At 67.6% G+C, this 57,671-nt stretch carries 45 protein-coding genes (2 of these 45 only partly in view); 10 read left to right on the top strand and 35 right to left on the bottom strand.

All coding sequences use genetic code 11. The annotated features are described in order from the left end of the window. From trpA to ACTZWT_RS17365, 3 genes are all read left to right on the top strand, one after another. Positions 1 to 333: the 3' end of a tryptophan synthase subunit alpha gene (trpA, locus tag ACTZWT_RS17375; protein WP_444770920.1), read on the top strand. It extends 504 nt beyond the left edge of the window; the window shows 333 of its 837 coding nt (coding positions 505-837); its start codon lies off the left edge, out of view; it ends in the stop codon at positions 331 to 333. Between the two features lie 108 nt (positions 334 to 441). Then, positions 442 to 1,413, top strand: a complete 972-nt coding sequence (gene accD, locus ACTZWT_RS17370; RefSeq protein ID WP_444770919.1) for an acetyl-CoA carboxylase, carboxyltransferase subunit beta — start codon at positions 442 to 444, stop codon at positions 1,411 to 1,413. Continuing rightward, positions 1,410 to 2,759, top strand: coding sequence for a bifunctional folylpolyglutamate synthase/dihydrofolate synthase (locus ACTZWT_RS17365; protein WP_444770918.1), 1,350 nt, complete (start codon positions 1,410 to 1,412; stop codon positions 2,757 to 2,759). Before accD ends, ACTZWT_RS17365 begins: the two co-directional genes overlap by 4 nt. Positions 2,760 to 2,969: 210 nt before the next feature. On the opposite strand, the gene ACTZWT_RS17360 is transcribed toward ACTZWT_RS17365, so the two are convergent. The 12 genes from ACTZWT_RS17360 to ubiE form a co-directional block, all read right to left on the bottom strand. Next, a complete protein-coding gene (locus tag ACTZWT_RS17360) occupies positions 2,970 to 4,034 on the bottom strand; it encodes an ATP-dependent DNA ligase (protein WP_444770917.1) in 1,065 nt (354 codons plus the stop codon). 184 nt (positions 4,035 to 4,218) lie between these two features. Beyond that, positions 4,219 to 4,539, bottom strand: a complete 321-nt coding sequence (gene trxA / locus ACTZWT_RS17355) for a thioredoxin (protein WP_444770916.1) — start codon at positions 4,537 to 4,539, stop codon at positions 4,219 to 4,221. Positions 4,540 to 4,632: 93 nt separating this feature from the next. Continuing rightward, a complete protein-coding gene (gene addA, locus ACTZWT_RS17350) occupies positions 4,633 to 8,118 on the bottom strand; it encodes a double-strand break repair helicase AddA (protein ID WP_444770915.1) in 3,486 nt (1,161 codons plus the stop codon). Beyond that, the gene (gene addB / locus ACTZWT_RS17345) at positions 8,115 to 11,264 is read right to left on the bottom strand and encodes a double-strand break repair protein AddB (protein WP_444770914.1); all 3,150 of its coding nucleotides are present in this window, start codon (positions 11,262 to 11,264) and stop codon (positions 8,115 to 8,117) included. The genes addA and addB overlap by 4 nt, the downstream gene beginning before the upstream one ends. Positions 11,265 to 11,337: 73 nt before the next feature. Next, positions 11,338 to 12,060, bottom strand: coding sequence for a nucleotidyltransferase family protein (locus ACTZWT_RS17340; RefSeq protein ID WP_444770913.1), 723 nt, complete (start codon positions 12,058 to 12,060; stop codon positions 11,338 to 11,340). Positions 12,061 to 12,237: 177 nt separating this feature from the next. Beyond that, entirely contained in the window at positions 12,238 to 12,552 is a 315-nt protein-coding gene (locus ACTZWT_RS17335) for a PilZ domain-containing protein (RefSeq protein ID WP_444770912.1), read from the bottom strand. Between the two features lie 113 nt (positions 12,553 to 12,665). After that, positions 12,666 to 14,183, bottom strand: coding sequence for a tRNA (adenosine(37)-N6)-threonylcarbamoyltransferase complex ATPase subunit type 1 TsaE (gene tsaE / locus ACTZWT_RS17330; protein WP_444770911.1), 1,518 nt, complete (start codon positions 14,181 to 14,183; stop codon positions 12,666 to 12,668). Next, positions 14,180 to 16,693: a PAS-domain containing protein gene (locus tag ACTZWT_RS17325; protein WP_444770910.1), complete on the bottom strand. Its 2,514-nt coding sequence runs from the start codon at positions 16,691 to 16,693 to the stop codon at positions 14,180 to 14,182. Before ACTZWT_RS17325 ends, tsaE begins: the two co-directional genes overlap by 4 nt. 180 nt (positions 16,694 to 16,873) lie before the next feature. Next, on the bottom strand, positions 16,874 to 17,332 hold the full coding sequence (gene dut, locus ACTZWT_RS17320) for a dUTP diphosphatase (RefSeq protein WP_444770909.1): 459 nt from the start codon (positions 17,330 to 17,332) through the stop codon (positions 16,874 to 16,876). Beyond that, a complete protein-coding gene (gene coaBC, locus ACTZWT_RS17315) occupies positions 17,329 to 18,786 on the bottom strand; it encodes a bifunctional phosphopantothenoylcysteine decarboxylase/phosphopantothenate--cysteine ligase CoaBC (protein ID WP_444770908.1) in 1,458 nt (485 codons plus the stop codon). Before coaBC ends, dut begins: the two co-directional genes overlap by 4 nt. Before the next feature lie 101 nt (positions 18,787 to 18,887). Next, positions 18,888 to 20,462, bottom strand: a complete 1,575-nt coding sequence (gene ubiB, locus ACTZWT_RS17310) for a 2-polyprenylphenol 6-hydroxylase (RefSeq protein ID WP_444770907.1) — start codon at positions 20,460 to 20,462, stop codon at positions 18,888 to 18,890. Then, positions 20,459 to 21,220, bottom strand: coding sequence for a bifunctional demethylmenaquinone methyltransferase/2-methoxy-6-polyprenyl-1,4-benzoquinol methylase UbiE (gene ubiE / locus ACTZWT_RS17305; RefSeq protein ID WP_444770906.1), 762 nt, complete (start codon positions 21,218 to 21,220; stop codon positions 20,459 to 20,461). The genes ubiB and ubiE overlap by 4 nt, the downstream gene beginning before the upstream one ends. Positions 21,221 to 21,556: 336 nt before the next feature. Between ubiE and mutM the strand changes: the two genes are divergently transcribed. Then, the gene (gene mutM, locus ACTZWT_RS17300; RefSeq protein WP_444770905.1) at positions 21,557 to 22,438 is read left to right on the top strand and encodes a bifunctional DNA-formamidopyrimidine glycosylase/DNA-(apurinic or apyrimidinic site) lyase; all 882 of its coding nucleotides are present in this window, start codon (positions 21,557 to 21,559) and stop codon (positions 22,436 to 22,438) included. Positions 22,439 to 22,662: 224 nt separating this feature from the next. On the opposite strand, the gene ACTZWT_RS17295 is transcribed toward mutM, so the two are convergent. Beyond that, a complete protein-coding gene (locus ACTZWT_RS17295) occupies positions 22,663 to 24,045 on the bottom strand; it encodes a peptidoglycan-binding protein (RefSeq protein ID WP_444770904.1) in 1,383 nt (460 codons plus the stop codon). Between the two features lie 320 nt (positions 24,046 to 24,365). Here ACTZWT_RS17295 and ACTZWT_RS17290 point away from each other — a divergent pair, with 320 nt between their 5' ends. Continuing rightward, positions 24,366 to 25,166: a HesA/MoeB/ThiF family protein gene (locus ACTZWT_RS17290; protein ID WP_444770903.1), complete on the top strand. Its 801-nt coding sequence runs from the start codon at positions 24,366 to 24,368 to the stop codon at positions 25,164 to 25,166. 200 nt (positions 25,167 to 25,366) lie between these two features. Here the strand turns inward: ACTZWT_RS17290 and ACTZWT_RS17285 are convergent, their stop codons facing one another. Beyond that, positions 25,367 to 26,368: a 2-hydroxyacid dehydrogenase gene (locus ACTZWT_RS17285; RefSeq protein ID WP_444770902.1), complete on the bottom strand. Its 1,002-nt coding sequence runs from the start codon at positions 26,366 to 26,368 to the stop codon at positions 25,367 to 25,369. 329 nt (positions 26,369 to 26,697) lie between these two features. On the opposite strand from ACTZWT_RS17285, the gene ACTZWT_RS17280 reads away from it, so the two are divergent. Next, complete coding sequence (locus ACTZWT_RS17280) at positions 26,698 to 27,177, top strand: SH3 domain-containing protein (protein WP_444770973.1); 480 nt, start codon at positions 26,698 to 26,700, stop codon at positions 27,175 to 27,177. 296 nt (positions 27,178 to 27,473) lie between these two features. Here ACTZWT_RS17280 and irrA read toward each other — a convergent pair whose 3' ends face one another. Then, entirely contained in the window at positions 27,474 to 27,920 is a 447-nt protein-coding gene (gene irrA / locus ACTZWT_RS17275; protein WP_444770901.1) for an iron response transcriptional regulator IrrA, read from the bottom strand. A 301-nt stretch (positions 27,921 to 28,221) separates the two neighbouring features. On the opposite strand from irrA, the gene fabA reads away from it, so the two are divergent. From fabA to fabI, 3 genes are all read left to right on the top strand, one after another. Beyond that, positions 28,222 to 28,752, top strand: a complete 531-nt coding sequence (gene fabA, locus ACTZWT_RS17270; protein WP_444770900.1) for a 3-hydroxyacyl-[acyl-carrier-protein] dehydratase FabA — start codon at positions 28,222 to 28,224, stop codon at positions 28,750 to 28,752. 74 nt (positions 28,753 to 28,826) lie between these two features. After that, on the top strand, positions 28,827 to 30,053 hold the full coding sequence (fabB, locus tag ACTZWT_RS17265) for a beta-ketoacyl-ACP synthase I (RefSeq protein WP_444770899.1): 1,227 nt from the start codon (positions 28,827 to 28,829) through the stop codon (positions 30,051 to 30,053). Positions 30,054 to 30,249: 196 nt separating this feature from the next. Beyond that, entirely contained in the window at positions 30,250 to 31,095 is an 846-nt protein-coding gene (gene fabI / locus ACTZWT_RS17260) for an enoyl-ACP reductase FabI (protein ID WP_444770898.1), read from the top strand. Positions 31,096 to 31,328: 233 nt separating this feature from the next. On the opposite strand, the gene katG is transcribed toward fabI, so the two are convergent. Beyond that, positions 31,329 to 33,524: a catalase/peroxidase HPI gene (gene katG, locus ACTZWT_RS17255; RefSeq protein WP_444770897.1), complete on the bottom strand. Its 2,196-nt coding sequence runs from the start codon at positions 33,522 to 33,524 to the stop codon at positions 31,329 to 31,331. 248 nt (positions 33,525 to 33,772) lie between these two features. Between katG and ACTZWT_RS17250 the strand changes: the two genes are divergently transcribed. Beyond that, a complete protein-coding gene (locus tag ACTZWT_RS17250; RefSeq protein ID WP_444770896.1) occupies positions 33,773 to 34,714 on the top strand; it encodes a LysR substrate-binding domain-containing protein in 942 nt (313 codons plus the stop codon). A 31-nt stretch (positions 34,715 to 34,745) separates the two neighbouring features. Here ACTZWT_RS17250 and ACTZWT_RS17245 read toward each other — a convergent pair whose 3' ends face one another. The 19 genes from ACTZWT_RS17245 to ACTZWT_RS17155 form a co-directional block, all read right to left on the bottom strand. Further along, a complete protein-coding gene (locus ACTZWT_RS17245; RefSeq protein WP_444770895.1) occupies positions 34,746 to 36,434 on the bottom strand; it encodes a methyl-accepting chemotaxis protein in 1,689 nt (562 codons plus the stop codon). 330 nt (positions 36,435 to 36,764) lie between these two features. Further along, a complete protein-coding gene (locus ACTZWT_RS17240; RefSeq protein WP_444770894.1) occupies positions 36,765 to 37,499 on the bottom strand; it encodes a superoxide dismutase in 735 nt (244 codons plus the stop codon). A 194-nt stretch (positions 37,500 to 37,693) separates the two neighbouring features. Beyond that, the gene (locus ACTZWT_RS17235; protein ID WP_444770893.1) at positions 37,694 to 38,713 is read right to left on the bottom strand and encodes a lipid A deacylase LpxR family protein; all 1,020 of its coding nucleotides are present in this window, start codon (positions 38,711 to 38,713) and stop codon (positions 37,694 to 37,696) included. A gap of 284 nt (positions 38,714 to 38,997) precedes the next feature. Beyond that, positions 38,998 to 41,154: a polyribonucleotide nucleotidyltransferase gene (pnp, locus tag ACTZWT_RS17230; protein ID WP_444770892.1), complete on the bottom strand. Its 2,157-nt coding sequence runs from the start codon at positions 41,152 to 41,154 to the stop codon at positions 38,998 to 39,000. 345 nt (positions 41,155 to 41,499) lie between these two features. Then, positions 41,500 to 41,769, bottom strand: a complete 270-nt coding sequence (gene rpsO / locus ACTZWT_RS17225) for a 30S ribosomal protein S15 (protein ID WP_322514780.1) — start codon at positions 41,767 to 41,769, stop codon at positions 41,500 to 41,502. Between the two features lie 2 nt (positions 41,770 to 41,771). Then, positions 41,772 to 42,884: a tRNA pseudouridine(55) synthase TruB gene (truB, locus tag ACTZWT_RS17220; RefSeq protein WP_444770891.1), complete on the bottom strand. Its 1,113-nt coding sequence runs from the start codon at positions 42,882 to 42,884 to the stop codon at positions 41,772 to 41,774. After that, entirely contained in the window at positions 42,884 to 43,294 is a 411-nt protein-coding gene (gene rbfA, locus ACTZWT_RS17215) for a 30S ribosome-binding factor RbfA (RefSeq protein WP_444770890.1), read from the bottom strand. The genes truB and rbfA overlap by 1 nt, the downstream gene beginning before the upstream one ends. A gap of 146 nt (positions 43,295 to 43,440) precedes the next feature. Next, complete coding sequence (gene infB / locus ACTZWT_RS17210; protein ID WP_444770889.1) at positions 43,441 to 46,089, bottom strand: translation initiation factor IF-2; 2,649 nt, start codon at positions 46,087 to 46,089, stop codon at positions 43,441 to 43,443. Then, complete coding sequence (locus tag ACTZWT_RS17205; RefSeq protein ID WP_444770888.1) at positions 46,082 to 46,906, bottom strand: RNA-binding protein; 825 nt, start codon at positions 46,904 to 46,906, stop codon at positions 46,082 to 46,084. Before ACTZWT_RS17205 ends, infB begins: the two co-directional genes overlap by 8 nt. Positions 46,907 to 46,966: 60 nt before the next feature. Beyond that, a complete protein-coding gene (nusA, locus tag ACTZWT_RS17200; protein ID WP_444770887.1) occupies positions 46,967 to 48,589 on the bottom strand; it encodes a transcription termination factor NusA in 1,623 nt (540 codons plus the stop codon). Between the two features lie 2 nt (positions 48,590 to 48,591). Further along, on the bottom strand, positions 48,592 to 49,371 hold the full coding sequence (gene rimP, locus ACTZWT_RS17195) for a ribosome maturation factor RimP (RefSeq protein ID WP_444770886.1): 780 nt from the start codon (positions 49,369 to 49,371) through the stop codon (positions 48,592 to 48,594). A 527-nt stretch (positions 49,372 to 49,898) separates the two neighbouring features. Continuing rightward, a complete protein-coding gene (locus ACTZWT_RS17190) occupies positions 49,899 to 50,597 on the bottom strand; it encodes a tRNA (guanine(46)-N(7))-methyltransferase TrmB (RefSeq protein WP_444770885.1) in 699 nt (232 codons plus the stop codon). A 193-nt stretch (positions 50,598 to 50,790) separates the two neighbouring features. After that, the gene (locus ACTZWT_RS17185; RefSeq protein WP_444770884.1) at positions 50,791 to 51,210 is read right to left on the bottom strand and encodes a helix-turn-helix domain-containing protein; all 420 of its coding nucleotides are present in this window, start codon (positions 51,208 to 51,210) and stop codon (positions 50,791 to 50,793) included. Between the two features lie 196 nt (positions 51,211 to 51,406). Further along, positions 51,407 to 53,017, bottom strand: coding sequence for an apolipoprotein N-acyltransferase (gene lnt / locus ACTZWT_RS17180; RefSeq protein ID WP_444770883.1), 1,611 nt, complete (start codon positions 53,015 to 53,017; stop codon positions 51,407 to 51,409). 11 nt (positions 53,018 to 53,028) lie between these two features. Continuing rightward, positions 53,029 to 54,159, bottom strand: a complete 1,131-nt coding sequence (locus ACTZWT_RS17175) for a hemolysin family protein (protein WP_444770882.1) — start codon at positions 54,157 to 54,159, stop codon at positions 53,029 to 53,031. 1 nt (position 54,160) lies between these two features. Next, on the bottom strand, positions 54,161 to 54,679 hold the full coding sequence (gene ybeY / locus ACTZWT_RS17170) for an rRNA maturation RNase YbeY (RefSeq protein ID WP_444770881.1): 519 nt from the start codon (positions 54,677 to 54,679) through the stop codon (positions 54,161 to 54,163). Positions 54,680 to 54,747: 68 nt separating this feature from the next. Continuing rightward, complete coding sequence (locus ACTZWT_RS17165; protein ID WP_444770880.1) at positions 54,748 to 55,815, bottom strand: PhoH family protein; 1,068 nt, start codon at positions 55,813 to 55,815, stop codon at positions 54,748 to 54,750. 5 nt (positions 55,816 to 55,820) lie between these two features. Beyond that, on the bottom strand, positions 55,821 to 57,245 hold the full coding sequence (miaB, locus tag ACTZWT_RS17160) for a tRNA (N6-isopentenyl adenosine(37)-C2)-methylthiotransferase MiaB (RefSeq protein WP_444770879.1): 1,425 nt from the start codon (positions 57,243 to 57,245) through the stop codon (positions 55,821 to 55,823). 96 nt (positions 57,246 to 57,341) lie between these two features. After that, positions 57,342 to 57,671: the 3' portion of an HAD family hydrolase gene (locus tag ACTZWT_RS17155; RefSeq protein WP_444770878.1), read on the bottom strand. The gene runs 324 nt beyond the window's last position; 330 of the gene's 654 nt are visible here — the last part of the coding sequence; its start codon lies off the right edge, out of view — the gene reads right to left on this strand; it ends in the stop codon at positions 57,342 to 57,344.

Below are 57,671 nucleotides of genomic sequence, written 5' to 3'. Positions count from 1 at the left end.
GCCAACACCTCGGGCTTCGTCTATTACGTCTCGATCACCGGCATCACCGGATCGGCCTCGGCGGATACGGCCGCGGTCGGCGACGCGGTGGCCCGGATCAAGCGCCACACCGACCTGCCGGTCTGCGTCGGCTTCGGCATCCGCACCCCCGAGGGGGCGCGCGCGATCGCCGCACAGGCCGACGGCGCGGTGGTCGGATCGGCGCTGATCGACGCGCTGCAGAACAGCCTCGACGCCGACAACCGCGCCACCAAGGCGACCGTCGGGGCGGTGGCGGACCTGGTCGCGGCGCTTGCGGCCGGCGTGCGCGGCGCCAAACAGGCTGCGGAATAGGCAGTCATCAATTCGGGCCATGGTCTGGACGGAGCCGTTGTCCGCCGCCATATCCCGACAGTGCAATGAACCTGGCGACGCCCTTCCGGGGGCGACGCGGAGACCATCATGAACTGGCTGACCAACGTCGTCCGTCCGAAGATCCGCAACATCCTGCGGCGCGAAACGCCGGAGAATCTCTGGATCAAATGTCCGGATACCGGGCAACTGGTGTTCTACAAGGACGTCGAGCAGAACCAGTTCGTGATCCCCGGCTCGAACTATCACATGCGCATGGGCGCGATGGCGCGGCTGCGGTCGGTGTTCGACAACGAGACCTGGTACGACGTCGCGCTGCCGGAAGTGACCGCCGACCCGCTGAAATTCCGCGACGAGCGCAAATATGTCGACCGCATCAAGGACGCCCGCGCCAAGACCGGCGCCCATGACGCGGTGAAGGTCGGCTTCGGCAAGCTCGAAGGCCTCGGCGTCGTCGCCGCGGTGCAGGATTTCGACTTCATGGGCGGCTCGCTCGGCATGGCGGCCGGCGAGGCGATCATCCGCGGGCTCGAGCTCGCGGTCGAGAAGCACGCGCCCTTCATCATGTTCGCAGCCTCCGGCGGCGCCCGGATGCAGGAAGGCATCCTGTCGCTGATGCAGATGCCGCGCACCACCGTCGCGGTGCAGATGCTGCGCGAGGCCGGGCTGCCCTATATCGTGGTGCTGACCAACCCGACCACCGGCGGCGTCACCGCCTCCTACGCGATGCTGGGCGACATCCAGCTCGCCGAGCCCGGCGCGCTGATCGGCTTCGCCGGCGCCCGCGTGATCGAACAGACCATCCGTGAAAAGCTGCCGGACGGCTTCCAGCGCGCCGAATATCTGCGCGACCACGGCATGGTCGACATGGTGGTGCACCGCCACGAGCTGCGCCCGACGCTAGCGCGGCTGTGCCGGATCCTGACCAAGACGCCGCTGCCCGCGGCCGAAGAACTGGCCGCGGTCGAGGACGCGGCCCAGGATATCGAAGCCGCGGTCGCAACCGAGATCGTGGCGACGCCATCCGAGCCGGCGCCGCCGCCGGCCGCGCCGCAGGCGTGAGCGCAGCGACCTCCGCCCCGAACCCGCCTGCGACGGTCGGCGAACTCCGCGCGCGCCTCGCGCAGCTGCATCCCGCGCGGATCGACCTGACGCTCGACCGGATCGAGCGGCTGCTGGCGGTGCTGGATCACCCCGAACGCAAGCTGCCGCCGGTGATCCATATCGCCGGCACCAACGGCAAAGGCTCCACCCTCGCCTTCCTCCGCGCCATTCTCGAAGCTTCGGGGCTGAGCGTGCACGCCTACACCTCGCCGCATCTGGTGCGCGTCAACGAGACCATCAGGCTCGGACGGCCGGGTGGCGGCGTGCTGGTGAGTGACGAGGAACTGGCCGAGGCGCTGGCGCATTGCGAGCGCATCAACGCCGGCGCGCCGATCACGCTGTTCGAGATCGAGACCGCAGCGGCGTTGTATCTGTTCGCGCGGCATCCCGCCGACGTGGTGCTGCTCGAAGTCGGGCTCGGCGGAAGGCTCGACGCCACCAATGTGATCGACGATCCGCTCGCCTGCGTGCTGACGCCGATCGGCATCGACCACACCGAATTTCTCGGGCCGACGCTGGCCGCTATCGCCGCCGAGAAGGCCGGCATCCTCCGACGCGGCGCGCCGGTGATCGTCGCCGAGCAAGCCGACGACGCGATGGACGTGATCGAACACGAAGCCAGGCGGCTGCGCGCGCCGCTGCACGCGCGCGGCCAGCAATGGCACGTCGAACTCGAGCACGGCCGGCTCGCGTATCAGGACGACCGCGGCCTGATGGATCTCACCGCGCCAAAACTGTTCGGCCGGCATCAGATCGACAATGCCGGGCTGGCGATCGCGACGCTGCGGGCGCAGCAGCGCTTCGCCATCGATCAGGACGCGTATCAGGCCGGACTGCTCGCGGCGGAGTGGCCGGCGCGGATGCAGCGGCTGACGACGGGGAAACTACTCGACGACGCGCCGCAGGGCTGCGAGCTGTGGCTCGACGGCGGCCACAATGAAGACGGCGGCCGTGTCGCGGCGGCGGCGCTCGGCGATCTCGAGGAGCGGGTGTCGCGACCGCTGGTGATCATTGCCGGCATGATGGCCAACAAGAATGCCGGCGCGTTCCTCACCAATTTCACCGGACTGACGCGCCACGTCGTCGCGGTTCCGATCCCCGACCGCGACGGCGCGATGTCGCCCGAAGCGCTCGCCGATTCCGGCCGCGCGCTCGGCCTTCGGGTCGAACTCGCCGACGGCGTCGAAGCCGCGTTGCGGCGGATCGCCGGCCTTGCCTACGAGCTGCCGCCGCGTATCCTGATCACCGGATCATTGTATCTCGCCGGCCATGTGCTGAGTATCAACGGCACGCCGCCGAATTAGTGGCACTTGCTCGGTCGTCATCCTGAGGAGCCCAGCGAGGTCGGGCTCGGCGCAGTGGATTGCTTCGCTCGCAATGACGAGGATAGGATCTTGATTTTGCGGCCTGCGTTTTCGGTCGGGCTCTCAGGACGACGTTACGAAACCCTCCGTCGAGGTCGGTAGGCGTCCCGAGGCCGCAACGGGACGAGACTGAGAGCCAGAAAGCTCTTGTCACCTCTTCAGCAGCTTCATCGGGTCGATCCGTTTCTGCGCGAGCTGATCCATCGTGCATTGCGCCGGCGCCTTGTCGGGACGCCAGCGCAGCAGGCTGGTGCCATGGCGGAAGCGGCCGCCGCTGAAGTGGTCGTAACAGATTTCAACGACGAGCTTCGGCTGCAGCTTCTGCCATTGCGCCGAGCGCTCGGTGGACCAGCGGCTCGGACCGCCCGGCGCACTGCCGGTGAAGCCCTCGCCCGGAAGCTGTTCGAGCTTGTCGGTCAGCGCCGGCTTGTCGGCGCGCTTCAGCGCCGAGGTGAAGCCGACGTGATGCAGCAGGCCGCCCTCGTCATAGAGGCCGAGTAACAACGAGCCGACCACGCGCCGGCCGTTCAGCGTCGCGCTGGCGTAGCGGAAGCCGCCGATCACGCAATCGGCGCTGCGGAATTTCTTGATCTTCTGCATGCCGTCGCGATTGCCGGCCTGATACGGCAGGTCGCGCCGCTTGGCGATCACACCGTCGGAGCCGCCGCCGGCCTGCACCAGCCATTTCGCGGCCTGCCTGTCGCTGGTCGTCACCGGCGACAGACGGAATGTCGGATGGTTCTCGAACTGCGCCTTGGCAAAGGCTTCCAGCGCGGTGCGGCGCTTCGCCAGCGGCTGCGCGGCAAGCTCGGCCTCGCGCGGCGTCGCGAGCAGGTCGAACACGATCAGCAAGGCCGGCGTCTCCGCGGCGAGCTTGCGGACCCGGCTCGCGGCGGGATGCAGCCGCTGCAGCAGATCGTCGAACGAGAACGCCCGCCCGATCGGCACCACGATCTCGCCGTCGAGCACGTAGCGCTGCGCCTTCAGCGCTCGCGCCGCTCCGACCAGTTCGGGAAAGTAGCGGGTGAGGTCCTCGCCGGATTTCGACCACAGCGCGACGTCGCCGCCGCTGCGCAACAGCAGGCAGCGGAAGCCGTCCCACTTCGGCTCGTACTGCCATTCGGGGCCGGCCGGAATCGCATCGACCGAACGCGCCTCCATCGGCTCGATCGGCGCGGCGCCTGTCTTGGTGATGGATGATTTCCGCTCAGCCACGAAATGAACCCACTGGTTGCTAATCGCCCCATCCCCGTCATTGCGAGCATGGCGAAGCAATCCAGTGCGGCGAGCACGGGGCTGGATTGCTTCGCCGCTGCGCTCCTCGCAATGACGAGAGGCCGGAAAAGCAAAACGGCCGGCGGATGCCGGCCGTTTCAGAACGTTCATGGAGCGTCAGAGTTCAGACCGCCGAGCTGATCCACTGCTGCAGCTTGGCCTTGGGCGCGGCGCCGACCTGGCGGGAGGCCATCTCGCCGCCCTTGAAGATCATCAGCGTCGGGATCGACATCACGCCGTATTTCGACGCGGTGACCGGGCTCTCGTCGACATTGAGCTTCACGATCTTGACCTTGTCGCCCATCGCGCCGGAAATCTCGTCCAGCGCCGGCGCGATCATCCGGCAGGGGCCGCACCACTCGGCCCAGAAATCCACCACCACGGGGCCCTGCGCCTGGAGAACTTCAGCTTCGAAATCGGCGTCTGACACCTTGCCTACGGCCATGGAAAACCTCGTGAGAGCGGATGAAGGCGCTGGGGAATCGCGCCGGGATGATGATTTCAACCTATGAACGCGCCGGGGCGGGGTCAAGCACGCTCACGCCACCGTCAACGCGGCCAGCTCCGCGTCCAGCGCAGAGGCTGAAATCTCCATGATTTCAGGTGCTTCCGTCCACAGCAGGGCGGCCCTGACGAGCCGCTGTGGATACAGCCGCGACAGCACCGCGCGATACAGCGCCAGCTGGCGCAGATAGGCCGGCGGGGTTTCGGCCAGCGTCGCCGGCGGGGCCTGGTTGGTCTTGAAATCGACGATCAGGACCTCGGCGTCGGTCACCACCAGCCGGTCGATCTGGCCGGAGACCACCACCGGCTCGCCATGGCGCTGCAGCCGGCCGACGATCGGCACCTCCGCGCGGCTGCCCGACGCGAACAATGCGGCGAAACGCGGCTCGTTGATCACCTGCAGCACCCTTGCGGCGAGCGCTTCGCGGTCCTCGAGTGTCCAATCCCCGGCATTGCGAAGCAGGAAGCGGCCGGCTGCGTCGGCGCGAACATTCGCCGGCAGATCGGGCAGCGACTGCAGCAGCCGGTGCACCAGCGTGCCACGCTGCAGCGCGCGCTTGCGTTGCGCCTCGGACTCGCTGCGGCGCAGCCGGCGGTGATCGGCCGCGTCGGAATCGGACGGCCGCAGCAGGCCTTCGGTCGGGCGCAGCGCGGGCGCGGCTTTGCGCAGCCAGTCCGGCACCATCAGCGGCGACGCAGCGGGCTGCGGTTCGGGCGCGGCGGCTTCGGCGATCTCGTCCTCGGGGCGGCAGTAGCGCTTCACCGCGCCGTCCGGCGGCGGCACCGCGCGCATCGCCAGACCCGAATTCTCCAGTCCCTTGCTGATCAGATCGTACCAGGACTCTGCGCGGACGTCGTTGCGATTGCCGGGCATGCAGCCGCCGACGATCAGCCGGTCGGCGGCGCGCGTCATCGCCACATAGAGCAGCCGGCGATACTCGTCCTCGGTCTCGCTGATCATCGCGGCGCGCGCCTGCTCGACCACGCGGGGATCGTTGGCCTTGCGACCCGCCCACACCATCGCGGACGGCGCGCCGGGCTGCGCATTGCCGCCGGGCAATCGAATCAGATTGAGCCGCTGGCTATCCGCCGGCGACGACGTGGTATCGACCAGGAACACCACCGGCGCTTCGAGCCCCTTGGCGCCGTGCACGGTCATGACGCGGACTTCGTCTCGCGAGATTTCCATGTCGCGCTTGATCTCGGTGTCGGCGGCGCGCAGCCAGGCGACGAAGCCCTGCAGCGACGGCGCCTGCTTCTGCTCGAAGCTCAGCGCCAGTTCGAGAAACTCGTCGAGCGCGTCGTTGGCCTCCGGGCCGAGCCGGCGGAGCACGCGGGCGCGCCCGCCGTCGCCGCCGAGCAGCCAGGCGTAGAAGCCGAACGGCGTCTCGGCCTGCGCCCGCGCCGCGCAGGCGTCGAGCCGATGCAGCGCGGCTTGCAGCTTGGTATCGCCCGCCGCGTGTTCGCGCAGCGCGGCGCGCAGCGAGCCCTTGCGCCGCCACGCCAGCCGGAACAGATCGTCGTCGTCGAGCCCGAACAGCGGACTCTTCAGCGCCACCGCCAGCGCCAGATCGTCCTGCGGCAGCAGCAGCGCATCGGCCAGATTCATCAGGTCGATGATCGCGATATGCTCGGTCAGCTTGAGCCGGTCGGCGCCGGCGACCGGAATGCCGCCGCGCTTCAAGGCTTGTATCACCGCATCGAACGCCGAGCCGCGGCGGCGCACCAGCACCAGCACGTCGCCGAACCGCAGCCGGCGACGGTCGTCGCGCGGCCCCGTCATCGTGCCGCTGGCGATCAGCGACGCGATCTCGGCCCGTACCTTGTCGGCCAGCCGCACCTCGGGGCTGGTCTCCGACACCGCATCGAACGGAGCGCGCCAGCCTTCGATCTCCTGCCGCTCGTCCGGCACTTCGAGCGGCCACAGATCGATCAGGCTGGGGCCGGCGTCGGTCAGCGCCTCGTGCAGCGGATAGCTCGCATCGGCGTGGATGCTGCGATAGATCTCGGGATCGCGAAACACGTGATCGACCGATTGCAGGATGGTGGCGCCGGAGCGGAACGAGTAGTTGAAACTGACCTTCTCGAAGGCGAGCCCGGCGCCGTGGAAGCGCCGCTGCAGCAGATCGCGCCGCTCGGCGAACTCCTTCGGCACCGCGCCCTGAAACGAAAAGATCGACTGCTTCTCGTCGCCGACCGCGAACACCGTGCGCCTGACGCCCTCGCGCGCGCCCTCGCCCGCGGTGAATTCGGCGATCAGATGCGCGACGATGTCCCATTGCTTCGGGCTGGTGTCCTGCGCCTCGTCGATCAGCACGTGATCGACGCCGCGGTCGAGCTTGAAATGCACCCAGCTCGACGCGCCGCTGTCGAGCATCTGCAGCGTCCTGTCGATGAGATCATCATAATCGAGCAGCCCGCGCTCCTGCTTTTCGCGGCGGATCCGCTCGGCGACGTCGAAGGCGATCACCAGCAGCGCGCGGGTGCGCTCGCGCATCAGCAGCGCGCGGCGGCGCTCCAGCAGGTCTTCGAGCCGGGCGCCTTCGCGCTTGAGATCCTCTACCAGGCCGGGCGCAGCATCGGCGATCTTCTTGGTCGCGAAGCTTTTGCGCAGCCCGTTGTCCTTGGTGAAGAACAGCTCGCAATATTTGTCGAGCTGGGCGGTGCCCGACAATCCGATCGCCGCGCGCAACCGCTTGGCCTGCGCCTGATCGTTGGCGCTGCCCTGCTCGAACATCGCTGCTGCCGTCGCCCATTGCGACCGCGGCAGGTTCGGACCGTCGACGATGTCGCGCTCGACGTCGTCGCATGTATCATCGGCAGCGACGCCGAGGGTGACCGATAGCTGCGCCATCGCGCCGTCGACGCCGCCGGCCTGAGCGATCCAGCCGAGGAAGCGGTCGCGACTCATGCAGGCTTCCTGCACCACCTCGCGGAAGGTGATATCCGCCGCGCTGGTCATCGCCAGCGTCAGCGCGCGCCCCGCGGCACTGTCGGGCGCGGCGGCGGCCTGCAGCAGCACCGCGAGACTGGCGCGCTGCATCAATTCGGCCTGATCGCGATCGTCCAGCACGGTGAAGCGCGCCGGCACATTGGCCTCGAACGGAAACTGCTGCAGCAGCCGGGTGCACAGCGCGTGGATGGTCTGCACCTTGAGCCCGCCCGGCGTCTCCAGTGCGCAGGCGAACAGTTTTCGCGCCTGCGCCAGCAGCGACGGCCCGACCGACTTGATACCAGTCGCCTTGATCGCGGCCGCCAGCGCCGCGTCGTCGAGCGTCACCCAGCGGCCGAGCGTGGTGAAGACGCGCTCGGCCATGTTGGCGGCGGCGGCCTTGGTGAAAGTGATGCACAGGATGCGCTCCGGCGGCACGCCGTCGAGCAGCAGCCGGATCACGCGCTGCACGAGAACATGCGTCTTGCCGGAGCCGGCATTGGCCGAGACGAACACCGAGGCGGACGGATCCGAGGCGAGGATCTGCCGCTCGCGCGCCTGATCGGGAATGCTGCGCGGCGCGCTCATCGCGGCTCCTCCCCGACGCCGCCGGCGGCCGACCATTCCTTGATCCGCGCCAGATCGTCGTAGCGGCCGTAGCGCTGCGCCCACATCGACAGCACCAGCGCGTGATAGGGCTGCGCCTCGTCGTCGAACCGCCGAACCAAAGCTTCGAGCTTGCTACGCGCTTCGGTCGCGGCGTCGTCGGGATGCTGCGGCTCATCCTTGCGCTCGATTTTCAGTTCCAGCACGCGCTCGTCGCCGGGCGGCGAGTTGCCGCTGAGCTTGACGTAAGTGAGTTCGCCGACCGACGCGCCGGCGTCGATGCCGTCGAAGCCGCCTTCGCGCAGGATCGCGGCCTCCAGCGTCAATTGCGGCGACAGTCCCAATCGCACCTGCTTGTTGCTGGGTGGATTGCCGGTCTTGTAGTCTAGGATCGCGTAGCTGCCGTCGGGGCGATGCTCGATCCGGTCGGCGCGCGCGGTCAGGACGAAGTTGCGGCCGCCGTCGAGCGGGATCGAGAGGCTGCCGTCGCGCTCGGCGTCGACGCGCCGCCCGTCGGCGCGCCGCCCCTGCTCCCAATTCGCGAACCATGCGGCGATCCGGGCGAAGCGCGGCCACCACAGCGCGCGGGCCTCTGGATGATCCATCAGCGGCGCGAAGTGCGTCTCGCCGATGGCGAGCAGCGCCTGAGCCGGATCGTCCGGCAGCGCGTCCGGGAAGCGCTCGGTGAATTCGCCGAGCGCGCCGTGAATCGCCGAGCCGCGATCCGCCGCCGACAGCGGCATGTCGACCGGGTCGATCGCCGACAGGCCGAGAATGAACTTGGCGAAGATCGTGTAGGGATCGCGCAGCCAGTCCTCGATCGCGGTGACCGACAGTTTCAGCGGCCGTGCCTCGCGCGGCGGCTTCGGCGCCGGCTGGGCGATCGGTACAATTTTTTCGGGCCGATCCAGCGCCAGCGCGTAGTCCAGGTACGTCTGCCCCCGCACCCTGATATCGTTCCAGCGCTGTTTGCCGGCGACCGCTTCGAGCCGGTGCAGGAATCGCGACGCCACCGCCGGCGCGCCGCCGACCTTGGCGGCGTGGCTGAGGATCACTTCGCCGGCGCCGAGCAGCTGCGCGAAGTCGTGCGCCGACAGGCCGATCCGGCGCTCCGGCAGATCGAGGCCGAGTTCGTGGCGCATCGGCCGCGACAGCCACGGATCGATCCGCGGCGCCGGCGGCCAGACGCCTTCGACGAGGCCACCGAGAACGACGCGATCGTGCTGCGTCAGCCGCGCCTCGAGCGGGCCGTAGATCCGCAAGCCCGCGCCTTCGAGTTCGGGGCGGCGCACGATTCGATCGCCGAAGGCGGTCTCGAACACGTCCGGATAGTCGTGCGGCGGCACCGGTACGCCGCTCAGCGGCTCGACCGCGGCGAGGTCGTCGAACGCCTTCAGCAAAGCCGAACCCTGCGGCCCCTCGAACGCCTGCGTGACCTCATCGTGGTCGGTCGTCAGCGCAATCAACACGTCGCGATGGCGATGGCCGAAGGCGCACAGATCGATCGATTCCGCTCCCAGCGTTTCCAATGGCGCCAGCGCCGTGCGCAGCCCTGCAATCAACGCCTCAGCACCGTCGAGCGCGTCGTCGCCGAGCCGCGCGCGCGGCTCGGAGCGATGCAGCGCGCTGAGTTCCTTGCGCCTCAGCTTCGTCAGCTCAGTGCGATACTGCGCGAACTCCTTGGCCAGCCCCTCGCTGCCAGCGGCCGGCCGGGTGCCGCGCAGCAGCGCCAGTTCCAGCGTCTCGATCGCGGACCGCCAGCCATAAGCGGCGCGGCCGAGCCGCAGCAGCGGATGCTTGAGCAGCGCCAGCAGCGGCGCCGGCTCGCAGCCGTGCAGCGCCACTTCGGCGGCGAGCCGGGCGAAGATGCCGGCCGACGTATCCATCAGCGAATCGCCGCCGGAATCGTCGACCGGCAGATTCCATCGGCCGAGTGCCGCGACGACGCGGCGCGCCAGCGCGCGGTCCGGCGTCACCAGGGCGGCGGACTGGCCGCGCTCGCGCGCCTCGCGCAGCGCCACCGCGATCGCCAGCGCCTCGATCTCGGCATTCGGCGCCTCGATCAGCGTCACGCCGTCGATGCCGTCGCGGATCAATTTGTCGATCGCCGGATCGGCAAGGCGGTCGTGCCACGACGCCGTTGCGGTCGACGGCCGCATCGCCTCGGAGGCCAGCACTTCGCGGCCGTGACGCTCGGCGTTGCCGAGGCGAAGGACGTCGCGCCGCTCCAATCCCATTCGCGCCAGCAGGCCGTGCATCGCGAATTGCGGATGGTTCGGCGACGGCGGCGAGATCAGTTTGCCCTGCTTGTCGTGCACGGCGCCGATCATCTGCCACGCGGCTTCGTCGAGCTCGGTGTCGAGCCCCGGCAGCACCACGGCGCCGTGCGGCAACCGGGCGATGGCGTGCAACAGCCGCGCGGTCGCCGGCATCGAGCCGGTCGAGCCCGCCGCGATCACCGGCCCGCCGCGATCCGCGGCGAGCCGCCGAGCTTCGGCTTCGATCAACAGATCGCGCCGCGCCGCCGGTTCGATGCGATGGTCTTCCTTCAGATGCTGCGGCCACCAATGCCCGGCGATCTTCAGGAAATCCAGCGTCAGCCGCCAGTAACGATCGAACGCCTCCGGCACCAGCGTGTCGAGCGCGGCCCAGTCGACGCCGCGCGTCGCCATGTCGTCGATCAGCCGCGCCAGATCGTCGGCGAGCGCGAGCGTCGAGGCCGGGCCGCCGACCACCAGCGGCGATTGCTGCGGATCGCCGGGCTTCAGACCCTTGGCCCAGGCGGCGATCAGTTGCGCCAGCAGCAGGCGCCGCGGCAGGCCGTCGAGCGCCGGCGGAATGTCGAGGTCGGCCGCGCCGGAGGCGGCCTGCGCAAACGCCAGATCGTCCTCGTCGATGTCGCCGAGCGCGACGATCCGCGGCAGCAGCACCGCGTCGGTGCCGAGCACGTCGAGGAAAATATTGCGCGCCAGCCGGCCGGCGCGGCGGGTCGGCAGATACAGCGTCGCCTCGGCGAGGCGCTCGGGCTTTTCGCGCGCGTCAAAACCCTCGATCAGTTCGCCGTCAACCAGCGCGGCGATCGTCGTGCGCAGAAGCGGCGCGGAGGGCGGAACAGTGAATACGCGCATGGAGGTCCTGATTCGCGGGAATCAGGCGAGCATGGCACGGGGGGCGCCTGCACGGGAGGTGGCGGGCGGCATCTCAGGCGACGCTGGCCAGATAGGCGCGCTCGGCGGCGGCGACCGCGTCCGGGGTTCCGACATGCATCCAGACGCCGTCGAGCCGCAGCCCGAACAGCCGCTGCTGCGCGGCAGCGCTGTCGAACATCCGCGTCAGCGAGAACTCGCCGTGCGGCGCGTCCTTGAAGATCGCCGGCTGCATGATGGCGGCGCCGGCATAGACGAACGGCGTCACCTCGTTCTCCTTGCGCTTGCGCAAGGTCCCGTCGGCCGCCATCGCGAAGTCGCCCTTGCCGGCATAGCCGATGCTGCCCGCGGTCGGCGCCATCAGCAGCAGGATGTCCATCCGCGCCGGATCGAACGCATCGGCCAGCCGCGCCAGATTCGGCCGGACGCCGTCGATCCACAGCGTGTCGGCGTTGAGGTGATAGAACGGCGCATCGCCGAGCAGCGGCAGCGCCTTCACCACCGCGCCGCCGGTGCCGAGCACGACGTCGCGCTCGTCCGAGATGATCACCCGCGGATGCGCGCGTCCGGCGGTGTGATCGATGATCTGGTCCGGCAGATAATGCACGTTGACCACGGCCTCGGCGACGTCCGCGTCGGCGAGCCGGTCGAGCACGTGATCGAGCAGCGGCTTGCCGGCGACCGCCACCAGCGGCTTCGGCATGTGGTCGGTGAGCGGGCGCATCCGCAGGCCGAAGCCGGCGGCGAGAACCATCGCTTTGGAAGGATGAACGGACATCGTCGCTCGTTGTTCGGACAGACCGGATTCGTGCGAATCGATTGTATCACGCAGCACCGGCCGGTCTATCAGCGGTCATCATGGCGGTCTTGGGGTATTCGCTAACCATGACGCCGATGCGACATCGCGCCCAGCGAACGGCGTTGCGGGGCATTGATTTCGGGCAGGGAGCCTGTGTCAGGCGGCGGTGGCGGCCGTGCGGGTGCTCGGCTTCTTCTTTTTGTCGTGGCGCAGGAAGCTGACGCCGATCTGATCGCCATTGACCCAGCTCAGCTCGCAGCGGCGATAGGCCAGGCCGGTGGACGACAGCAGCAGAAAGAATTCCTTGAGATTGAGCCCCTCGACCGATCCCTCGATGGTCAGCTTCGCGCCGGTTTCGGAGACGTCCTCGAGCATGCAGGGACGGCGCCAGGTGCCATCGATCGCCATCATCTGCGCCCGGATTCCGCGCTCGAATACGACGCGCCCATCCTTGTTACGTTCGCCAGCCATCACTTCATCCTCGCCCCGAAACAGCGACCACGACAGGCCATTCCTGGGAAGACTACGGAGGCGATCAACCTAGCGAGATACCGGCTAACAAGACGTAAAGCCGACCGCTCAAATCAAAGCGGCGGTGGCACATTGGCCTGATACCAGGCGCGCATTTCCGCCAGCGACGGGTGCGCCAGCGAACGGGCCAGATAGGTCCAGATCCGCGGCTGATGGCGCAGATATTGCGGCTTGCCGTCGCGCCGGTTCAGCCGCGCGAAAGTGCCGAGCAGCCTGGTGTTGCGCTGCGCCGACATCACCGCATAGAGCCGCGCGAAACCGGCCGGATCGAAGCCGGGATCGGCGGCGAGACGCGCCTTGATGTAGCGGCCGAGCAGCGCCAGTTCGAGCGCCTCGGGCACGTCGATGCGGGCGTCCTGCAGCAGCGACACCACGTCGTAGGCGGCGGGCCCGAGCACGGCGTCCTGGAAGTCGATCACGCCGACGCGGGCGATGTCACTGCGCGCGTCGAGCCAGATCAGATTCGGCGAGTGATAGTCGCGCAGCACCCAGGTCCGCGTCTCGTCGGCGAAGTCGTCGAGCAGTCGCCGCCACATCGCGAGGAACTCGCCGCACAGCGCGGCGGAGGCCGGCGCACCGCGATCGGGCAGATACCATTCCGGCATCAGCCCGACCTCGATCAGCATCGCTTCGGTATCGAACGCCGGAATCGCGTAGTCGTCCTGCGGCAGCGGCAACGTCTCGGGCAGCGACTGGCCGTGCAGCGCCGCCAGCATGTCGGTCGCGGCCTGATAGCGCTCGGCGATCGGCTCGGGCGGCGTTCCGTCGACGAAGCCTGCCGTGCCGAAATCCTCGGTGATCAGGAAGCCGGAATCGAGATCGGCGTGATGGATCGCCGGCGCCGAGAAGCCGCGCTCGCGCAACCCGCCGGCGATCGCGACGAACGGACGGACGTCCTCGGCGAGATGGACCGCCGCGCTGTAGCTCTTGCCGGCATATAGCGCCGGCCCGTCCGGCCGCCGCGGCGCGTTCATCAGGATCAGCGATTCGCCGTCCCTCATCAGCCGCGCATAGGACCGCGTCGAGGCGTCGCCCGGCATGTGCCGGCGCTCGGCCTCGGCATAGCCGGATGTCTCGATGAAACTGCGCAGCGCCGCCAGCCGCTCGACCTGCGCGGCCGCCTTGCCGTGGCCGGTGATCTCGGCGGCGCGCGCCATCGAGCCGAGTGCCGGACGATGGCTGAGCGCGATGTCGATGCGGTCGGACGGCATCGCGCCCGGCGCGCGCTCCGGCCATTCGATCAGCGCGACGACGCCGTCCGGCAGCGGCGACAGCCCGATCTCGTCGAGTTCGGACGGATCCTCGACGCGATACAGATCGGCGTGCAGCAGCGGGAACGGCGGCAGTTCGTAGCTCTGCACCAGCGTGAAGGTCGGGCTCGGCACTTCGAGCTCGTCGTCGCCGGCGAGATAGCGGATCATCGCCCGCGCCGCGGCGGTCTTGCCGGCGCCGAGATCGCCCGACAGCGTGACGGTGTCGCCCGGTCCGATCAGCAGCGCGACGTCCGCCATCAGCCGCGCCGTCGCCGTCTCGTTGGCGAGCGCGACCGAGAATGTCGCCGGGCCGGTCATTCGGCGGCGTTACGCTGCGCGGTGGGCTCGATCGGGAATACGCAGATCACCGAGGTGCCGTGCCCGACCACCGAATCGACCTCGACCTTGCCGCCGTGCAGTTCGACGAAGGAGCGCACCAGCGCCAGGCCGAGGCCCGGGCCGCGGTGCCGCGAGCCCTGGGAATCGCTCTCGAACAGATCGAACACCTTGTCCTTCAGCGCCGGCGCGATGCCCGGCCCCGCATCGGTCACGGTGAAGACCACGTTGGTCCCCTTCTTGCGGACGACGAGTCTCACGGTCGCCTCGCTCGGCGAGAAGCCGATCGCGTTGGCGAGCAGATTGTACAGCACCTGCACGACGCGGCGCTCGTCGCCGACGAACTCGCCGATCGCCGGATCGGTGTCGATGTCGAGCGTGATCTGGTCGCGCGCGAGGCGATCCTGGATGCCTTCCGCCGCCGCCGCGATGGTGCGGCTGATCTCGATCGGGCCGAGATTGAGCGTCATCGCGCCGGCGTCGATGCTTGCGAGATCGAGGATGTTGTTGATGATCGCCAGCAGCGCGTTGGTCGACGAGGTGATGTAGGCGATGTATTCGGACTGCTTGTCGTTGAGCGGGCCGGTGCTCGGATCGCCGAGCAGATGCGCGAAGCCGATGATCGTGGTCAGCGGCGAGCGCAGCTCGTAGGAGACGTGATGGACGAAGTCGATCTTGATGCGGTCGGCGGTCTCCAGCGCCTCGTTGCGCTCGCGCAGCGCGCGCTCGACATTCTCGGTGTCGCTGATGTCCTGGAACGTCAGCATCGTGGCGCCGTCCGGCAGCGGCATCGTCTTGCAGGACAGCACGGTGCCGTCCTTGCGCTCGAGCTTCAGCACCACCTGTTTGCGGTCGTCGATCCCGGTGATGGCGCCGCGCAGCGCCTGCCAGCTCGCTTCGTCGTCGTACAACGGCCGGCACCATGCCTCGACGGTTTCGATGTGCGGCCGGTTGTTGAGCGCTTCGGATGACAGGTTCCACATCCGCGTGAAGGCGGGGTTGAACAGTTGCGCGCAGCCGTTGCTGCCGAACACCGCGACCGCTTCGGAGAGGTTGTCGAGGGTCTCGCGCTGGACGTCGATCAGCCCGCCATAGCGGCGCTGCAGATCGAGGCTTTCGGTGACGTCGTCGAACAGATAGGTGACGCCGCCTTCCTGATTGGGCGTGGTGACGATGCTGATGGCGCGGCCGTCGGGCAGATACCAGATCGCCTTGTCGGCTTCGACCGCGCGGTAGGCCTCGTGCAGCCTGTTCTTCCACTCCCGGAAGTCGCGCTCCTCCGGCAGCTTGCGCGCGGCGCGCAGACGGTCGAGCACGCTGGAATCGTCCGGATGGCCGTCGAGGAAGGCGCGGTCGAGGTCCCACAGCTTGCGATAGGAATCGTTGTAGAAGGCGAGCCGGCGCTGCGCGTCGAACACCGCGACGCCGGACGACAGCTGATCGAGCGTGCGGCGATGCGCGTCCGCCATCCGCACCAAAGCGGCGCCGAGTGCGGCCGCCTCGCTCGAATCCACCGCCATGCCGGCGCTGCCGCCCTTGAGCCGCAGCGCGCGGACGTCGAAGTAACGACGCTCGCCGGCGACCACGATCGGCAGCCGCGCGGCGTATTCGGCATCGTCGGCGAGCGCGCGCGTGAGATTGCCGCGGTCGGTCGAATCGAGCAGTTCGAGATTGCGGCTGACCGCATCCGCCGGGCTGCTCGCATCGGCGGCCCGCGCATAGGCTGCGTTGGCGAAATTCAGTTCGCCCGAGGCGCGCCGGGTCCAGATCGGCCACGGCGCCGCATCGGCGAAGCCGCGCAGCATGTCGGTCTCGTCCTGCAGCGCCTTGAAGCGCCGCGACATCTCGGCGAGTTCGCGGCGGACGCCGCTGAGTTCGCGAATCCGCAGGATCGCCTGACCGCCGACGGCACGGCCCATCGCTTCGATCGAGCGTCCGGTCGACGTCATCAGATGCAGCAGGAAGGCTTCGCCCTTGTCGAGCAGCGCGTCGACGGCGTGATCGATCTGCAGCGCCGGCTCGGGCGGCAGCCAGGTTCCGAAGGCGAGCACGCGTTGCGGCTGTCCGCCATGCGCGTCGTTCGGCAGCAGCAGCGCGATGTCGCCGCTGATCTGCGGACGGTCGTCGCCGGCGGACCACGAGATCAGCACCTGCGGCTCGGCGAACAGCAAAGCGCGGAAGCGATCGGACTCGGCCTGCAGCGTCTGCACCTCGGCGCGCAACCGCGCCTCCTGCGCGGCGGCGCGCTGCCGCGTGCGCATCAGCAGGATCGCCGACATCACCGAGAAGCCGAGCACCGACACCGCCATCGCCAGCGTCACCAGCTCGTGGCGGTTGAGATCGACGATGATCCAGGAGGTCAGTGCGGCGAGCGGATCGTCAGCCGCGAAAGCCGGCGACGATGCCGTGACCAGGCCAGCGCCCGCGAGGCCGCGCACCAGCGACGTGCACGACAAGCAGGTCCGACGCATCGACCCCAATACGTCCGACATGGATTGCCCCAAACCATCCGACGCGATCACAGATCGCCAGCGTCGTCGCCGAATCGCTGGACATTATCCTGTTCGCGACTCCGCGGGTAAGAGTCCAGACCGTGAACGGCACCGGCGCGCGGGTCGAAATGAGGAAAGTATATTTTTAGCTGACGAATCCGCGCGTGCTTGACACAAAATCTAGCGGCCGGTCGAGCCGAAGCCTCCTACACCCCGCGCGGTCTCCGACAGCGACTCGACGCTGATCAGTTCGGCACGGACCACCGGCGCGATCACCATCTGGGCGATCCGCTCACCGCGGCGGATGGTGAAGGGCTCTTTGCCGTGATTGATCAGCAGCACGCCGATCTCGCCGCGATAATCGGCGTCGATGGTGCCGGGCGCGTTCAGCACGGTGACGCCGTGCCTGGCGGCGAGGCCGGAGCGCGGCCGCACCTGCGCCTCGTAGTTCGGCGGCAGCGCAACCGACAGCCCGGTGGGAACCAGCATGTGGCATCCCGGCGCGAGCGACAGCGGCGCGTCCGCCGAGTTCGCCGCGCACAGATCGAGGCCGGCGGCGTGCGCGGACTGATAGGCGGGCAGCGGCAGGCCTTCGGCGTGCGGCAGTTGCTTGATCTCGACGGCGATGGCGGCGCTCATGATTGGTGTACTTCCAGTTCTCGCGCGATTCGCGCGACCAGCGCGGTTGCGACTTCGTCCTTGGTCATCAAAGGCCACGACTCCACATCGACGGTGTCGGCCGATTTCGTCAGCAGATGCACGGTGTTGCGGTCGCCGCCCATGACCCCGCCGGCGGGCGACACGTCGTTGGCGACGATCCAGTCGCAGCGCTTGCGGGCGAGTTTCGACCTCGCATTGTCGAGCAGATTCTCGGTCTCGGCGGCGAAGCCGATCACCAGCGGCGGGCGGTCGTCGCCGAGTTTCGAGACCGTCGCCAGGATGTCGGGGTTCTCGGTGAGTTGTAGCGGCGGCGGGCCGCCGGCGCCTTTCTTGATCTTCTGCACGCCTTCGCTGGCGACGCGCCAGTCGGCGACCGCGGCGGCGAAGATCGCGATGTCGGCGGGGAGCGCGGCTTCCACCGCGTCGAGCATGTCGCGCGCGGATTCCACGCGCGTCAGCGCCACGCCATCGGGGGCGCGCAGATCGACCGGGCCGGAGATCAGCACCACCTCGGCGCCGGCCGCGGCCGCGGCGGCGGCGATCGCGTAGCCCTGCTTGCCGGAGGAGCGGTTGGCGATGTAGCGCACCGGATCGATCGGCTCGTGGGTCGGACCGGCAGTGATCAGCACGCGCCGGCCGAGCAGCGGGCGCTGCGGCGGCGGCGCCAGAAGTGCCTGTGCGGCAGCGGCTATTTCAAACGGCTCGGCCATCCGCCCGGTGCCGGCTTCGTTGCGCTCGGCCATCTCGCCGGCATTGGGGCCGACCAGGACGATGCCGTCGCGCTTCAACTGATCGACATTGCGGCGGGTCGCGGCGTTGTTCCACATCAGCGGATTCATCGCAGGCGCGAGCAGGACCTGGCGATTAGTCGCCAGCAGGATCGCGGTGGCGAGATCGTCGGCGTGGCCGTTCGCGATCTTCGCCATCAGATCCGCGGTGGCGGGCGCAACGACGATCAGGTCGCAGTCGCGCGCCAGCCTGATATGGCCGGCGTCGAACTCGCTCTGCGGGTCGAACAGATCTGTGTAGCAGCGCTGATGCGACAGCGCGCTCGCGGTGAGCGGCGTGACGAAGTGCTGCGCGGCCTTGGTGAGCACGACGCGAACCTCGGCGCCGCGCTCTTTCAGGCGGCGGATCAAATCCATCGCCTTGTAGGCCGCGATGCCGCCGCCGACGATCAGCGTGATGCGCGCGGTCGATGGCCGGTCGGAGGGAAAAGCTGTTTGATTTTCGAGACTTACATCACCCGGACCGGGCTCGGCGGCGCCGCCGCCGGCTTGCGGCAAACTGGTGGCAAACCCGTGGCGCTGGTGGACAGCGTCGCGCAGGATGACGCGGACCTCGTCTTCCATCGAGCGGCCGTTGCCGGCCGCGCGCTGGCGCAGCTCGGCCTTGAGGGCGTCGTCGAGTTTGCGGATCGTCAGGTTGGCCATGGCCGGCAGACTAGCGGATGCAGGCAACGCAAGCAACATACGACCGCGATGCGGTCATGGCATCACGCAATCAATGCAGTCGTGAAGCGCCTGCAATGCAATCAGAACCGCGACAGCGCGATCAGCACCCCGATGAAGGTCGCGGCGATCACCCACAGCGCGATGGTGCGGCCGCGGGTGCGGCCCCGCTCGTTGCGGCCGATCGCCGCGATGGTCTCAGGCGCCAGCACGAGGCCGTCCTTGGTCATCACTTCGAGCTGGTTCAGCACGGTGACGGCGCGCGACACGATGGTCGGCAGGCCGCTCAGCGTGTGGCCGAGCTCGCCGGCGCCGCCGAGCACGCCCTCGATCTTGCCGACCGGGCCGAGGTTGCGCTGGATCCATTCGCGCACCACGGGGTCGGCGACCTTCCAGATGTCGAGCTTCGGATCGAAGCTCCGCGCGACGCCTTCGACCACCACCATGGTCTTCTGCAGAAGTATCAACTCCGGCCGGGTCCGCATGTCGAACAGGCCGGTGACTTCGAGCAGCAGCGTCAGCAGCTTCGCCATCGAGATTTCTTCGGCGAGGCGGTTGTGGATCGGCTCGCCGATGGCGCGGATGGCCTGCGCGAAATTCTCGACCGAATGATGCGGCGGCACGTAGCCGGCCTCGAAATGGACTTCGGCGACGCGGCGATAGTTGCGGGTGATGAAGCCGAGCAGGATCTCGGCGAGGAAGCGCCGCTCCTTCGGCAACAGCCGCCCCATGATGCCGAAATCGACCGCAACTAATCGTCCCTCGGTGTCGAGGAACAGATTGCCCGGATGCATGTCGGCGTGGAAGAAGCCGTCGCGCAGCGCGTGGCGCAGGAAGCTCTGGATCACCTTGCGGCCGAGCTCGACGGTGTCGACATTGGCCTCGGCGAGGCGCTTGTGATCGTTCAGCGGGATGCCGTCGATCCACTCCATCGTCAGCACGTTGTGAGTGGTGCGGTCCCAGTCGACGGTGGGGACGCGGAAGTCCGGATCGTCTTTGGTGTTTTCCGCCATCTCGGAGGCGGCGGCGGCTTCCAGCCGCAGATCCATCTCCATCGCGACCGAGCGCGACATCGTATTGATGACTTCGATCAGCCGCAGCCGCCGCGCCTCGGACGAGTACATCTCGGCCTTCTCGGCGACGAAGAAGAAATCCGAAAGGTCGCGCCTGAAGCGCGCGGAGACGTTGGGCCGCAGCACTTTTACCGCGACCTGCTTCTGCTCGCCGCCGACCTCGACGACGCCGCGATGCACCTGCGCGATCGAGGCGGCGGCGACAGGCGGCGACAGGCTGACGAAGGCCTGCGCGATCGGCCGCTCCAGCGACGCGGCGATCACCGCCTCGGCTTCGGCCTGCGCGAATGGCGGCAGCCGGTCCTGCAGCGCTTCGAGATCCCGCGCCATCGCCACGCCGACGACGTCGGGCCGGGTGGCGAGAAACTGCCCGAGCTTGAGATAGGCCGGGCCGAGCCGCGTCAGCGCCCGCGACAGCCGCGCGCCGGACTTGGCGCCGGGCCGTTCGATCAGCCGCGCGAGGCGCACCGGCAACTGGCCGGCGGGCGGAATCAGCGACGGATCGACCACACCGAACACGCCCTCGCGCGCGAACACGAAGGCGGCGCGGGCGAGCCGCGCCACATGAGTGAGTGATGCGATCACAAACGCCAGCCCGAATGCAGCGCGACGATGCCGCCGCTCAGCACCTGCCAGTTGACGCGCGCGAAGCCGGCGTCGCGCATCATCTCGCCGAAATCGGCGGGCTTGGGAAATTTGCGGATCGATTCGACCAGATATTGATAGCTCTCGGCGTCGCCGGTGACGACGCGGCCGATCTGCGGAATCACCTTGAACGAGAACAGGTCGTAGATCTTGGCGAGGCCCGGCACGTCGACGCTGGAGAATTCGAGGCACAGGAAGCGGCTGCCCGGCTTCAGCACCCGATGGGCTTCCTTCAGCGCCAGATCGATCCGCGGCACGTTGCGGATGCCGAAGGCGATCGTATAGGCATCAAAGCTCTTGTCGGGGAACTGCAGCGCCTCGGCATTGCCTTCGACGAACTCGACCTGGCCGTCGAGATGGCGCTCGACCGCACGCTGGCGGCCGACCTCGAGCATGTCGGTGTTGATGTCGCAGACGGTGGCCTGGAAGCCCGCGCCGGACGCTTTCGCCGCGCGAAACGAGATGTCGCCGGTGCCGCCGGCGACGTCGAGCAGGCGGAACGGCTGGTCGTCGCGCGGCGGGTTCAGGGTCGTGATCATCACGTCCTTCCACAGCCGGTGCATGCCGCCCGACATCAGGTCGTTCATCAGGTCGTAGCGGCTGGCGACGCTGTGGAACACGTCGTTGACCATCGTCTGCTTGTCCTGCAGCGGAACGTCGCGATAGCCGAAATGCGTGGTCTGGCCCGGCTCGGTCATGCCTTCAACTCCTGCATACGGACGGTTCTCCAGGGCGCGATGCCGCCCGGAACACGAAATGCCGCTCCGCGGCGGACCATATAGCGCGCCGGGGCGGCAGGCGCTATCACCTGAATGCCTTATGGGACCGACGCGACATGCCGCCAGCGACATCGGCCACACCACTTCCACGTCATGCCCGGGCTCGTCCCGGGCATCCACGCCTTGAACCGCGAGCTGTGCCCGCGGCCGTGGATGGCCGGGTCGAGCCCGGCCATGACGGCGTGAGGGGCGTGCAGGTCCTGGACGCTCCCCGCGTCGAAAGGTCCGCGGCAACTGGCAGCAGGCTTGTCTCGCATGCCTGAACTGCCCGAAGTCGAAACCGTCCGCCTCGGGCTGCAGCCGGCCATGGAGGGATTCCGGATCGACCGCGCGGTGGCGAACCGCGGCGATCTGCGGTTTTCGTTTCAACCCGACTTCGCCGCGCGGCTGACCGGGCAGACCATCACCGGGCTGGGGCGGCGCGCCAAATATCTGCTGGCCGATCTGTCGAGCGGCGACGTGCTGCTGATGCATCTCGGCATGTCGGGCTCGTTCCGGGTGGTGAACGGGGCCGCCGCCACCACGCCCGGCGAGTTCCACCATCCGCGCAGCGAGGACCGCACCCACGACCACGTTGTGTTCGAGATGTCGAGCGGCGCGCGGGTGATCTTCAACGACCCGCGGCGATTCGGCTTCATGAAGATCTTTCCGCGCGCGACCATCGAGGACGAGCCGCACCTCAAGGGCCTCGGCCCCGAGCCGCTCGGCAACGCCTTCGACGCCAAGATGCTGGCGCGAGCCTGCGCCGGCAAGCAGACCTCGCTGAAGGCCGCCCTGCTCGACCAGCGCGTCGTCGCCGGGCTCGGCAACATCTATGTCTGCGAGGCGCTGTGGCGCGCGCATCTGTCGCCGAAGAGGAAGGCATCGACGCTGGCCGACCGCAAAGGCGCGCCGACCGACCGCGCCGGGCGGCTGGTGGATGCGATCCGCGCGGTGCTCGGCGACGCCATCAAGGCCGGCGGCTCGTCGCTGCGCGACCACCGCCAGACAAGCGGCGAACTCGGTTACTTCCAGCATTCCTTCGCGGTGTACGACCGCGAGGACGAACGCTGCCGGACGCCGGGATGCAATGGCACGGTGAAGCGCTTCGTGCAGAACGGCCGGTCGACGTTCTGGTGCGGGGGGTGTCAGAAGTAGTTGCGGTGTAGTCGCCGGCGTCGTGCTCGGCTCGCCCTCACCCCAACCCTCTCCCGCAGGCGGGAGAGGGGGCTCGTTGTGCGCGGGGTAAGGCCCTGCATCAAACACAAACAGCGATCGAGATCATTCTCATAAGTCGCCCCGCGACGCGGCCGGACTCCCTCTCCCGCTTGCGGGAGAGGGGTGGGGTGAGGGCGACGCGGGCACGGCGCCGGTGATAGTTGTTACTTCCGCACGCAGATCACACGGACGACGCTGGCCTTGGCGTCGCCGGCGGCGTCGGTCGCGGGCTTGATGGCGTTGCTCACGAGAAACTTACGCACCGTCTCGGCATCCACCAGCGCGGCTTGCGGTGCGGCGGCGCCGTTGGTCGCGCCAGCGACGACCGAGGGGCGCAGCAAGGCGATGCCGGCGAATTTGCCGTCGGCGTCGCGCGCCGGGGCGCCGGAGAAGCCGAGGCCGGGCGCCGGCGACAGCGCGAGGCCGCCATTGCTGCCGACCGGCGATACGCCGGCCTTGCCGACGCTGACCGCGGCGCCGCCGCCCTGGCTCTGCGGATCGGCGATGCCGGTCAGATCGACGGACGCTTTCGCCGCGCCACTGCCGAGCGGCAGCGGCTTCAGGCCGCGCGCGCCATAGATCCGCAGCAGCGCCAGATCGTGCGCCCTGTCGCTCGCGGCGAGATCGGCATTGCCGTGTGCTGCGATTTGTCCTGCGATCACGATCGACTGGCAGGCCTCGACCGCCTCGCGATCGGCGAGGATGGCGCCGTCGTCGCTGACGATGGTGCCGGTGGAATACTCGACCTTCTTGCGCGGCGGCGGACCGGCCAGCGCGCCGGACGGGAACGGATTGAACGCGCTCGACATCGCGATCACCACCGGCTGCATCGTGCCCTCGGTGGCCTGATCGTACAGGATGGTGAGGATGCGCACCTCGGCGTCCTTGAACGCGCCGCGGATGTAGAATTTCTTCAGGCCCTGGGTGCCCGACAGCACGAAGAAATCCGGCTTCACCGCGCTGTAGCTCACCTTGCGGCCGGGCTCCTTCTTCTCCTGATCGGCGAGCTTCGCGGCGGTGATTCCGGCTTCCTTGCGATGCGTCAGCGCGATCTGGATGGTGCCGGTCGACGACGCCCATCGGCTGCCAGTGGCGTCGCTCGCCTGCTGCGGCGCCAGCTTGGCCGGAACGCCGAGCCGCGCGCCGGTGACCGGATCGGCGAGCAGCTTCCAGCCGACATTGCCCTGCAGGTTTCGCGCAGCGGCGGTGAGCTGGGCGCGTTCCTGCGGATTGAGCACGCCGGTCGGCTTGCCGCCGTGATTCTTCTGGAAAGCCTTGATCGCCGTGACCATGCGGTCGGAGGCTTCGCCGTTGATCACGCCATTGTAGTCGCCGGTCCAGGCGAGATCGGACTGGATCGCCTGTCGCTCCGCCGCCGTCATCGCCTGCGCGGTCTCGGCCGGGGTCTGCAGCGCCGGGCGGATCGGCGTGGTCGCGACCGGCTTCGGCTTGACGCCGGGCACGGCACCGGACGGCGGCGCGGTCTGCGCCGCGGCGAGGCCGCTGGCGCCGACGATGATCAAGGTTGCGGCCAGCATCGCTCTCATGACATGTCCCGCCTGCGTCGCGCCTCGTTGAGCCTCGGCGCAGATAACCATAGATGCTTGGTCGGAAACAACGCCGGCCGGGTTCGATGTTCCGGGGGCTTGTCGCGCGACCTGCCTCGGCGTGCACAAGCGTCGTCATCCTGAGGCGCGCGCCGATCCTCGGCGCGCCTCGAAGGATGCGGAGGCGAGCACCGGCGCCCGCGGCCCATCCTTCGAGACGCCCCGGCTTCGCCCTGTCGGGCTTCGCCGGGGCTCCTCAGGATGACGGTGGTGGGCGCGGAAACGAGACGACGACAGACGTTGAAGGACACCACCCCACCATGCTGAGCGCCGAGGAACTCGAACGCTACGCCCGCCATATCGTGCTGCGCGAGGTCGGCGGGCCGGGGCAGGCGGCGCTGCGGCGCGCGCGGGTGCTGGTGGTCGGCGCCGGCGGGCTCGGCGCGCCGGTGCTGATGTATCTGGCGGCGGCGGGCGTCGGCACGCTGCACGTCGTCGACGACGATGTGGTGTCGCTGTCCAACCTGCAGCGCCAGGTGATTCATGCGACGCCGGATATCGGCGCGCGCAAGGTCGACAGTGCGGCGGCGCGGATCGCGGCGCTCAATCCGCATGTCGAAGTCGTGCCGCATGCGACGCGCCTCACCGCCGCGAATGCGCTAGGGCTGATCGGCGATTGCGACCTGGTGCTCGACGGCTCGGACAATTTCGCCACGCGCTATCTGGTGTCGGACGCCTGCTTCATCGCGAAGAAGCCGCTGATCACCGCGGCGCTGGGCCCGTTCGACGGCTCGCTGACGACGATCAGGGCGCACGAGAAAAACGCCGCCGGCGAGTTCAACCCGACCTATCGCTGCCTGTTTCCGGAAGCGCCGCCGCCCGGCACGGTGCCGGCCTGCGAGGAGGCCGGGGTGATGGGCGCGCTGGCCGGGCTCCTCGGCTCGATGATGGCGCTGGAGGCGATCCGCGAGATCGTCGGCTTCGGCGAGGGGCTGGTCGGACGACTGCTGATGATCGACGCGCGGAGCATGCGATTCGAGACGCTGCGCTATTCGCGCGACCCGGCCAATCCGCTGAACGGGGATGCGCCGAAGATCCATGATCTGGGCGGGCATCGGTAGGAGCAGGACTGCGGACTCACTGCCCGCGGCGCCCTCACCCCGGCCCTCTCCCGCAAGCGGGAGAGGGAGTCAGGCCGCATGCGGTTCGAATGGTCTTGTTCATGCTCTGACTCAGCAACGCGCACGGCGAGCCCCCTCTCCCGCTTGCGGGAGAGGGTTGGGGTGAGGGCTCGCGGGCACGGCTTTAGAGCCTCGAAGCCCTACAACATCCCGGGCAGGACGCGATCCGGCGGCTTGTGGTTGTCGAGGAAGGTGCGGATGTTGATGATGACCTTCTCGCCCATCTCGACGCGGCCTTCGATCGTCGCCGAGCCCATATGCGGCAGCAGCACCACCTTGCCGTGCTTGGCGAGGCGCACCAGCTTCGGATTGACCGCGGGCTCGTGCTCGTAGACGTCGAGGCCGGCGCCGGCGATGTCGCCGGCTTCGATCAGCCGGGTCAGCGTTTCCTCGTCGATCACCTCGCCGCGCGCGGTGTTGACGATGAAGGCGTCCTTGCGGACCAGCTTCAGGCGGCGCGCCGACAGGAGATGGAAGGTCGCGGGCGTGTGCGGACAGTTGACCGAGATGATGTCCATCCGCGCCAGCATCTGGTCGAGCGAATCCCAATAGGTCGCGCCGAGTTCGTCGGCGATCCGCGGCGCCACCGGCTTGCGGTTGTGATAATGGATCTGCAGCCCGAAGGCGCGGGCGCGGCGCGCCACCGCCTGGCCGATCCGGCCCATGCCGATGATGCCGAGGCGCTTGCCGCCGAGACGGCGGCCGAGCATCCAGGTCGGCGACCAGCCGGGCCATTCGCCGCCGTCGGTGAGCAAGGCGGCGCCCTCGATCAGCCGGCGCGGCACCGCGAGAATCAGCGCCATCGTCATGTCGGCGGTGTCTTCGGTGAGCACCTTGGGCGTGTTGGTGACGGTGATGCCGCGCGCATGCGCCGCGGCGACGTCGATATTGTCGATGCCGTTGCCGAAATTCGCGATCAGCCGCAGCTTGCAGTCGGGCTGGTTCAGCATCTCGCTGGTGATCGAATCGGTGACGGTCGGCACCAGGATGTCGGCGGTGCGCGCGGCCTCGGCGAGTTGCTCGGCCGACATCGGCTCGTCGTCGAGATTGAGCCGGGCATCGAACAGTTCGCGCATCCGGGTTTCGATCGAGTCCGGAAGCTTGCGGGTGACGACCACCAGAGGCTTTTTCTTCACCGACATTCAACCGCTCTCTGACGAGTCTGGCGAGACTGTTTAGTCCGCATTAACCCAGCTGTTCGACACTCCCGCTGCAGCGCGACCGCAGGGGCCAAGTCGGCCAAGTCTGTTTGGCCAAGTCCCTTCCGATCGGTCCCTTCACCACCTTGGGGTTACCGGATGCCTTCCGGCCTTCTCTAGCAGAAGACCGCGCCAAGACAAGGACCCCGGGAAACGGACCCCGGGACAGGGACCTTCGGAGCTTCACCGAAGCGGCCGCGCACATCATTCGAGTGGAGAGCGTGTCGATGAAGCTGACGAAACCGATCGCGGGATTGTTGTTCGCAGGTGCGATGGTAGGTGCGGCGGCGCCGTCATTCGCTGCGAAGGATTCGCCGCTGTCGGCCAGCGGCCTGCCGGTGCCGCGCTACGTCAGTCTCAAGTCGGATCACGTCAACGTCCGGATCGGCCCGACCAAGGACAACGACGTCGCCTGGGTCTACACCCGCGCCGGGCTGCCGGTGGAGATCACCGCCGAGTTCGAGAACTGGCGGCGGGTGCGGGATTCGGAAGGCGCCGAGGGCTGGGTGTATCACTCGCTGCTGTCCGGCCGCCGCACCGCGGTGATTACCATGAAGGACAAGGACGAACTGGCGACGCTGTATGAAAGCGCCTCGGCCGACAGCGCGGTGGCGGCGCGGCTGCAGGCCGGCGTGGTGGCGCAGATCAAGCGCTGCGACGCGGTCTGGTGCCGGATCTCCGGCCAGGGCTTCGACGGCTGGATCGAGAAGCAGCGGCTGTGGGGCGTCTATGCGGACGAGCAGGTGAAATGAGCTGATTGTCGCGCGAGGCTGCGACTCGCGTCGCCCTCACCCCAGCCCTCTCCCGCAAGCGGGAGAGGGAGCGCGCTGCGTTGTGGGGCGAGCTTTTCCGTTCGGCTCCAAGCTCAGCAAAGATGCACAGCGAGCTCCCTCTCCCGCCCTTGCGGGGGAGGGTTGGGGTGGGGGCGCGACGGGGGCAGTCGGCGTGATTCTGCACAAAACGTAGGCACAACGCTGTGCGCCGCTGCCTACCCCTACGAAGTCACTAGGACGTCACAATCACTCTGGAATAGGTCGAAACAGGCCGTTCAGGCCTTCCGGCGCAGCCGGACGACGACGTCGACGCGGGCGATTTCGTAGCCGTCCGGAACCTCCGGGGTCGAGCGCAGCGCGACGTGCTGATCCGGAATATCGATCAGCTCGTGATTGTTCTCGAGATAGAAGTGCTGATGCGCCGACACGTTGGTGTCGAAATAGGTCTTGGTGCCGTCGACGCTGACCTGACGCAGCAGGCCGACATCGGTGAGCTGATTGAGGGTGTTGTAGACCGTCGCCAGCGACACCGGAACCTTGGCCTGGCTGGCCTCTTCGTACAGCATTTCCGCGGTCAGATGCCGGTCGCCCTTGCTGAACAGCAGCCAGCCGAGCGCCATGCGCTGACGCGTCGGACGCAGGCCGACCGACTGCAGCATTTCGTTGACGTCGTGCCAGGGGCAGCCATTGAGGTGCGGCTCGACAGCATGGGCCGAGGTCACATGGTCCTCTCGCGAATATGTCGCACGCTCACCGATGTCCACGTCCGCAATCCCCTATGTTCGATCTTCTGATTATAGGAAGCATTCCAATAGCGTGCAAGCGCCTCGCAACTGGAGCGCCTCGGAGGTTTGACTTAAGGAGGAATACGGAGGTGCCGCTTTGACGGGTCATATGCCTATGTTAGACACCGCCGCGCGTTTCCGTTGCACAAGGAACGGGCGTGCGCCGGCCGCTCGAACGACAAGGCCCGACCGGGACTGTCGCGGCCGAATTCCGGAAAACTGATAGAGGCAGAGCCGCATGCAGGACCGTCGTTCCAGCTACGATTATGAAGACCTGCTGGCCTGCGGCCGCGGCGAACTGTTCGGCGCCGGCAACGCGCAATTGCCGCTGCCGCCGATGCTGATGTTCGACCGCATCACCGAGATCAACGACACCGGCGGCGAGCACGGCAAGGGGCTGATCCGCGCCGAGCTCGACGTGAACCCGGACCTGTGGTTCTTCGCCTGCCACTTCAAGGGCGACCCGGTGATGCCGGGCTGCCTCGGGCTGGACGCGATGTGGCAGCTGGTCGGCTTCTTCCTCGGCTGGTCCGGCGGCCTCGGCCCCGGCCGCGCGCTCGGCCTCGGCGAACTGAAATTTTCCGGCCAGGTTCAGCCGAACATCAAAAAGGTCGTGTACAACATCGACGTCAAGCGGGTGATGCGGTCCAAGCTCTGGCTCGGCATCGCCGACGGAACGATGGCGGCCGATGGCGAGATTTTCTATCGCGCCAAGGATCTGAAAGTCGGTCTGTTCAAGCAGGACGCCGCAGTTCAGCCTGCCGTCTGAGTTAACGACGACAGCATCGAAATCCGTTCGAGCCGGCACGGTTCGACCAACGACAAGCAATGAACGAGGCGAGCATGAGACGGGTTGTTGTCACGGGGATGGGGATCGTCTCATCGATCGGAAACAACACACAGGAGGTGCTGGCGAGCCTGCACGACGCCAAGTCGGGCATCTCGCGCGCCGAGAAGCACGCCGAGCTCGGGTTCCGCTCGCAGGTCCAGGGCCTGCCGTCGCTGAACCCGGCCGACGTGGTCGATCGCCGCGCGATGCGCTTCCTGGGTGAAGGCGCGGCGTGGAACCACGTCGCGATGGAACAGGCGCTGGCCGATTCCGGGCTCGAGGAAAAAGACATCTCCAATCCGCGCACCGGCATCGTGATGGGCTCGGGCGGCCCGTCGGCGCGCACCATCGTCGAGGCCGCCGACATCACGCGGACCAAGGGCCCGAAGCGGGTCGGCCCGTTCGCGGTGCCGAAGGCGATGTCGTCGACGGCGTCGGCGACGCTCGCCACCTGGTTCAAGATCAAGGGCGTCAACTACTCGATCTCCTCGGCCTGCGCGACCTCCAACCACTGCATCGGCAACGCCTACGAGCTGATCCAGTGGGGCAAGCAGGACGTGGTGTTCGCCGGCGGCTGCGAGGAACTCGACTGGTCGCTGTCGGTGCTGTTCGACGCGATGGGGGCGATGAGCTCGAAATACAACGACACCCCGGCCACCGCGTCGCGGCCCTATGACGTGTCGCGCGACGGCTTCGTGATCGCCGGCGGCGCCGGCGTGCTGGTGCTCGAAGAGCTGGAGCACGCCAAGGCGCGCGGCGCCAAGATCTACGGCGAGATCATCGGCTACGGCGCCACTTCGGACGGCTACGACATGGTCGCCCCCTCGGGCGAAGGCGCCGAGCGCTGCATGCAGATGGCGCTGGCGACCACCGGCGGCATCAAGATCGACTACATCAACCCGCACGCCACCTCGACCCCGGCCGGCGACCCGCCGGAGATCGCAGCGCTGCGCAACGTGTTCGGCGCCGGCGACAAGTGCCCGCCGATCTCCGCCACCAAGGCGCTGACCGGGCATTCGCTCGGCGCCACCGGCGTGCAGGAGGCGATCTATTCGCTGCTGATGATGCAGAACGGCTTCATCTGCGAGAGCGCCAACATCACCGAGCTCGACCCGGCCTTCGCCGACATGCCGATCGTGCGCAAGCGGATCGACAACGCCCAGCTCGGCGCCGTGCTGTCGAACTCGTTCGGCTTCGGCGGCACCAACGCGACGCTGGTGTTCAAGCAGCTGGACGCGTGATCTTTCCAACCTCTCCCCGCCCTGCGCGGGGAGAGGTCGACCTTGGCGCGCCAGCGCGAAGGTCGGGTGAGGGGCCGGGCAATGCCCTCACCTCGCCAGCAGCATTCGCGGGCCGGAGAGCCCCTCACCCCAGCCCTCTCCCCGCAAGAGCGGGGCGAGGGAGCAAGCCCAATGCGCGGCGGAGCCAGAGAACCACATGCAATCACTGATGCAGGGCAAGCGCGGCCTGATCATGGGCGTCGCCAACAATCATTCGCTCGCCTGGGGGATCGCCAAGACGCTGGCGGCGCACGGCGCCGAACTCGCCTTCACCTATCAGGGCGACGCGCTCGGCAAGCGGGTCAAGCCGCTGGCGCAATCGCTGAACGCCGAGCTGGTGCTGCCCTGCGACGTCGAGGACATCGCCAGCGTCGACGCGGTGTTCGCGACGCTGAAGGAGAAATGGGGCGGGCTGGATTTCGTCGTCCACGCCATCGGCTTTTCGGACAAGAACGAACTCAAGGGCCGCTACGCCGACACGTCGCGCGAAAACTTCTCGCGCACCATGGTGATCTCCTGCTTCTCCTTCACCGAGATCGCCAAGCGCGCCGCCGAGCTGATGCCGGCCTCCGGCGGGGCGATGATCACGCTGACCTATGGCGGCGCGACGCGGGTGATGCCGAACTACAATGTGATGGGCGTGGCCAAGGCGGCGCTGGAAGCCAGCGTGCGCTACCTCGCCTCCGATTACGGCCCGCGCAACATCCGCGTCAACGCGATCTCGGCCGGCCCGGTGCGGACGCTGGCCGGCGCCGGTATCGCGGACGCGCGGATGATGTTCAACTACCAGCTCCGCCACGCGCCGCTGCGGCGCACAGTGTCGATCGAGGACGTCGGCGGCTCGGCGCTGTATCTGCTGTCGGAGCTGTCGAACGGCGTCACCGGCGAAATCCACTTCGTCGATTCCGGCTACAACATCATCTCGATGCCGCAGCCCGACGCGCTCAAGACCGTCGACGAAGCCGAAACCGCCGCCGAACAGCGCGCGGCGACGGGGGAGTAGCGCGGCGCTGCCACGCCCCATCCGTCATCCTGAGGTGCGCGCCCTTGCGCGCCTCGAAGGATGAGGCGACGGGTGCAAGCGGCCATCCTTCGAGACGCTCGACTTCGCCCTCCGGGCGAGGCCGAGCTCCTCAGGATGACGGCGGATGAGTTGCGGCGCGGAGCGAAAAGAACCCACCAACGCAAAAAGGGCGGCCCGGAGGCCGCCCTTTCGCGTCTTGATATCAGCCGCGCTTACTTCGCGACGATGTCGAAGCGGTCGGCGTTCATCACCTTGGTCCAGGCGGCGACGAAGTCCTGGGCGAACTTCGGCTGGGCGTCGGACTGGGCGTAGACTTCGGCGAGCGCGCGCAGCTGCGAGTGCGAGCCGAACACCAGGTCGACGCGGGTGCCGGTCCAGCGCAGTTCGCCGGTCTTGCGATCGCGGCCTTCATAGACGCCTTCGGTGGCCGACGGCGACCAGGCGGTCTTCATGTCGAGCAGGTTGACGAAGAAGTCGTTGGTCAGCTTCTCCGGCCGGTCGGTGAACACGCCGTGGGGCGTGCTGCCGACATTGCCGCCGAGCACGCGCAGCCCGCCGAGCAGCACCGTCATTTCCGGCGCGGTCAGGTTCAGCAGTTGCGCCCGATCGACCAGCGATTCCTCCGGCGACATGTACTGCTTGCGCTTGCCGATGAAGTTGCGGAAGCCGTCGGCGCGCGGCTCCAGCGGCTTGAACGAGTCGGCGTCGGTCTGCTCGGCCGAGGCGTCCATCCGGCCCGGGGTGAACGGCACCTCGAGCTCGGTGCCGGCATCCTTGGCGGCCTTTTCGACCGCCGCCGCGCCGCCGAGCACGATCAGATCGGCGAGCGAGACCTTCTTGCCGTCGGTCTGGGCGGCGTTGAACTCGGTCTGGATCGCCTCGAGCTTGCTCAGCACCTTTGCGAGATCGGCCGGCTGGTTGACCTCCCAGTCCTTCTGCGGCGCAAGCCGGATGCGGCCGCCATTGGCGCCGCCGCGCTTGTCGGAGTGCCGATAGGTCGAGGCCGAGGCGAACGCCGCGGAGACGAGCTGCGACACCGACAGGCCGGAGCCGAGGATCTTCGCCTTGAGATCGGCGATGTCCTTGGCGCTGACCAGCTCGTGATCGACCGGCGGGATCGGGTCCTGCCAGATCAGGTCTTCCTTCGGCACCAGCTTGCCGCGATAGCGGACCTTCGGCCCCATGTCGCGATGGGTCAGCTTGAACCAGGCGCGGGCGAAGGCGTCGGCGAACTGATCCGGGTTCTCCAGGAAGCGGCGCGAGATCTTCTCGTAGGCCGGGTCGAAGCGCAGCGACAGGTCGGTGGTCAGCATCGTCGGCAGGCGCTTCTTGTTCGGATCGAACGGATCCGGAATATTCGCCTCGGCGTTCTTGGCCTTCCACTGCTTGGCGCCGGCCGGGCTCTTGTCGAGCTCCCATTCGAAGCCGAACAGATTTTCGAAGAAGAAGTTGCTCCACTGCGTCGGGGTCTGGGTCCAGATCACTTCCGGGCCGCCGGTGATGGCGTCGGCGCCGACGCCGGTGCCGAACTTGCTCTTCCAGCCGAGGCCCTGATCCTCCAGCCCGCCGGCTTCCGGCTCCGCGCCGATGAAGGACGGATCACCCGCGCCGTGGGTCTTGCCGAAGGTGTGACCTCCGGCGATCAGCGCTACGGTCTCTTCGTCGTTCATCGCCATGCGGGCGAAGGTCTCGCGGATGTCCTTGGCGGCCGCGACCGGGTCGGGATTGCCGTTGGGGCCTTCCGGGTTGACGTAGATCAGGCCCATCTGCACCGCGCCGAGCGGATCGGACAGTTCGCGCTCGCCGCTGTAGCGCTCGTCGCCGAGCCAGCTGCCTTCCGGACCCCAGAACAGCTCTTCCGGCTCCCAGGTGTCGGCACGGCCGCCGGCGAATCCGAAGGTCTTGAAGCCCATCGATTCCAGCGCGACGTTGCCGGTCAGCACGTAGAGGTCGGCCCACGAGATCTTGTTGCCGTATTTCTGCTTGATCGGCCACAGCAGCCGGCGCGCCTTGTCGAGATTGGCGTTGTCCGGCCACGAATTCAGCGGCGCGAAGCGCTGCTGCCCGGCGCCGGCGCCGCCGCGGCCGTCGGTGGTGCGATAGGTGCCGGCCGAATGCCAGGCCATGCGGATGAACAGGCCGCCATAATGACCGAAATCCGCCGGCCACCATTCCTGCGAATCGGTCATCAGCGCGTGCAGGTCCTTGATCACCGCGTCGAGATCGAGGCTTTCGAATTCGCGGGCGTAGTCGAACGCCCGCCCCATCGGATCGGACAGCGTCGAATTACGGTGCAGGAGGCTGATGTCGAGATGGTCCGGCCACCAGTCGGCGTTCTTGCGCCCGCGCGCGCCGCCATGGGGGAACGGGCATTTGCCGGCGCCGTTGTCGTCTGTCTTTGCGTCCATCGTTGCTCTCCGTCGTCGCCTGCCATTGTGGTCGCGTCGTTCGAACGCGTGATGACAGTGTGAGTGTTGGGTCAGGAATGCCGCGGACGCGGGGGGCCGTCCGCGGCATCTCTTCCTGGGGTGATGCTGTTGTGTTGGCCGTTGGCTGGCCGCTGAATCAGCGTCGCCCGGCAGGCACAGACTGGATCAGTTCTACGATCAGGTCCAGTCGAATTGATTTTGCATCTCGATCAGATTATCTGATCGACATGGTGACGCTCCGTCAGCTCCGCTATTTGTCCGCCCTCGCCCGCTTCGGCCATTTCGGCCGGGCGGCGGAATCCTGCGCCGTGACCCAGCCGGCGCTGTCGATGCAGATCGCCGATCTGGAACGCACGCTCGGCGTCAAGGTGGTGGAACGCCGGCCCGGCGAGGTGTTCCTGACCGAGATCGGCCGGGAAATCGCCCGCCGCGGCGAGGACCTGCTGACGGCGTCGCGCGATCTGGTGGATTTCGCCCGCCACCGTACCCGGCCGCTGACCGGCCGGCTGACGCTGGGGGTGATTCCGTCGCTGGCGCCGTATCTGCTGCCGAAGCTGCTGCCGCTGCTGCAGCAGCGCTACCCGGAGCTGCGGCTGGAGCTGCGCGAGAGCCAGACCCGGCAACTGGTCACCGAGGTCGGCAGCGGCGCGCTCGACGCCGCGCTGCTGGCGCTGCCCGCCGGCAACCGCGAGCTCGATACGATCGCGCTGTTCGACGACGAATTCCTGCTGGCGGTGCCGGCCGACGATCCGCGGCCGGAAACCGCGACGGTGGCGGTCGACGAGATCGACCAGTCGCGGCTGATCCTGCTCGAGGACGGCCACTGCCTGCGCGACCAGGCGCTGGCGTTCTGCGCAACCGCGCGCAACCGCGCGATCGCCATCGGCGGCACCAGCACCACCACCTTCGGCGCCTCCAGCCTCACCACGGTGATCCAGATGGTCGCCGCCGGCTACGGCCTGACGCTGATCCCGCAGATCGCCGCCGAGATCGAACGCCGCGACACAAGGGTGAAGTTCCTGCGGCTGCGCCGGCCGCAGCCCGGCCGCACCATCGGACTGGCGTTCCGCAAGACCTCGCCGCGCCGCCAGGACTTCGAAGCGCTCGGCGACGTGGTGAAGGAAGGCGTCGGCGGGGCGCCGGCAGCGGCGGCGCAGCCGGCGGCCTGATCGCAATTCGGCGAGCGCGACGCCCCTGCGCTCAGCCGCCCGCCGCCATTGCGGCGGCTTCGGCGGCGGCGCGCTGCATGCTCGACGACATCTCGCCGGTCACCGTGCTCTGTTCTTCGACCGCGGCGGCCGTCGAGGTGACGTATTCGCTGACGTTCTGGATCGCACTCTTGATCTTGCCGAGCGCGCCGACCACGTCGCCCGAAATGCCGTTCAGATTCTCGATCTCGGCGCCGATCTTGTCGGTGGCCTGCTTGGCCTGATTGGCGAGATTCTTGACCTCCGAGGCGACCACCGCGAAGCCGCGCCCGGCCTCGCCGGCGCGCGCCGATTCGATCGTCGCGTTGAGCGCCAAGAGATTGATCTGCCCGGTGATGTGGCCGATCAGTTCGACGATCCCGGTCATCGCCTGCGCGGCCTCGTTGAGCCGGTTGGCCTGGCCGTCGGCGGCGTCGACCTCGCCGACCGCGGACAGCGCCGTCTCGCGCGACTTGGTCATCGCCTCGGAGATTTCGCGCACCGACGCGTTCAGCTCCTCGGCGCCGGCGGCGACCGATTCCATCATCCCGCGCACCCGCTCGTTGCCGAGCCGGACCAGCACCTGCCGGGTGGTGTCGGTGGCGTATTTCACCACCTTGAACGGCTTGCCGTTGAGATCAAGGATCGGATTGTAGGACGCCTGGATCCAGACCTCGCGGCCGCCCTTGCCGATCCGCTTGTACTCCGCGGCCTGATACTTGCCGGCGGCGAGCTCGGCCCAGAATCTGCGATAGGCGTCGCTGTCGCGCTCGGCGGGCGCGACGAACATCGAATGATGCCTGCCCTTGATCTCGGCCAGCGTGTAGCCCAGCGCCTGCAGAAAATTGTCGTTGGCGACCAGGACGGTGCCGTCGATCGCGAACTCGATCACCGCCTGCGACTTGCCGATCGCGGCGATCTGGCCGGCGAGGTCGGCGGTCGCGAGCTTCTGCGCGGTGACGTCGGTGGCGAATTTGACCACCTTGAACGGCCGGCCGGATTCGTCGAGGATCGGATTGTAGGACGCGAGAATCCAGACCTCGCGGCCGCCCTTGCCGATCCGCTTGTACTCCGCGGCCTGATACTTGCCGGCGGCAAGCTCCGTCCAGAACTCGCGATAGGCCGCGCTGCCGCGCTCCGCCGGCGTGACGAACATCGAATGATGCTTGCCCCTGATTTCGTCCAGCGTGTAGCCCAACGCGCCGAGAAACCCCGCATTGGCATCGAGGATGGTGCCGTCGAGCGCGAATTCGATCACCGCCTGGGCGCGGCCGATCGCCGCGATCTTGCCGGCGTCTTCCAGCGCGCGCCGCTTGGCGGGTGTGATGTCGGTCGCATACTTCACCACGCAGACCGGCTCGCCGTCCTTGTCCAGCACGGGATTGTACGAGGCCTGGATCCAGATGTCGCGGCCGCCCTTGGCGACGCGCTTGAACTCGCCGCTCTGATAGTGACCGGATTTCAGATCGGCCCAGAACCGGCGATAGGCGTCGCCGCCGATCTCCTGCGGATCGACGAACATGCTGTGATGCTTGCCCTTGATCTCGTCGAGCGCGTAGCCGAGCGCCGCGAGAAAGTTCTCGTTCGCATTCAGCACGACCCCGTCGAGACTGAACTCGATCATCGCCTGGGAGCGATTGAGCGCGTCCAGAACCGCGGCGGAGGACGCGGCATTGCCGGCGCGCTTGAACAAGGAGAACATGAAGGGGCCTTTGTGAGAGAGCAGCCGACGAACCGTCGAGCGGCGGGCAGGCACGAGTCATTCCGACTCGCGTCGGTACTATCGCAATGATGACTTAACGATCGCCTAGCCCTGAAAATGGACGGCTGCTCAATTTCTGCATCACCGATTCGACGAGGAAGTGATCGCCATTCCGCGCGTCGTCGCGCCGGTCGACCGTTCAACTCAGGGATGTACAGGGAGGTGCAAAGAGGCGCCGGCGCGGCGACGCGATCGCTCTGCAGAACAAGCCGGGCGACATTCCGGTTCGTGCAACGCGCCCGGAATGCCGCCTCCGATCCGCGTCCGCGCTCAGACGCCGAGCGTGCCGGCCCTGGCGGCGGCGTAACGCTCGCCGACCTTGCTCCAGTTCACCGTATTCCACCACGCCTTGAGATAATCGGCGCGGCGGTTCTGGTAGTTGAGATAGTAAGCGTGCTCCCAGACGTCGTTGCCGAGCAGCACGCGCTTGCCGTCCATCAGCGGCGTGTCCTGATTCGGTCGCGCCTCGATCGCCAGCTTGCCGTCGTTGGTCACCGTGACGAAGACCCAGCCGGAGCCGAACTGCTTGCCGCCGGCGGCGTTGAAATCGGTCTTGAACTTCTCCATGCCGCCGAGGTCGCGATCGATCGCGGCCAGCACCTCGCCGGACGGCTTGCCGCCGTTCGGGCCCATGATCTGCCAGAACATGGTGTGATTGGCGTGGCCGCCGAGATTGTTGCGCACGCCGGTGCGGATCGCCTCCGGAACGCTGCCGAGATTGCCGAGCACCTCCGGCACCGGCATCTGCGCGAGCTTCGGGTGGTCCTTGGCGAAGCCGTTCATGTTGCTGACGTAGCCCTGGTGATGCTTGCCGTGGTGGATCTCCATGGTCTTCGCGTCGATATGCGGCTCCAGCGCCGCGGCCGGATAGGGCAGCGGCGGCAGCGTGAACGGACCGGCCGGCGCGGCGGCGGCCTGCGCGAACGCCCCGCGCGGCGCCGCCATGGCGGCAGCGGCGAATCCGGTAGCGGCCATCATCAGATGGCGACGGGACAGCATGGTCATGGTTTCCTCCAGTTCGGCTTCAGGGCGTGCACGTCATCTACGCCCGCCGGGGACCGCAGTTTCTGACGGAACTGCGACTTCGCTGCGGCGGAGTAGCGCAGCGCGTGGCGATGTCCTGCTTGACCGCACGAGGCGCGGTACGCCGCGTCCCCTTCCGCACCCTGCCCCGAGCGGTGACGCCGGAGCCGCCGGCCTCAGAAATGATAGGCGAGCGTCAGCGAGCCGTAATCCGAATAGGACCGGGTCTGCGTGGTGTATTCGCGCGACCGACGGACCCAGCTCAGCGAGGCCAGGAAGCCGGCCTGATTGAAAACCTCGGCGCCGGCGACGAGATCATAGACGAAGGATTCGCGGGTGACGTGCAGGCCGCTGCTGAAGGTGTTGCCGTCGAGGAAGATGTTGCGCGCGACGCCGCGCGCCTGCACGCCGCCGAACAGCGAGAAGCCCCAGAACGGCGCGGCGGGATCCGGGCTGACGAAATTCGCGCCGGTCACGCCGGGGCGAATCAGCGTCGGCCCCCAGGTGGTCGACAGCGCGCGGCCGAACCGGACGATCGCGCCGGCTTCGCCATAGGTGAAAACGTTGCCGGCGGTCAGTCCGACCGACGGGATGATGTCGGCGCCGAAGCCGTTGCCGAATTCGGTGCCGAACTTCCAGCGCCGGTCCCACGCCACCAGCACGCCTGGCTCGTTGCGGAGTTCGTAGCCGTTGATGACGGGCTTGGCCTGATTGAGCAGGCTGTGGAAGCTCGACTGCACCGCCTCCGCCAGCGACGCGCGCCCGCCGACGGCGCCGACCTGAACCTCGAACGAATCGAGCTGACGGCGATCAGTCTCCTGCGCGACGCTGAAGCCGGTATAGAGCCAGCCGCCGAACGGACGGTCGACGCCCGGCGTGTAGACGCCCCTGGTGTCGCGATCCGGCGTGTAGATGTTCTGCGCCAGCGCGATCCATTCGAACTGCTGCTTCACCGAGCCGCCCGGCGCGCCATAAGTCACCAGCGCAGGGCGGACCAGATCGAACATCTGCCCGGCGAGCAGATCGCGCGAGAAATTGTCGAACACGAAAGAGAGCCGGAAGCCGGACGTGTAGTCCCGATCGGTATCGGCGACCGTGTCGTTCTCGCCGATCAGCACCGCGCGCTGCGCGAACGCACCATGCGAGAGCAGCGTCGCGATCGCGACCGTGGCGAGCCTGGCAGTCCAACGGCGCATGACGGAATGATCTCGCGAGGTGCGTCCGGCGAGTATCGGGGCAGACGCCCCGCCCCGCAAGGCCGGCTCGACGCCCGAGCGTCAAGGAACAGTGGGCGGCGCGGTGATCGTGTCGAGACGGACACAGTGCGCAGCCGGCCGGCCGACGGCGACGGCCCGCGTGCAACGAAAAGGGGCAGCCTGCGCGGCCGCCCCTGATCATCCATCGGTCATATTGCCCATTCGGGCCGCAGTTCGCGCAGGGAGGGTTCTGGTCGACCCAGAGCCGGCTCCCGATCCGCGGACTACTCGCCGGCGGCCTGGGCCGGGGCTTCGCCTTCGGCCTTCTGCTTGGCCTCGAGGTCTTCGCCGGTCTCCTGATCGACCACGCGCATCGACAGCCGGGTCTTGCCGCGATCGTCGAAGCCGAGCAGCTTGACCTTGACCTTGTCGCCTTCCTTGACGACGTCGGAGGTCTTCTGCACCCGGCCGGAAGCGAGCTGGCTGATATGCACCAGGCCGTCCTTGGCGCCGAAGAAGTTCACGAAGGCGCCGAACTCCATCACCTTGACGACGGTGCCTTCGTAGATCTCGCCGACTTCCGGATCGGAAGCGATCGACTTGATCCACTTGATAGCAGCCTTGATCGACTCACCATCCGACGAGGCGACCTTGACGGTGCCGTCGTCCTCGATGTTGACCTTGGCGCCGGTCTTCTCGACGATCTCGCGGATCACTTTGCCGCCGGTGCCGATCACTTCACGGATCTTGTCGGTCGGGATCTTGAAGGTCTCGATGCGCGGCGCGTGTTCGCCGAGCTCGGCGCGGGCGCGGTCGAGCGCCTTGGACATCTCACCCAGGATGTGGATGCGGCCGTCCTTGGCCTGGCCGAGCGCCACCTTCATGATCTCTTCGGTGATGCCGGCGATCTTGATGTCCATCTGCAGCGAGGTGATGCCCTGCTCGGTGCCGGCCACCTTGAAGTCCATGTCGCCGAGATGATCCTCGTCGCCCAGAATATCGCTGAGCACCGCGAAGCGCTCGCCTTCCAGGATCAGGCCCATCGCGATGCCCGCGGTCGGCCGCTTCAGCGGCACGCCGGCATCCATCAGCGCCAGCGAGGCGCCGCACACCGACGCCATCGAGGACGAGCCGTTCGACTCGGTGATCTCGGAGACGACGCGGATGGTGTAGGGGAACTCGTGATGCGGCGGCAGCACCGGACGGATCGCGCGCCACGCCAGCTTGCCGTGGCCGATCTCGCGGCGCTTGGTACCACCGAGGCGACCGGTCTCGCCGACCGAATAGGGAGGGAAGTTGTAGTGCAGCAGGAACGTCTCCTTGTACGTACCTGCCAGCGAATCGACGTACTGCTCGTCTTCGCCGGTGCCGAGCGTGGTGACCACCAGCGCCTGGGTCTCGCCGCGGGTGAACAGCGCCGAACCGTGGGCGCGCGGCAGCACGCCGGCTTCGGCGATGATGCTGCGGACGGTCTTCGAGTCACGGCCGTCGATGCGCTTGCCGGTGTCGAGGATGTTCCAGCGAACGATCTTGGCCTCGAGCTCCTTGAACACGCCGCCGATGCGCTGCTTGTCGTATTTCGGCTCTTCGCCTTCCGGGAAGAAGTGCGCGATCGCCTTTTCCTTGACCTTGCCGACCGCGGCGTAGCGCTCCTGCTTGACCGGGATCGCGTAGGCGGCGCGCAGCTCCTGCTCGACCAGGCCGAGCATTTCCTTCTCGATCGCCGAATCGTCGATGACGACGAGTTCGCGCGGCTCCTTGGCGGCCTTCTCGGCGAGCTCGATGATCGCGTCGATCACCGGCTGGAAGTGACGGTGACCGAACATCACCGCGCCGAGCATGATCTCTTCCGACAGCTCCTTGGCTTCGGACTCGACCATCAGCACCGCGTCGGCGGTGCCGGCGACGACCAGCTCGAGCTGGGTCTCGGGCATCTCGTCGAGCACCGGGTTGAGCACGTATTCGTCGTTGATGAAGCCGACGCGGGCGGCGCCGATCGGACCCTTGAACGGCGCGCCGGACAGCGTCAGCGCCGCCGAGGCGGCGACCATCGCCAGAATGTCCGGATCGTTCTCCATGTCGTGCGACAGCACGGTGATGATCACCTGCGTCTCGTTGCGCCAGCCGTCGGCGAACAGCGGACGGATCGGGCGGTCGATCAGGCGGGAGACCAGCGTCTCCTTCTCGGTCGGGCGACCCTCACGCTTGAAGTAACCGCCGGGGATGCGGCCGGCCGCGTAGGTCTTTTCCTGGTAGTCCACGGTCAACGGCAGGAAGTCGACGCCTTCGCGCGGCGACTTGGCGGCGACCACGGTGGCGAGCACGATGGTCTCGCCATAGGTGGCGACGACGGCGCCGTCGGCCTGGCGCGCGACCTTGCCGGTCTCGAGCTTGAGGGGACGCCCACCCCAATCGATTTCGACGGAATGCTTATTGAACATCGGGTGTCTCTTTCATCGTTTTCCGCGACGACCGGACGCCAGATACCAAAAGACCATGCGCAAGATTGCGGGACGCTGGCGACCCGAAGGTGCGAGCAGCGTCCGGCGATCCTGCCATGGTCTCGAGGTGGAAAATGGCGTTCAGTCCTCCCGGGTGCGGGCGCGCGACCTTCGCGGTCGTCGGCCCACGGGGCGGGCTCGGTGGCCCGTTGACGGCCCAGCCGCCGGATGCGGCTGAGCAAACACACAGGCGAACTCAGAGCGCCTGTGTGGACGGTTCGGCCGGACGCGGCGGGTGGAAGCGGCGATCCGCTTTCGTGCCTCGCCCGGCGGACGCAGCTTCGATCAGCGACGGATGCCGTGCTTTTCGAGCAGCGCCTTGTAACGCGCCTCGTCCTTCTTCTTGACGTAGTCGAGAAGTGAACGGCGCGTCGACACCAGCTTCAACAGCCCGCGACGCGAGTGATTGTCCTTGGTGTGGGTCTTGAAATGCGCGGTGAGGTTGGCGATGCGTTCCGACAGGATCGCGACCTGGACCTCGGGCGAACCGGTATCGCCGGCCTTGTTGGCATTGCCCTGGATGACTTCCGCTTTGCGTTCTGCGGTAATCGACATCGTCAGATACTTTCCTTAGCGTTCGAACTGGCGGTCAGTCCGGAGAGGTTGAACACGCGCTTGGGGATGAGTTCGCCATTGCCGAGCTCGGCGAGGGCCAGAAGCCGGCCTGCCACCGTCACATAGACTGTGCCGCTAGTATTGGGCGCATCCCGTCCGCGCAACAAAACGGCTTGGCCCCGATGGAGCCTTGCCGCATCAGCCCGTGTGACGGCCAGTGCCGGGATGTCGTCCAGCGCGGTCTCAACGGGCAAAAGCGCGTCGGCGAGGCTGCCCTCGCCAGACGCGGCTCTATCGCACAAAGCCTGCAACTGTTCCAGCGGAATCATGTCCGCCTCGTCGAACGGCCCGACCAGGGTCCGGCGCAGCGCGCAGATATGGCCGTAGCAGCCGAGCAGCCGCCCCATGTCGCGTGCCAGAGCCCGCACATAGGTTCCCTTGCCGCATTCGGCCTCGAACACCGATTTTCCGCTATCATCATGTTCGACAAGGGTTAATTCGTGAATCTCGACCGGCCGGGGAACCAGCGGCACGATTTCGCCGTCGCGCGCCATGTCGTAGGCGCGCTCGCCGGCGATCTTGATGGCGGAATATTGCGGCGGGGTCTGCTCGATCAGGCCGGTGAAGCGCGGCAGCAGCGCCCGGATCGCCTCGGGCGTCGGGCGGATCTCGCTGGTCTGCGTCACCTTGCCTTCGGTATCGTCGGTGTCGCGCTCCTCGCCCCACGCCACGGTGAAGCGGTAGCGCTTGCGGCCGTCCATCACGAACGGCACCGTCTTGGTGGCCTCGCCCATCGCGATCGGCAGCCCGCCGGAGGCGAGCGGATCGAGCGTGCCGGCGTGGCCGGCGCGCTTGGCCGAGAACAGCCGCTTCACCACCGCGACCGCATGGGTCGAGGTCATGCCGATCGGCTTGTCGAGCACCACCCAGCCGTGGACGTCGCGCTTGTCGCGGCGCGGCTGCTTGTTGCCGCCGCCGCCGTCCTTGCCTCGGGCATTGTTGCGCGGGTCGTTGTTGTCGCGCGGCTTGCGGGCCTGCGCCGAGGAGGCGTCGTCGGCGCCGTCGAGCTGCGCATCGTGCGGAGCGAGCGTGGCGGCGGGGGTGGTCATCGTCATCAGTCCTGGTCCGAATCGTGTTCGAGGTCTTTCTGCACCGCGGGCGTGCGGAGCAGCTTTTCGATCCGCTCGGCTTCGGCGAAGCGCTCGTCGATGCGGAAGCGGAGGTCGGGGGCGAATTTGAGGTTGACGCGGCGGGCGACCTCGCCGCGCAGGAAGCGCTTGTTCTGCTCGAGCGCCTCGAGCACCAGCTTCTCGTCCTTGCCGCCGAGCGGCATCACATAGACGGTGGCGAGCTTGAGGTCGGGCGACATCCGCACTTCGGGCACGGTGATCAGACGGGTTTCCAGCACCGGATTGTGCACGCCGCCCTGGCTGAGAATGTCGGCCACCGCGTGGCGCACCAGCTCGCCGACGCGAAGCTTGCGCGGCGAGGCGCCCTGGCCGGTGGGTTTCTGATTGCGCGGCATGATCGTCTCTCAAAACTGTCGTCATGCCCGCGCTTGTCGCGGGCATCCACGCCTTTGATACGGAAAAGGAAGCCGTGGATGGCCGGGACAAGCCCGGCCATGACGGTCTTCTGCTTAGATCCTCGGCTCGACTGTAAGACTTGGACTTACAGCGAGCGCTGGATGGTTTCGACGCGGTAGCACTCGATCACGTCGCCGGCGCGCATGTCGGTGTAGTTCTCGAACGCCATGCCGCATTCCTGACCCGACTGCACTTCCTTCACTTCGTCCTTGAAGCGCTTCAGGGTCGACAGCTTGCCCTCGTGCACCACGACGTTGTCGCGGATCAGCCGGACATTGGCGCCGCGCTCGACGGTGCCGTCGGTGACGCGGCAACCGGCGACCTTGCCGACCTTGGAGATGTTGAAGATCTCCAGGATCTGCGCGTTGCCGAGCATGGTCTCGCGCAGGGTCGGCGCGAGCAGGCCGCTCATCGCCTTCTTAATATCGTCCACGAGGTCGTAGATGATGTTGTAGTAGCGGATCTCGATGCCGTTGCGCTTGGCGGCGGCGGCCGCTTCCTTGTTGGCGCGGACCGAGAAGCCGAGGATGACGGCGCTGAAGCCTTCGGCCAGCGTGACGTCGCTCTCCGAAATGCCGCCGACGCCGGCGTGCAGGATGCGCGCGGCGACCTCGTCGGTGCCGAGCTTCTCCAGCGAGCCGAGGATCGCTTCGAGCGAGCCCTGCACGTCCGCCTTGACGATCAGCGGGAAGTCCTTGCGGCCGGTGGTCTTGAGCTGGCTCATCATCTGCTCGAGCGAGCCGCGCATGCCCACGATGGAGGCGGCCTTCTCGCGCTTCTGATGCGCACGATAGCTGGTGACCTGGCGGGCGCGGGCTTCGTTCTCGACCACGGCGAGACGATCGCCGGCCTCGGGCGGGCCGTTGAAGCCGAGCACTTCGACCGGGACCGAGGGACCGGCGGAGTCCACGGTGTCGCCCTGATCGGAAATCAGCGCACGGACGCGGCCCATCTCGGCGCCGGCGACGATGATGTCGCCGACCTTGAGGGTGCCGCGCTGGACCAGCACGGTGGCGACCGGACCGCGGCCGCGATCGAGCTTGGCCTCGATCACGGTGCCTTCGGCCGGGCGCTGCTCGTTGGTCTTGAGGTCGAGCAGTTCGGCCTGCAGTGCGATCATCTCGAGCAACTTGTCGAGATTGGTCTTGTTCTTGGCCGAGACCTCGACGTCGACGACGTCGCCGCCGAGCGATTCGACCTGGACGTTGTATTGCAGCAGTTCGGTGCGCACGCGCTCCGGCTTGGCGTCCGGTTTGTCGATCTTGTTGATCGCCACGATGATCGGAACGTTCGCCGCCTTGGCGTGATTGATCGCCTCGATGGTCTGCGGCATCACGCCGTCGTCGGCCGCCACCACCAGGATGACGATGTCGGTGACCTTGGCGCCGCGGGCGCGCATCGCGGTGAACGCGGCGTGGCCCGGGGTGTCGATGAAGGTGATCTTCTTGCCGCTCTCCGGCGAGGTCACCTGATAGGCGCCGATATGCTGGGTGATGCCGCCGGCTTCGCCCGACACCACATTGGCGTGGCGCAGCGCGTCGAGCAGCGAGGTCTTGCCGTGGTCGACGTGGCCCATCACGGTCACCACCGGCGAACGCGGCTCGGTGTCGGTGGAATTGTCGACGACGTCGAACAGGCCTTCTTCAACGTCCGACGCGGCGACGCGCTTGACGGTGTGGCCGAGTTCTTCGGCGATCAGTTGCGCGGTGTCGGCGTCGATCACGTCGTTGATCTTGTGCATCGCGCCCTGCTTCATCAGCAGCCGGATCACATCCACCGCCCGCTCCGACATGCGGTTGGCGAGTTCCTGGATGGAAATGGCTTCGGGGACGATGACTTCGCGCACCAGCTTCTCTTTCGGCTCGTTCGAGGCGTGGCCCTTGAGGCGCTGGGTGCGGCGGCGGAACGACGCGATCGAACGCTCGCGGACGTCGTCGGCGGTGAGCGCGGTGACCAGCGTCAGGCGGCCGCGCTGCTTCGACGCGCCGGGCTTGGCGGCCGGCTGCTTCGGCGGGGGCGCCGGACGGGCGGGGCCGCCGCCGGGACCGCGGCGAACCATCCGCGGAGCCTCGTCGTCGTCACCGGCTTCGGCGGCGACGGCCGGCGGGCGCGTGGTCGTCGTGGTCACGGGCGCGCGCGGCGCAGCGGTGGCGCCAGCGGCCGGGCGGCCGCCGTCTGCCGGCTTCCGCGCGGCGGGCTCGGTCTCGCCGAAGCGCTTCTTGGCCTCGGTTTCGGCCTTGCGCTTGGTCTCTTCCTCGTTGCGGTGACGCTCTTCCTCGGCCTTGCGGCGGGCCTCGGCGGCTTCGCGCTCGGCCTTGTCGACGACTTCCTGCGCGGCGCGGCGCTGCGCCTCGATCTCGGCCAGACGGCGTTCCTCGACCTCGCGGACGCGGGCGTCGGCGAGCGCGGTGGCGCGCGCGCTGCGCTCGTCCTCGGTCAGGGTCCTGAGCACCATGCCGCTGCGCGCCTGCTGCTGCGGCGACGGGCGGGGCTGCTGCCGGGGCGACGGCGGGGCCGGCGCGGGCGCGGGCTTCTTGGCGACTTCGGGCGCTGCCGGCTCGGGCGCGCCGTCGCCGCCGATGCGCCGCTTGCCGCGCTTCTCGACCACCACCTGCTTGCTACGGCCGTGGCTGAAGCTCTGGCGCACGACGCCCTGCTCGACGCGCGGCTTGAGCGTCAAGGTCTTGGACGGCATCGACAGAGTCTTGTCGCCAGGAGTTTTCGTATCAACCATTCAGTCGTCCCAATCTCTCAACGTTGTGCGCGTTCGCACAGACTTCATCAGCAGCGTCTTCGTCAGCAGCGTCTTCGTCAGCGGCGTTGGCGTCAGCGGGGCTGTCGTCAGCAGCGTCGTTCGGCGTTTTGATCGGCGGTCCTGCAATCACCGCAGTGCCATTGCCGTCGTCCGCCAGCCGGTATCGGACCAGGATCTGGCAGCGCGACAGGAATGTTCGTCCGGCCGGGCCCGCAAGCAGGGCAGCATGTATCACATTTGACCGCCCCAATGCCAAATCCAATTCTTCGGAATTGAGCACCGTAATGACGGGAAATTCCCGCGAGCCGGTCGCATTGCCGTCAATTTGCCGGGAAAGCGCGCCGAGCTTGCGGATTCCGTCGGCCGCGCCGTCGGCGGCATGCAGCATCGCCACCGCCTCGCCGGCCTTCAGCGCCGAGCCGACCTTGCCGAAACCCGACACCACCTGACGGGCCTTGGCGGCGATCGCCAGCGCGTCGCAGACCGATTGCACCAGCAGCCGCTCGATGTCGGCCGCCAGCGTCGGGGCGACCTTGACGTCGCGCTTGAAACCCCGGGCGAACACCCTGCGGCGGACCGCCTGCTCGACCATCGCCCGCGACCCGGTGACCCAGAGACCGCGGCCGGGCAGCTTGCGCTTCAGGTCCGCCACCACCTCGCCGGTGGGCGCGACCACGAAGCGGATCAGCTCGTCGGTCGGCCGGACCTGCCGCGTGACCGCGCACATCCGCTCGGTCGCGGACTTTTTGGTCCGCGGTCCGTCGTCGAGATCTGCAGCATCGGCGGCAGCGAGCATTCGGTCGATCGGCCTTTCATGTCTCGAAACGCGTTGGTTCGGATCGCGAAGCCACGGCGGCTACTCCGCCTCCGCTTCGATTTCCGCTCCGGCGTCCTCGCCCTTGCCGTTCTTGGCGAGTTCTTCCTCGGTGATCCAGCCGGCCTTGACGCGGGCCTGCATGATCATGTCTTCGGCCTCGTCGCGCGTCACGCCCTCGACGCCGTCGAGAATGCCGGCGAACTTCACCGGCTCGGCGCCTTCCTTGCGCTCGGTCCAGCCGACCAGATCGTCGGTGGCGCAGCCGGCCAGATCCTCGACCGTCTTGACGTCGCCCTCGCCGAGCTTGACCAGGATCTTCGAGGTGACGCCGGGAACGTCCTTGAGGGCGTCCTCGACGCCGAGTTCCAGCCGTCGCGCTTCCATTTCCGTCTCCACCCGATCGAGATATTCGCTGGCGCGAGCCTGCAGCTCGGTCGCGGTTTCCTCGTCGAAACCTTCGATCGAGGCCAGTTCGCGGATATCGACCAGCGCCAGTTCCTCGACCGAGGTGAAACCTTCGGAGGCGAGCAGCTGGCCGACCACTTCGTCGACGTTCAGCGCTTCCATGAACACCCGGGTCGAGTTCTCGAAATCGGCCTGGCGGCGCTCGGATTCCTCGGTCTCGGTCAGGATGTCGATGTCCCAGCCGGTGAGCTGCGAGGCCAGACGAACGTTCTGGCCGCGACGGCCGATCGCAAGGGATAATTGGTTATTGGTGTCGGGAACGACAACCTCGATGCGCTCGCGATCTTCGTCGATCACGACCTTCGAGACTTCGGCCGGCGCCAGCGCGTTGACCACGAAGGTGGCGATGTCCGGCGACCACGGGATGATGTCGATCTTCTCGCCCTGCAGCTCGTTGACCACCGCCTGGACGCGCGAACCGCGCATGCCGACGCAGGCGCCGACCGGATCGACCGACGAATCCCGCGACACCACGCCGATCTTGGCGCGCGAGCCCGGATCGCGGGCGACCGCCTTGATCTCGACGATGCCGTCGTAGATTTCCGGCACTTCCTGCTGGAACAGCTTGGCCATGAACTGCGGATGGGTACGCGACAGGAAGATCTGCGGGCCGCGGGTTTCGCGGCGGACGTCGAAGATGTAGGCGCGGACGCGGTCGCCGTTGCGGAACGACTCGCGCGGCAGCATCTCGTCGCGGCGGACGATCGCCTCGCCGCGGCCGAGATCGACGATCACGCTGCCGTATTCGACGCGCTTGACGACGCCGTTGACGACGTCGCCGATGCGGTCCTTGAACTCCATGTATTGCCGGTCGCGCTCGGCCTCGCGCACCTTCTGGACGATCACCTGCTTGGCCGACTGCGCGGCGATGCGGCCGTATTCCAGCGGCGGCAGGGTGTCGGCGATGGTGTCGCCGACCTGCGCGCCGGGATTGGCGCGCTGCGCGTCCTTCAGCGAGATCTGGTTGGCGGCGTTCTCGACCTGGTCGACCACCAGCATGTGGCGCGACAGCCGCAGCTCGCCCTTCTTGGCGTCGATCTCGGCGTGGACGTCGGTCTCCGAGCCGTAGCGGGCGCGCGCCGCTTTCGCGATCGCGTCTTCCATCGCGGCGATCACGATGCCGCGGTCGATCGATTTCTCCCGCGCCACCGCGTCGGCGATCTGCAGCAATTCAAGCTTGTTGGCGCTGACGGCCATGGTCAGTCTCCCTCGGACAGGTCGGTGTCGCCACGCCGCGACCTGTCGGCGGCGAGGCGATGTTGCTTGGTGTTCTTCGGCTTCGGCTTGGCGACCGGCGCGACCGGCGGCTTCGGCTTGGGTTTCGGCGCGTTGCTCTTCTTCGGATCGCTGCGCTTGGCGTGCGGCGGCGGCGGCGGCGCGAGCCCGAGGCTCTGCTTCAGCTCGCGTTCGGCCTGCTTGCCGCGGCGCATCGATTCGGCAATCAATTCGTCGGTCAGCACCAGCCTTGCGTCGCCGATGTCGTGCATCGGCAGCAGCACCAGCGGGTCTTCGTCCTTGACGCCCTCGCGCTGGATCCGGATCGCGTCGCCCTCGACGCCGTCGAGCAGACCGCGATAGCGCTTGCGGCCCTGATGCGGCACCGCCATCTCGATCTTGACCAGATGGCCGCTGTAGCGGGCGAAATCCGAGCGCCGCACCAGCGGACGGTCGATCCCCGGCGACGAAATCTCCAGCCGGTAGGCCTTCTCGATCGGGTCGGTGACGTCGAGCACCGGCGACAGCGCCTTGGACACCGCCTCGCAATCCTCGATCAGCATGGTGCCGTCGGGCCGCTCGGCCATGATCTGCACGGTGCAGCCGGACTCGCCCGAGACCTTGATCCGCACCAGCCGATAGCCCATCGCCTGCAGCACCGGCTCGGCGACCGCGCCGAACCGCGCAGCGACGCCGGGCTCGACCACCAGGCGCGGCTCGTCCAGCAAATCGGGGGCGACGGAACTGGCGATAGGATCGGTCATATCCGGGTCGATCGAATTTTGGCGGTCAGGTTGGGGCAGTCTCAGCGGCCTTCCGATGGCTGTCAGCGGCAATCCGGAGATTTCGGTCCGGGCGATGCGTTTCGGGTCACAATGATACGATCGGGTAATAAAAAAGAGCGGGTCCCGGGGGGCCCACTCTCGATACGCGGTCGTATGAGAATTTCTGAGTGGCGATGATATAGCGGTTTTCCGGCCGACCGGCAAGGGCCGCGGGAGGCGGCCCGCCCCCACCATGGAACCGCGCCGGGACGGCGGACGGCCGTTCAAGTTTTGCCTATCAGCATGTCGTCGCCGCGCAGGCCCGGGCGGTCGCAGATGAAAGTTCGCGGCCGCGACGCGCATCACCCTCCCCTGGAGGGGGAGGGTGACGATAGCCCGATCGAATAAGCTCGATCAGCATCTCGATTTGAAGCCGCGTCGCAGAGGCCTTGCTCCACTCCGGAAGCCAGCGGTTATGGGTCCCCGCCTGCGCGGGGACGACTCGTTTTGGGGGCGGCGGTCGCGTATCAGGTAGCGAGCCTGCGGAACCGCAGATAGGCGGCGCGGCGGCCTTCGCGTTCGGCTTTGCGGCCGTAGCGCGTCATCGTGTAGTTGGGCCACGGCTTGCGCCAGTCGTCGGCGCGCTCGGCGCACCAGTCGAATGCCGGCGCGCGCAGCAGATGCGCCAGCGTCCACGCATTGTAGCTGTCGATGTCGCTGACGAAGCGGAATTCGCCGCCCTCGGCGAGCGCCCGCGCCATCGCGCCGACCATCGCATCCTGCACGAAGCGCCGCTTCCAGTGCCGCCGCTTCGGCCACGGATCCGGATGAATCAGATCGATCCGCGCCAGCGAGCGCGGCGGAACCCAGGCCATCAGCGCCGCCGCATCGCCGGCGAACAGGCGGATGTTGCGGATGTCGTCGTGCTCGATCCGGGCCAGGATCTTGGCCATGCCGTTGACATAGGGCTCGGCGCCGATGAATCCGGTCTGTGGATGCGCCAGCGCCTCGGCGACCAGATGCTCGCCGCCGCCGAACCCGATCTCCAGCCGCACCGCCTCGACCGGCGGCCCGAACAGTTCGACCAGCGACACCGGCGCGGGCGCGGCGATGTCGAGCGAAAGACGCGGCAGCAGATTGCCCACCAGATCGGCCTGATGCGCGCGAAGCTTGTGGCCCTTGCGCCGCCCGAAGAACGAGCCCTGAGGATGTACCGATTCATTCATGTCGATGAACGCCGTTTGAGGGATGCACACGCGACGCGTCGTCGGCTGAACGCGACGATCAATAATGATCACGGGCGGGCCAGCTTTACGTGCAGAGCCGGAATTAGTTCAACCCCATAAAACGCAATCGCCGCGATCCGCGGCACTGAATTAGTTCAGCGCGCGGATCGCGGCGGTTAATCAATTGCTAAGATCAGCGAGACTCGGCCGGCTCGCGCGCGGCGATCTGTTCGACCAGATCGACGATGCTGCGGCGAAGCTTGGCGTCGCCGATCCTGGTGAAAGCGCGGGTCAACGCCAGGCCTTCGGAGGTCGCGAGAAAATCGGAAACATAGGACGGCGACGGCGCTTCGCTGAAACCGCTGCCATTGGCGAGGCCGCCGCTGGGACCGCCCTCGAACAGAAACGACACCGGCACTTGAAGAACTTCCGAGATCTGCTGGATACGGCTGGCGCCGACGCGGTTGGTGCCCTTCTCGTATTTCTGCACTTGCTGGAAGGTCAGGCCCAATGCTTCGCCGAGCTTTTCCTGGCTCATGCCGAGCATGATGCGGCGCATGCGCACACGGCTGCCGACGTATTTGTCAACAGGATTGGGCGCTTTGGTCGACATCTCACTTACTCCTCGAGGCACATGCAGTCGCAAACGGAAAGCGAAAGCGATCGCGGGTTGGAATACGCCTGAAATATCGGAGCCGTCAAATGTCTTCGGATGCCGGCGTTAATAGACGCCATCGGGGAAACGCAATTCACGCACGTGCGCATTTTATCCAGCTTAATCTCTGGTTGCGCGGCTGCGCTGCGTACTATCACCGGGGTGATGGTCGCCTTCGTAATAGTACAAGCATCAGCGAAAGCGCAACCATAACAGCAGCAGGAAGTTCGCCGACTCTCGCATAGACAGTGGGCGGGATCGGTTGCGGCAGTGTCGCGTCGAGCACACCTTCGACGCCGAGACCGAGCCGTCCGACGATCCGGCCCACCGGATCGATCACCGCCGAGATACCCGTATTTGCGGCGCGCACCAGCGGCAGCCCTTGCTCCACCGCGCGCATCCGCGCCTGCTGCAGATGTTGATACGGACCGGTGGAAACGCCGAACCAGCCGTCATTAGTGAGATTCAGCATCCATCCGGGGCGCTGGCCGCGAATCTCGATCTCGTCGGGGAATATCGCCTCGTAGCAAATCAGCGGCAGTAGCGGCGGCGCGTTCGGCAGATCGAGAGTCTGCCGCTTCACGCCGGGCAGGAAACCACCCTGCACCTTGGTGAGTTGCACGAAACCGATTTTCTCCATGAAGTTCTGAAACGGCAAGAATTCGCCGAACGGCACCAGATGAAGCTTGTCGTAGACATTCAGAATTGATCCGTCGTGATCGATCGCATAGATCGAATTGTAGGCCCGGGTAATACGGCGGCCCGGCGGCATATCAGGCGGTCGAACCGATCCGGTGAGTAAAATGGTGCCTTTTGGCAACAGTTCGGCGATCTGCGCCATCGCGTCGGCTTCGCGCGCGAGGAAGAACGGAAACGCCGATTCCGGCCAGATCAGCAGGTTGACGTCACGCACGCCTGTCGCGCCGGGGCCGGTCGCGCGGTCCGACAAAGTGAGGTATTTCTGCATCACCTCGGCCTTGGCGGAGTAGTTGAAGCGCTGGTCCTGCTGCACGTCGGGCTGCATGATCCGCAGCCGGACGTGGTCGACCAGGCGGGTCGGCGTGAGCTGCAGCCGGATGCCGCCATACGCCGCCATCGCGATCAGCACGCCGAGTGCGGCGGCGGGCGCGAGCCAGCGCCGGCGGGTGTCGGCGCGATCGTCGAACAGCACGGCCGGGCTGGCGAACACCGCGACCGCCACGAAGGTCAGCCCCCACAGCCCCACCAGCGAGATGCTCTGCGCCAGCGCCAGCGGCTCGGTCAGCGCATAGCCGAACGCGTTCCACGGAAAGCCGGTCAGCACATGGCCGCGCAGCCACTCGCCAATGGTGAGGCTGACGGCGAGCGCCAGCACGCGCATCGCGTCGGGCCGCCACAGCAGCCGCGCCAGCGCGAAGCCGAGCGCCGTGAACAGCGCCAGATACGCCGGCAGTCCGGCGATCGCGACCGGCAGCAGCCAGGCGAAGGTCTGGGCATCGACCAGAAACGCGTAGCCGATCCAGTACAGCCCCGGCACGAAGTAACCGAAACCGAACCACCAGCCGGCCATCGCGGCCGCCGGCACGCCGCGCCATCGGCCGGCCCCGGAGCCGTCGATCAGCCACACCACGATCGGGAACGTGACGAACAGGATCGGCCAGGCGTTGAACGGCGCCATCGCCAGCGACGACAGCGCGCCGGCGAGCACGGCGATGGCGGCGCGCTTCCAGCCCCATGCGAGGATGATGCTCGATGCGGCTCGGCTCAACAGGATTGGCAATGTCACGTGGTGCTCGCTCAGTCGCCGGGCGGCGAGGGATTCGGACTGGTCGGTTCGGCGGGCGGAGGGGCGGTCTGATCGGCGGCCTGGTCGCGGCGGCGAGTCTCGCGCGGCCGCACGACGGGGCGTTCCTTGCGGATGCCGATGCGCAGCCGCTTGACGCGGCGCGGGTCGGCATCGAGCACCTCGATCTCGTAATTGCCGGGGCCGGAAATCACTTCGCCGCGCACCGGCAGCCGGCCGACATGATTGACCAGATAGCCGCCGAGCGTCTCGACGTCCTCGCCGGCCTCGCCGGTGACGAAGCCGTTGCCGATCATCTCGCGCGCATCCTCGAGGCTGGTGCGGGCGTCCGCAACGAACGAGCCGTCGGCCTGCTGCACGATCGAGGGCGGCTCGGCGCTGTCGTGCTCGTCGTCGATCTCGCCGACGATCTGTTCGACGATGTCCTCGATCGAGACCAGCCCGTCGGTGCCGCCGTATTCATCGACCACCAGCGCGAGATGGATGCGGGCCGCCTGCATCTGCGCCAGCAGATCGATCGCGCGCATCGACGGCGGCACGTACAGCAGCTTGCGGATGATGCCGGTCTCGGTCAGCGGCATCTTCAGATCGATCGCGCGCAGATCGAGCCCGGCCGGCAGCGCCTTCTTGCGCTTGGCGACGGTCTCCGGCGCGACCTTGGCCCTTGCGGTCATGAACGCGACGAGATCGCGGATGTGCACCAGCCCGACCGGGTCGTCGAGCGTCTCGTCATAGACCACCAGGCGCGAATGCGCCGCGCCCTGGAACAGACTCATCAGTTCGCCCAGCGCGATGTCCTGCTTGATCGCGACGATGTCGGCGCGGTGCACCATGACGTCGGCGATGCGGCGCTCGTGCAGCCCGAGAATGTTGCGCAGCATGGTGCGCTCGAGCGCGGTGAAGCCGGTGTCGTCCGCCGGGCTGGTGTCGAGCACCACCTGCAGATCGTCGCGCACCGAGCCCGGCTTCCAGCCGAACAGCGAGCGGATGGCGCGGACCAGCCAGGCGGCGCCGACCGGCCGCAGCACCTCGCCCTGATGCACCACCGCCGGCAATTGCTGGGCGCGGGGTAAGTCCTGCTCCGATGGCTGGGTTGCGCTCTGCGCTCTGTCGCCGTCCGGCATGTCAGCTCACCCGATCCTGATCGGCATAGGGGTCCGGAATGCCGAGGCCGGCGAGAATGCGGCGCTCGGCGCCTTCCATCGTCTCGGCGTCGGCGTCGGTCTCGTGGTCGTAGCCGACCAGATGCAGGAAGCCGTGGACCGCCAGATGGCTGAGATGATGATCGAACGGCTTGCTCTCGTCGTCGGCCTCGCGGCGCACCGTCTGGTACGCGATCGCGATGTCGCCGAGCAGTTTCGGCGCGACGTCCGCGCCCTGGGAGGCGTCCTGATAGTCCGGCTGCGGCGCCGGAAACGACAGCACATTGGTCGGCTTGTCCTGGCCGCGATACGAGGCGTTGAGCGCGCGGATGCCGTCGTCGTCGGTCAGCATCACCGCGAGCTCGGCCGCGCCGGTGTCGGCGTCGACCATCGCGGCGGCGGCTTCGATCGCGCGCAGCACGATCGCTTCGGCGGAGGCCTCGCACCGCCAGCAATCGGCGGCGATCACGACCTCGGTGGCGGGATTGGCGGAACTACTCATCGGTCCTAAATTACTGCCCCGAGCCGCCCCGATGCAATCGGCACGACTCGCAAAACTGGATTGTGACATCAGCCTGCGCCGCCCGTCGGCTTCGGCGGGATCCCCTCATAGGCGGCGACGATCCGCGCCACCAGCTCGTGGCGGATGACGTCCTCGGCGGTGAATTTGACCTGGGCGATGCCCTCGACGCCGGCCAGCAGCTTCACCGCCTCGGACAATCCCGAGGTCTGGCCGTTCGGCAGGTCGACCTGGCTCGGGTCGCCGGTGACGATCATCCGCGAGTTCTCGCCGAGCCGGGTGAGAAACATTTTCATCTGCATCGAGGTGGTGTTCTGCGCCTCGTCGAGGATGATCGCGGCATTGGTCAAAGTGCGGCCGCGCATGAAGGCGAGCGGCGCGATCTCGATCTCGTTGGTCTGCAGCGCGCGCTCGACGATCCGCGAATCCATCAGATCGTACAGCGCGTCGTAGATCGGCCGCAGATACGGGTCGACCTTCTCGCGCAAATCGCCCGGCAGGAAGCCGAGCCGCTCGCCGGCTTCGACCGCGGGGCGGGTCAGGATGATCTTGTCGACCTCCTTGCGCTCGAACAATTGCGCCGCATGGGCGACCGCGAGCCAGGTCTTGCCGGTGCCGGCCGGGCCGACGCCGAACACCAGCTCGTGCCGCTTCAGCGCCCGGATGTAGGAATCCTGCGCCGCGGTGCGCGCCCGCACCGGGCGCTTGCGCAGATTGATCGCCTCGAACGCGCCGGCGGTCGATTTGCTGTCGAACTCGAACAGCGAGCCCTGCGCGATCACCGCGCGGATCGCGCCCTCGACGTCGCCCTGGCTGAGATCGCTGCCCGCCACCGCCTGGGCATACAGCGCCTCCAGCACCCGCCGGGCGGCGTCGCAGCCCTCGCGCGAGCCCGCGATGGTGATGTGGTTGCCGCGCGAATCCACCACCACGGCGAGCCGTCGCTCGATCTGGGCGAGGTTCTGGCCATACGGCCCGACCAGCGCCGAGGCGGCGCGGTTGTCGTCGAAGGCGACGACGACCTGGGTCTCGGGTTGGGTCTCGGGCCGGGGCGGGCTGTCGCGATCGAGCTTGCGGCGGGACATCAGCGAGGACGAATCCGATACGCTTTTTGCCAAGGGGCTCAGGCTCCAGTAGCGGCCAGAGGAGGTGCATGCTGCTGCGGCGGCATGGCCGCAAGTTCGCCGAGCAGGCTGTAGCGCTCGAGGCTGTCGATCCGGACCGGGAGGACCTGCCCGACGATGCTGTCGGGCGCCATCACATGACCTGGAAAAACATGACCAGGAAAAACATGGGCGGGCTGCAGATAGGCGGTGCGGCCGACGATCTGGCCCGGCTTGCGGCCGGCGCGCTCGAAAAGCACGTCCACGGTCCGGCCGATCGCGGCCTTGTTGAAGGCCGATTGCTGAGCGTCGATCAATTGCTGGAGCCGCTCCAAACGTTCGTCCATCGCCGCTGCGGGCACCATCTCCGGCATCTCCGCCGCGGGCGTGCCGGGCCGCGGCGAATATTTGAACGAATACGAACCAGCGTAGCCGATTTGTGTGACCAGTGCGAGCGTCGCTTCGAAATCCGCCTCGGTCTCGCCGGGGAATCCGACGATGAAATCCGACGAAAACGCGATCTCCGGGCGCACCGCGCGGAACCGGTCGATCACCCGGCGATAATCCGCCGCCGTATGCCTGCGGTTCATCGCCGCCAGAATCCGGTCCGAGCCCGACTGCACCGGCAGATGCACGAACGGCATCAGGGCGTCGAGGTCGCGATGCGCCGCGATCAGGTCGTCGTCGACGTCGTTGGGATGGCTGGTCGAATAGCGCAGCCGGACGATGCCTGGAACCGCCGCCAGCCGCTGCAGCAGGCGGCCGAGCGTCCAGGGCCGGCCATCCGGGCCGTCGCCGTGATAGGCGTTGACGTTCTGGCCGATCAGCGTGAGTTCGCGGACGCCGTTGTCGGCGAGCCGCGCGACGTCGTCGAGGATCGCCGCCACCGGGCGCGAGACTTCGGCGCCGCGGGTGTAGGGCACCACGCAGAAGGTGCAGAACTTGTCGCAGCCTTCCTGCACGGTGACGAAGGCCGAGATGCCGCGGGCCCGGATCGCCTCCGGGCGCGGCTGCGGCAGGAAGCCGAACTTGTCGGCGACCGGGAACTCGGTCTCCAGCGCCCGGCCGGCCTGCGCCGCCTGCGCCAGCAGGCGCGGCAGATGATGATAGCTCTGCGGGCCGACCACGACATCGACCGCCGGCTGACGCCGGACGATCTCCTCGCCCTCGGCCTGCGCGACGCAGCCGGCGACCGCGATCTGCATCTTCCGTCCGCCTTTGGCCGCCTCGTCGCGCGCCAGCCGCAGCCGGCCCAGCTCGGAATACACCTTCTCGGAGGCCTTCTCGCGGATGTGGCAGGTGTTCAGGATCACCAGGTCGGCGTCGTCGACGCTGGCGGTCTCGACGAAACCCTCCGGCGCCAGCACGTCGACCATGCGCTGGGCGTCGTAGACGTTCATCTGACAGCCATAGGAGTTGATGTGCAGCTTGCGCGGCGGGGCCATGACAACCGGGTTTCGAGGGTGAAGGAGCCCTGCCTTACAGGGCAAAGGCGGCGAAATCCAGCCGGCGGACCGCATGCGCCCCCTCCGCGTGCAGTTTTATCGAATAATTTCAGGCAATTGCCGCATATCATCGAACACCGCGGCGGCGCCGGCGGCGCGCAGCCGCGCGTCCGTGCTGGGCAGGCAATGGCTGCCGCCGACAAAGCCCAACACCTCCATGCCGGCGGCACGCGCGCCGAGGATGCCCGGAACGCTGTCCTCGATCACCACGCAGCGCGCCGGCGGCACCTGCATCTGCCGCGCCGCATGGAGAAACAGGTCCGGCGCCGGCTTGCCGCTCTCGACCTGCTCGGCGGAGAACAGGTTTGGCGCGAAGCGCGCGTACAGGCCGGTGCGGGTCAGCGCGAAGGCGATGCGTTCCAGCGT

Origin of the sequence: Rhodopseudomonas sp. NSM, assembly GCF_052445935.1 — a bacterium.
Classification (GTDB): Bacteria; Pseudomonadota; Alphaproteobacteria; order Rhizobiales; family Xanthobacteraceae; genus Rhodopseudomonas.
Note: the sequence above shows the minus strand (reverse complement) of the source record. Positions and strands in the feature narration are given on the sequence as shown.

Excerpts from the sequence above, each read along its gene's own strand:
- accD (WP_444770919.1), top strand. The coding sequence starts at position 442 with ATGAACTGGCTGACCAACGTCGTCCGTCCGAAGATCCGCAACATCCTG.
- trxA (WP_444770916.1), bottom strand. The coding sequence starts at position 4,539 with ATGGCCGTAGGCAAGGTGTCAGACGCCGATTTCGAAGCTGAAGTTCTC.
- addA (WP_444770915.1), bottom strand. The coding sequence starts at position 8,118 with ATGAGCGCGCCGCGCAGCATTCCCGATCAGGCGCGCGAGCGGCAGATC.
- addB (WP_444770914.1), bottom strand. The coding sequence starts at position 11,264 with ATGCGCGTATTCACTGTTCCGCCCTCCGCGCCGCTTCTGCGCACGACG.
- ACTZWT_RS17340 (WP_444770913.1), bottom strand. The coding sequence starts at position 12,060 with ATGTCCGTTCATCCTTCCAAAGCGATGGTTCTCGCCGCCGGCTTCGGC.
- ACTZWT_RS17335 (WP_444770912.1), bottom strand. The coding sequence starts at position 12,552 with ATGGCTGGCGAACGTAACAAGGATGGGCGCGTCGTATTCGAGCGCGGA.
- tsaE (WP_444770911.1), bottom strand. The coding sequence starts at position 14,183 with ATGACCGGCCCGGCGACATTCTCGGTCGCGCTCGCCAACGAGACGGCG.
- ACTZWT_RS17325 (WP_444770910.1), bottom strand. The coding sequence starts at position 16,693 with ATGTCGGACGTATTGGGGTCGATGCGTCGGACCTGCTTGTCGTGCACG.
- dut (WP_444770909.1), bottom strand. The coding sequence starts at position 17,332 with ATGAGCGCCGCCATCGCCGTCGAGATCAAGCAACTGCCGCACGCCGAA.
- coaBC (WP_444770908.1), bottom strand. The coding sequence starts at position 18,786 with ATGGCCAACCTGACGATCCGCAAACTCGACGACGCCCTCAAGGCCGAG.
- ubiE (WP_444770906.1), bottom strand. The coding sequence starts at position 21,220 with ATGACCGAGCCGGGCCAGACCACGCATTTCGGCTATCGCGACGTTCCG.
- mutM (WP_444770905.1), top strand. The coding sequence starts at position 21,557 with ATGCCTGAACTGCCCGAAGTCGAAACCGTCCGCCTCGGGCTGCAGCCG.
- ACTZWT_RS17295 (WP_444770904.1), bottom strand. The coding sequence starts at position 24,045 with ATGAGAGCGATGCTGGCCGCAACCTTGATCATCGTCGGCGCCAGCGGC.
- ACTZWT_RS17290 (WP_444770903.1), top strand. The coding sequence starts at position 24,366 with ATGCTGAGCGCCGAGGAACTCGAACGCTACGCCCGCCATATCGTGCTG.
- ACTZWT_RS17285 (WP_444770902.1), bottom strand. The coding sequence starts at position 26,368 with ATGTCGGTGAAGAAAAAGCCTCTGGTGGTCGTCACCCGCAAGCTTCCG.
- ACTZWT_RS17280 (WP_444770973.1), top strand. The coding sequence starts at position 26,698 with ATGGTAGGTGCGGCGGCGCCGTCATTCGCTGCGAAGGATTCGCCGCTG.
- fabA (WP_444770900.1), top strand. The coding sequence starts at position 28,222 with ATGCAGGACCGTCGTTCCAGCTACGATTATGAAGACCTGCTGGCCTGC.
- fabB (WP_444770899.1), top strand. The coding sequence starts at position 28,827 with ATGAGACGGGTTGTTGTCACGGGGATGGGGATCGTCTCATCGATCGGA.
- fabI (WP_444770898.1), top strand. The coding sequence starts at position 30,250 with ATGCAATCACTGATGCAGGGCAAGCGCGGCCTGATCATGGGCGTCGCC.
- katG (WP_444770897.1), bottom strand. The coding sequence starts at position 33,524 with ATGGACGCAAAGACAGACGACAACGGCGCCGGCAAATGCCCGTTCCCC.
- ACTZWT_RS17250 (WP_444770896.1), top strand. The coding sequence starts at position 33,773 with ATGGTGACGCTCCGTCAGCTCCGCTATTTGTCCGCCCTCGCCCGCTTC.
- ACTZWT_RS17245 (WP_444770895.1), bottom strand. The coding sequence starts at position 36,434 with ATGTTCTCCTTGTTCAAGCGCGCCGGCAATGCCGCGTCCTCCGCCGCG.
- ACTZWT_RS17240 (WP_444770894.1), bottom strand. The coding sequence starts at position 37,499 with ATGACCATGCTGTCCCGTCGCCATCTGATGATGGCCGCTACCGGATTC.
- ACTZWT_RS17235 (WP_444770893.1), bottom strand. The coding sequence starts at position 38,713 with ATGCGCCGTTGGACTGCCAGGCTCGCCACGGTCGCGATCGCGACGCTG.
- pnp (WP_444770892.1), bottom strand. The coding sequence starts at position 41,154 with ATGTTCAATAAGCATTCCGTCGAAATCGATTGGGGTGGGCGTCCCCTC.
- rpsO (WP_322514780.1), bottom strand. The coding sequence starts at position 41,769 with ATGTCGATTACCGCAGAACGCAAAGCGGAAGTCATCCAGGGCAATGCC.
- truB (WP_444770891.1), bottom strand. The coding sequence starts at position 42,884 with ATGACGATGACCACCCCCGCCGCCACGCTCGCTCCGCACGATGCGCAG.
- rbfA (WP_444770890.1), bottom strand. The coding sequence starts at position 43,294 with ATGCCGCGCAATCAGAAACCCACCGGCCAGGGCGCCTCGCCGCGCAAG.
- infB (WP_444770889.1), bottom strand. The coding sequence starts at position 46,089 with ATGGTTGATACGAAAACTCCTGGCGACAAGACTCTGTCGATGCCGTCC.
- ACTZWT_RS17205 (WP_444770888.1), bottom strand. The coding sequence starts at position 46,906 with ATGCTCGCTGCCGCCGATGCTGCAGATCTCGACGACGGACCGCGGACC.
- nusA (WP_444770887.1), bottom strand. The coding sequence starts at position 48,589 with ATGGCCGTCAGCGCCAACAAGCTTGAATTGCTGCAGATCGCCGACGCG.
- rimP (WP_444770886.1), bottom strand. The coding sequence starts at position 49,371 with ATGACCGATCCTATCGCCAGTTCCGTCGCCCCCGATTTGCTGGACGAG.
- ACTZWT_RS17190 (WP_444770885.1), bottom strand. The coding sequence starts at position 50,597 with ATGAATGAATCGGTACATCCTCAGGGCTCGTTCTTCGGGCGGCGCAAG.
- ACTZWT_RS17185 (WP_444770884.1), bottom strand. The coding sequence starts at position 51,210 with ATGTCGACCAAAGCGCCCAATCCTGTTGACAAATACGTCGGCAGCCGT.
- ACTZWT_RS17175 (WP_444770882.1), bottom strand. The coding sequence starts at position 54,159 with ATGCCGGACGGCGACAGAGCGCAGAGCGCAACCCAGCCATCGGAGCAG.
- ybeY (WP_444770881.1), bottom strand. The coding sequence starts at position 54,679 with ATGAGTAGTTCCGCCAATCCCGCCACCGAGGTCGTGATCGCCGCCGAT.
- miaB (WP_444770879.1), bottom strand. The coding sequence starts at position 57,245 with ATGGCCCCGCCGCGCAAGCTGCACATCAACTCCTATGGCTGTCAGATG.